57 protein-coding genes are annotated in these 56,165 nt (G+C 60.0%); 33 read left to right on the top strand and 24 right to left on the bottom strand.

Annotated elements, in window-relative coordinates:
• Positions 1–100 precede the first annotated feature (100 nt).
• The 3 genes from repA to repC all read left to right on the top strand — a co-directional run bounded on the left by repA (position 101) and on the right by repC (position 3,562).
• Entirely contained in the window at positions 101–1,300 is a 1,200-nt protein-coding gene (repA, locus tag B5M07_RS17415) for a plasmid partitioning protein RepA (protein WP_120352459.1), read from the top strand.
• The gene (repB, locus tag B5M07_RS17420; RefSeq protein WP_254694015.1) at positions 1,300–2,268 is read left to right on the top strand and encodes a plasmid partitioning protein RepB; all 969 of its coding nucleotides are present in this window, start codon (positions 1,300–1,302) and stop codon (positions 2,266–2,268) included. Before repA ends, repB begins: the two co-directional genes overlap by 1 nt.
• A gap of 238 nt (positions 2,269–2,506) precedes the next feature.
• Positions 2,507–3,562 carry a plasmid replication protein RepC gene (gene repC, locus B5M07_RS17425; protein ID WP_120352461.1) on the top strand — a complete coding sequence of 352 codons (1,056 nt, stop codon included), beginning with the start codon at positions 2,507–2,509 and terminating at the stop codon, positions 3,560–3,562.
• Between the two features lie 212 nt (positions 3,563–3,774).
• Here the strand turns inward: repC and B5M07_RS17430 are convergent, their stop codons facing one another.
• Positions 3,775–4,977, bottom strand: a complete 1,203-nt coding sequence (locus B5M07_RS17430) for a Fic family protein (RefSeq protein WP_120352462.1) — start codon at positions 4,975–4,977, stop codon at positions 3,775–3,777.
• A 293-nt stretch (positions 4,978–5,270) separates the two neighbouring features.
• On the opposite strand from B5M07_RS17430, the gene B5M07_RS17435 reads away from it, so the two are divergent.
• Positions 5,271–5,741 carry a hypothetical protein gene (locus tag B5M07_RS17435; protein ID WP_254694016.1) on the top strand — a complete coding sequence of 157 codons (471 nt, stop codon included), beginning with the start codon at positions 5,271–5,273 and terminating at the stop codon, positions 5,739–5,741.
• A gap of 40 nt (positions 5,742–5,781) precedes the next feature.
• A complete protein-coding gene (locus tag B5M07_RS17440; protein ID WP_120352464.1) occupies positions 5,782–6,729 on the top strand; it encodes an ArdC family protein in 948 nt (315 codons plus the stop codon).
• A gap of 75 nt (positions 6,730–6,804) precedes the next feature.
• Here the strand turns inward: B5M07_RS17440 and alaE are convergent, their stop codons facing one another.
• Positions 6,805–7,269 carry an L-alanine exporter AlaE gene (alaE, locus tag B5M07_RS17445; RefSeq protein ID WP_254694017.1) on the bottom strand — a complete coding sequence of 155 codons (465 nt, stop codon included), beginning with the start codon at positions 7,267–7,269 and terminating at the stop codon, positions 6,805–6,807.
• A 96-nt stretch (positions 7,270–7,365) separates the two neighbouring features.
• On the opposite strand from alaE, the gene B5M07_RS17450 reads away from it, so the two are divergent.
• The 7 genes from B5M07_RS17450 to B5M07_RS17480 all read left to right on the top strand — a co-directional run bounded on the left by B5M07_RS17450 (position 7,366) and on the right by B5M07_RS17480 (position 15,079).
• The gene (locus B5M07_RS17450; RefSeq protein WP_120352466.1) at positions 7,366–7,755 is read left to right on the top strand and encodes a DUF3768 domain-containing protein; all 390 of its coding nucleotides are present in this window, start codon (positions 7,366–7,368) and stop codon (positions 7,753–7,755) included.
• A 155-nt stretch (positions 7,756–7,910) separates the two neighbouring features.
• Positions 7,911–9,893, top strand: coding sequence for a ParB/RepB/Spo0J family partition protein (locus tag B5M07_RS17455; protein ID WP_120352467.1), 1,983 nt, complete (start codon positions 7,911–7,913; stop codon positions 9,891–9,893).
• Between the two features lie 74 nt (positions 9,894–9,967).
• Positions 9,968–10,561 (top strand): regulator, encoded by a 594-nt coding sequence (locus B5M07_RS17460; RefSeq protein WP_120352468.1) that lies wholly within the window; start codon positions 9,968–9,970, stop codon positions 10,559–10,561.
• Entirely contained in the window at positions 10,561–11,217 is a 657-nt protein-coding gene (locus tag B5M07_RS17465; RefSeq protein WP_120352469.1) for a DUF6927 domain-containing protein, read from the top strand. The genes B5M07_RS17460 and B5M07_RS17465 overlap by 1 nt, the downstream gene beginning before the upstream one ends.
• Before the next feature lie 104 nt (positions 11,218–11,321).
• Positions 11,322–11,621: a type II toxin-antitoxin system RelB/DinJ family antitoxin gene (locus B5M07_RS17470; protein WP_044353023.1), complete on the top strand. Its 300-nt coding sequence runs from the start codon at positions 11,322–11,324 to the stop codon at positions 11,619–11,621.
• Entirely contained in the window at positions 11,608–11,883 is a 276-nt protein-coding gene (locus B5M07_RS17475) for a type II toxin-antitoxin system RelE/ParE family toxin (protein ID WP_071974127.1), read from the top strand. The genes B5M07_RS17470 and B5M07_RS17475 overlap by 14 nt, the downstream gene beginning before the upstream one ends.
• A gap of 106 nt (positions 11,884–11,989) precedes the next feature.
• Positions 11,990–15,079 (top strand): strawberry notch-like NTP hydrolase domain-containing protein, encoded by a 3,090-nt coding sequence (locus B5M07_RS17480; RefSeq protein WP_254694018.1) that lies wholly within the window; start codon positions 11,990–11,992, stop codon positions 15,077–15,079.
• A gap of 9 nt (positions 15,080–15,088) precedes the next feature.
• Here B5M07_RS17480 and B5M07_RS17485 read toward each other — a convergent pair whose 3' ends face one another.
• A complete protein-coding gene (locus B5M07_RS17485) occupies positions 15,089–16,360 on the bottom strand; it encodes an IS256 family transposase (protein WP_120350436.1) in 1,272 nt (423 codons plus the stop codon).
• On the opposite strand from B5M07_RS17485, the gene B5M07_RS17490 reads away from it, so the two are divergent.
• From B5M07_RS17490 to B5M07_RS17520, 7 genes are all read left to right on the top strand, one after another.
• A complete protein-coding gene (locus B5M07_RS17490; protein ID WP_441351414.1) occupies positions 16,333–17,661 on the top strand; it encodes a strawberry notch C-terminal domain-containing protein in 1,329 nt (442 codons plus the stop codon). The two genes, B5M07_RS17485 and B5M07_RS17490, sit on opposite strands and share 28 nt — an antisense overlap.
• Before the next feature lie 118 nt (positions 17,662–17,779).
• Positions 17,780–18,166 carry a DUF6878 family protein gene (locus B5M07_RS17495; RefSeq protein WP_120352470.1) on the top strand — a complete coding sequence of 129 codons (387 nt, stop codon included), beginning with the start codon at positions 17,780–17,782 and terminating at the stop codon, positions 18,164–18,166.
• A 1-nt stretch (position 18,167) separates the two neighbouring features.
• Positions 18,168–18,629, top strand: coding sequence for a DUF6915 family protein (locus B5M07_RS17500; RefSeq protein ID WP_120352471.1), 462 nt, complete (start codon positions 18,168–18,170; stop codon positions 18,627–18,629).
• Positions 18,630–18,729: 100 nt separating this feature from the next.
• Positions 18,730–19,032, top strand: a complete 303-nt coding sequence (locus B5M07_RS17505; protein WP_120352472.1) for a hypothetical protein — start codon at positions 18,730–18,732, stop codon at positions 19,030–19,032.
• Between the two features lie 125 nt (positions 19,033–19,157).
• Positions 19,158–19,886, top strand: coding sequence for a DUF736 family protein (locus B5M07_RS17510; RefSeq protein WP_120352473.1), 729 nt, complete (start codon positions 19,158–19,160; stop codon positions 19,884–19,886).
• 248 nt (positions 19,887–20,134) lie between these two features.
• Positions 20,135–20,428, top strand: a complete 294-nt coding sequence (locus B5M07_RS17515) for an ArsR/SmtB family transcription factor (protein ID WP_120352474.1) — start codon at positions 20,135–20,137, stop codon at positions 20,426–20,428.
• A 12-nt stretch (positions 20,429–20,440) separates the two neighbouring features.
• Complete coding sequence (locus B5M07_RS17520; protein ID WP_120352539.1) at positions 20,441–20,842, top strand: VOC family protein; 402 nt, start codon at positions 20,441–20,443, stop codon at positions 20,840–20,842.
• Between the two features lie 70 nt (positions 20,843–20,912).
• Here the strand turns inward: B5M07_RS17520 and B5M07_RS17525 are convergent, their stop codons facing one another.
• Both B5M07_RS17525 and B5M07_RS17530 read right to left on the bottom strand, forming a co-directional pair.
• Entirely contained in the window at positions 20,913–21,251 is a 339-nt protein-coding gene (locus B5M07_RS17525; protein WP_120352475.1) for a hypothetical protein, read from the bottom strand.
• Positions 21,252–21,279: 28 nt separating this feature from the next.
• The gene (locus B5M07_RS17530) at positions 21,280–21,726 is read right to left on the bottom strand and encodes an SRPBCC family protein (RefSeq protein ID WP_120352476.1); all 447 of its coding nucleotides are present in this window, start codon (positions 21,724–21,726) and stop codon (positions 21,280–21,282) included.
• A gap of 48 nt (positions 21,727–21,774) precedes the next feature.
• On the opposite strand from B5M07_RS17530, the gene B5M07_RS17535 reads away from it, so the two are divergent.
• From B5M07_RS17535 to B5M07_RS17580, 9 genes are all read left to right on the top strand, one after another.
• Complete coding sequence (locus B5M07_RS17535) at positions 21,775–22,137, top strand: ArsR/SmtB family transcription factor (protein WP_120352477.1); 363 nt, start codon at positions 21,775–21,777, stop codon at positions 22,135–22,137.
• A 672-nt stretch (positions 22,138–22,809) separates the two neighbouring features.
• A complete protein-coding gene (locus tag B5M07_RS17540; RefSeq protein WP_120352478.1) occupies positions 22,810–23,739 on the top strand; it encodes a DUF2493 domain-containing protein in 930 nt (309 codons plus the stop codon).
• 538 nt (positions 23,740–24,277) lie between these two features.
• Positions 24,278–24,484 (top strand): hypothetical protein, encoded by a 207-nt coding sequence (locus B5M07_RS17550; RefSeq protein ID WP_007120662.1) that lies wholly within the window; start codon positions 24,278–24,280, stop codon positions 24,482–24,484.
• A gap of 563 nt (positions 24,485–25,047) precedes the next feature.
• Positions 25,048–25,641 (top strand): helix-turn-helix domain-containing protein, encoded by a 594-nt coding sequence (locus B5M07_RS17555; protein WP_120352480.1) that lies wholly within the window; start codon positions 25,048–25,050, stop codon positions 25,639–25,641.
• Positions 25,628–27,979: a relaxase/mobilization nuclease domain-containing protein gene (locus B5M07_RS17560; protein WP_120352481.1), complete on the top strand. Its 2,352-nt coding sequence runs from the start codon at positions 25,628–25,630 to the stop codon at positions 27,977–27,979. The genes B5M07_RS17555 and B5M07_RS17560 overlap by 14 nt, the downstream gene beginning before the upstream one ends.
• Positions 27,980–27,987: 8 nt before the next feature.
• Positions 27,988–29,988 (top strand): type IV secretory system conjugative DNA transfer family protein, encoded by a 2,001-nt coding sequence (locus tag B5M07_RS17565; protein WP_120352482.1) that lies wholly within the window; start codon positions 27,988–27,990, stop codon positions 29,986–29,988.
• 243 nt (positions 29,989–30,231) lie between these two features.
• Positions 30,232–30,873, top strand: coding sequence for a type II toxin-antitoxin system toxin DNA ADP-ribosyl transferase DarT (gene darT, locus B5M07_RS17570; protein ID WP_092838803.1), 642 nt, complete (start codon positions 30,232–30,234; stop codon positions 30,871–30,873).
• Positions 30,873–31,955 carry a type II toxin-antitoxin system antitoxin DNA ADP-ribosyl glycohydrolase DarG gene (gene darG / locus B5M07_RS17575; protein ID WP_120352483.1) on the top strand — a complete coding sequence of 361 codons (1,083 nt, stop codon included), beginning with the start codon at positions 30,873–30,875 and terminating at the stop codon, positions 31,953–31,955. Before darT ends, darG begins: the two co-directional genes overlap by 1 nt.
• Positions 31,956–32,732: 777 nt before the next feature.
• Positions 32,733–35,378: a TrlF family AAA-like ATPase gene (locus B5M07_RS17580; RefSeq protein WP_162931911.1), complete on the top strand. Its 2,646-nt coding sequence runs from the start codon at positions 32,733–32,735 to the stop codon at positions 35,376–35,378.
• A 218-nt stretch (positions 35,379–35,596) separates the two neighbouring features.
• Here the strand turns inward: B5M07_RS17580 and B5M07_RS17585 are convergent, their stop codons facing one another.
• The 17 genes from B5M07_RS17585 to B5M07_RS17665 all read right to left on the bottom strand — a co-directional run bounded on the left by B5M07_RS17585 (position 35,597) and on the right by B5M07_RS17665 (position 50,407).
• Positions 35,597–36,673 (bottom strand): type IV secretion system protein, encoded by a 1,077-nt coding sequence (locus tag B5M07_RS17585; RefSeq protein WP_120352484.1) that lies wholly within the window; start codon positions 36,671–36,673, stop codon positions 35,597–35,599.
• 12 nt (positions 36,674–36,685) lie between these two features.
• Positions 36,686–37,096, bottom strand: coding sequence for a hypothetical protein (locus B5M07_RS17590; RefSeq protein WP_120352485.1), 411 nt, complete (start codon positions 37,094–37,096; stop codon positions 36,686–36,688).
• The gene (locus B5M07_RS17595) at positions 37,093–37,287 is read right to left on the bottom strand and encodes a DUF4177 domain-containing protein (RefSeq protein ID WP_047997766.1); all 195 of its coding nucleotides are present in this window, start codon (positions 37,285–37,287) and stop codon (positions 37,093–37,095) included. The genes B5M07_RS17590 and B5M07_RS17595 overlap by 4 nt, the downstream gene beginning before the upstream one ends.
• A complete protein-coding gene (locus B5M07_RS17600; RefSeq protein WP_120352486.1) occupies positions 37,284–38,270 on the bottom strand; it encodes an ATPase, T2SS/T4P/T4SS family in 987 nt (328 codons plus the stop codon). Before B5M07_RS17600 ends, B5M07_RS17595 begins: the two co-directional genes overlap by 4 nt.
• Before the next feature lie 4 nt (positions 38,271–38,274).
• Positions 38,275–39,654, bottom strand: a complete 1,380-nt coding sequence (locus tag B5M07_RS17605) for a TrbI/VirB10 family protein (RefSeq protein WP_120352487.1) — start codon at positions 39,652–39,654, stop codon at positions 38,275–38,277.
• Positions 39,651–40,346 (bottom strand): TrbG/VirB9 family P-type conjugative transfer protein, encoded by a 696-nt coding sequence (locus B5M07_RS17610; protein WP_120352488.1) that lies wholly within the window; start codon positions 40,344–40,346, stop codon positions 39,651–39,653. Before B5M07_RS17610 ends, B5M07_RS17605 begins: the two co-directional genes overlap by 4 nt.
• Before the next feature lie 2 nt (positions 40,347–40,348).
• Positions 40,349–41,002 (bottom strand): virB8 family protein, encoded by a 654-nt coding sequence (locus B5M07_RS17615; protein ID WP_120352489.1) that lies wholly within the window; start codon positions 41,000–41,002, stop codon positions 40,349–40,351.
• Between the two features lie 17 nt (positions 41,003–41,019).
• A complete protein-coding gene (locus B5M07_RS17620) occupies positions 41,020–41,829 on the bottom strand; it encodes a type IV secretion system protein (RefSeq protein WP_120352541.1) in 810 nt (269 codons plus the stop codon).
• A complete protein-coding gene (locus B5M07_RS17625; RefSeq protein WP_240791657.1) occupies positions 41,829–42,983 on the bottom strand; it encodes a lytic transglycosylase domain-containing protein in 1,155 nt (384 codons plus the stop codon). Before B5M07_RS17625 ends, B5M07_RS17620 begins: the two co-directional genes overlap by 1 nt.
• A complete protein-coding gene (locus B5M07_RS19520) occupies positions 42,973–43,140 on the bottom strand; it encodes a hypothetical protein (protein WP_162931912.1) in 168 nt (55 codons plus the stop codon). Before B5M07_RS19520 ends, B5M07_RS17625 begins: the two co-directional genes overlap by 11 nt.
• On the bottom strand, positions 43,137–45,512 hold the full coding sequence (locus B5M07_RS17630) for a type IV secretion system DNA-binding domain-containing protein (protein ID WP_120352490.1): 2,376 nt from the start codon (positions 45,510–45,512) through the stop codon (positions 43,137–43,139). Before B5M07_RS17630 ends, B5M07_RS19520 begins: the two co-directional genes overlap by 4 nt.
• Positions 45,502–45,780 (bottom strand): type IV secretion system protein VirB3, encoded by a 279-nt coding sequence (locus B5M07_RS17635; protein ID WP_025042451.1) that lies wholly within the window; start codon positions 45,778–45,780, stop codon positions 45,502–45,504. Before B5M07_RS17635 ends, B5M07_RS17630 begins: the two co-directional genes overlap by 11 nt.
• The gene (locus tag B5M07_RS17640) at positions 45,773–46,093 is read right to left on the bottom strand and encodes a TrbC/VirB2 family protein (RefSeq protein WP_120352542.1); all 321 of its coding nucleotides are present in this window, start codon (positions 46,091–46,093) and stop codon (positions 45,773–45,775) included. Before B5M07_RS17640 ends, B5M07_RS17635 begins: the two co-directional genes overlap by 8 nt.
• A 71-nt stretch (positions 46,094–46,164) precedes the next feature.
• Positions 46,165–46,785: a lytic transglycosylase domain-containing protein gene (locus tag B5M07_RS17645; protein ID WP_120352544.1), complete on the bottom strand. Its 621-nt coding sequence runs from the start codon at positions 46,783–46,785 to the stop codon at positions 46,165–46,167.
• A gap of 43 nt (positions 46,786–46,828) precedes the next feature.
• A complete protein-coding gene (locus B5M07_RS17650) occupies positions 46,829–47,197 on the bottom strand; it encodes a hypothetical protein (RefSeq protein ID WP_120352491.1) in 369 nt (122 codons plus the stop codon).
• A gap of 566 nt (positions 47,198–47,763) precedes the next feature.
• Entirely contained in the window at positions 47,764–48,771 is a 1,008-nt protein-coding gene (locus tag B5M07_RS17660) for an alpha/beta hydrolase family protein (protein ID WP_120352492.1), read from the bottom strand.
• Positions 48,761–50,407, bottom strand: a complete 1,647-nt coding sequence (locus B5M07_RS17665) for an RcgA family putative transporter (RefSeq protein WP_120352493.1) — start codon at positions 50,405–50,407, stop codon at positions 48,761–48,763. Before B5M07_RS17665 ends, B5M07_RS17660 begins: the two co-directional genes overlap by 11 nt.
• Positions 50,408–50,571: 164 nt before the next feature.
• Between B5M07_RS17665 and B5M07_RS17670 the strand changes: the two genes are divergently transcribed.
• Both B5M07_RS17670 and B5M07_RS17675 read left to right on the top strand, forming a co-directional pair.
• Entirely contained in the window at positions 50,572–50,847 is a 276-nt protein-coding gene (locus B5M07_RS17670; RefSeq protein ID WP_132446209.1) for a hypothetical protein, read from the top strand.
• A 99-nt stretch (positions 50,848–50,946) separates the two neighbouring features.
• Complete coding sequence (locus B5M07_RS17675; protein WP_419723612.1) at positions 50,947–51,696, top strand: hypothetical protein; 750 nt, start codon at positions 50,947–50,949, stop codon at positions 51,694–51,696.
• Between the two features lie 84 nt (positions 51,697–51,780).
• Here the strand turns inward: B5M07_RS17675 and rpsU are convergent, their stop codons facing one another.
• Positions 51,781–51,987, bottom strand: a complete 207-nt coding sequence (gene rpsU, locus B5M07_RS17680) for a 30S ribosomal protein S21 (protein WP_120352546.1) — start codon at positions 51,985–51,987, stop codon at positions 51,781–51,783.
• 116 nt (positions 51,988–52,103) lie between these two features.
• Positions 52,104–52,850: a class I SAM-dependent methyltransferase gene (locus B5M07_RS17685; RefSeq protein ID WP_120352495.1), complete on the bottom strand. Its 747-nt coding sequence runs from the start codon at positions 52,848–52,850 to the stop codon at positions 52,104–52,106.
• A gap of 125 nt (positions 52,851–52,975) precedes the next feature.
• Between B5M07_RS17685 and B5M07_RS17690 the strand changes: the two genes are divergently transcribed.
• Genes B5M07_RS17690 through B5M07_RS17700 form a run of 3 tightly spaced genes read left to right on the top strand, consistent with a single transcriptional unit; the run spans position 52,976 to position 55,963 of the window.
• Positions 52,976–54,094 carry an ABC transporter substrate-binding protein gene (locus B5M07_RS17690; protein ID WP_120352547.1) on the top strand — a complete coding sequence of 373 codons (1,119 nt, stop codon included), beginning with the start codon at positions 52,976–52,978 and terminating at the stop codon, positions 54,092–54,094.
• A gap of 43 nt (positions 54,095–54,137) precedes the next feature.
• Complete coding sequence (locus B5M07_RS17695; RefSeq protein WP_120352496.1) at positions 54,138–55,199, top strand: FecCD family ABC transporter permease; 1,062 nt, start codon at positions 54,138–54,140, stop codon at positions 55,197–55,199.
• Positions 55,193–55,963, top strand: coding sequence for an ABC transporter ATP-binding protein (locus tag B5M07_RS17700; RefSeq protein WP_120352497.1), 771 nt, complete (start codon positions 55,193–55,195; stop codon positions 55,961–55,963). Before B5M07_RS17695 ends, B5M07_RS17700 begins: the two co-directional genes overlap by 7 nt.
• Positions 55,964–56,165: the final 202 nt, after the last annotated feature.

A 56,165-nucleotide genomic window follows, 5' to 3' on the forward strand; every position in this document is an offset into this window, starting at 1 on the left:
ATCGTGGCATTCCCATTCTGACGGCAAATTGCGTCAGACACGTTGTGCGTCGTCAAAATGATCAAGAGCCTTAACAGAGGCCGAGAGCGGGCGGCAGGATATGGATGATCGAAACGTTGGATATGCGCAAGGCATAGGCTCTTCTGACATCGGCACGTTTGCCGACAATCTGGCCGAGTCCTTGGATCGGCAGATGAAGATCGCCTTCGAACCCGAAGAGCGTAAAGCCTTGCGGCGTTTCAGCTCGACCGAAGTTGCCGGTCTCCTGCGCGTAAGCACGTCTAACCTGCGCAACCGGCACAAGGACGGTAGCTTCCCGGAAGTGCATACTGATAACCGCGGGCACCGGTTCTACACAGCCCAAGAAGTGGACGAATTGCGCAACATCTTGGGGCGCACAGGAAAGAACGCCGAATCGTATCGGCCAGGTCGACGCGATGGCGACCGACTTCAGGTGCTATCGGTCGTCAATTTCAAAGGTGGTTCGTCGAAAACAACAGCGACGATTCATCTTGCACAGCGTTATGCCTTGCGCGGCTACCGTGTTTTGGTCCTGGATCTCGATCCGCAAGCAAGTTTGACCACATTTTTCGGCTTTCGGCCTGAGCTCGAGTTCGCCGAGGGCGGAACAATCTATGATGCTCTGAGATATGAGGATCAGGTTCCGCTCTCTGACGTGATCCAAAAGACCTACTTTCACAAACTCGACATGGTTCCGGCCGGCTTGATGCTCTCGGAGTACGAAACCGAGACAGCAAACGCGCTCGCCCGTCGGATGCAGCCCATTTTTGCGGAGCGCCTCGCCTTGGCACTTGAGGAGGTAGAGGCAAATTACGACATCGTACTGATCGACTGCCCTCCTCAACTCGGCTTTCTGACTCTCACGGCATTGGCGGCCTCTACAGGGCTCCTGGTGACGGTCGTGCCAGGAATGCTGGATATCGCTTCCATGAGCCAATTCCTGAAACTTGCGTCAGAAACGGTAAAGGCCGTTGAAGAAGCGATTGGACGCCGTGTGACATGGGATTTCGTCAAATTCCTGATCACAAGGTATGAGCCGTCAGATGGGCCACAGACCCAAATGGCTGGCTACCTGAGATCAATTCTCGCCGGCCAGGTCATGACTGAACCCATGCTGAAGTCTACCGCAATCTCTGACGCCGGAATGACCCAGCAAACCGTCTATGAAGTTGATCCCGGCCAGTTCATCAGGAAAACGATTGATCGCGCTCTGACCAGCGTGAACGGCGTTGCCGATGAACTGGAGCAGACGATCCAAATGGCATGGGGGCGTCGCTGATGGCCAGAAACATTTTCAACCAACCTCCGAAGGACGAAAAAGAGAGCGCGGCTCCCTCCCCTACCCTGCAAAAAACTGCAAAGCTGCCCGGCTCTGTTGGCGGTTTGCGGGACTCCTTGCGCGAAATCACGGCCAATTCGATCCGGGACATCGAACCCGGTCAGATTGACATGGATGGCCTTCGCGATCGGTTGGTGCTGGAAGATACGAGTATCGACGAGCTTGCCGAGAGCATTCGCAAGCATGGCCAACAAGTGCCGATCATGGTCCGCCCATCGGGCCAACCCGACAGATACCGCATCATCTACGGCCGCCGTAGACTGGCAGCGATCCGCAAAATCGGAGGAACGGTCAAGGCAATCGTTCGCACATTGGACGACGACGCCTCGCTTATCGCACAGGGTCAAGAAAACAACCTTCGACTTGATCCGTCTTTCATCGAAAAATCTCTGTTTATCAGAGAGATGCAGGAAATTGGGTACAAACCCGGCGTCATTCAGGATGCTTTGGGGTTAACCCGGCAAGGCGTGTCCAACCACCGGGTCGTTATCGATCAACTGCCTGATGGGCTTGTTCAGCTTATCGGGCCGGCACATGGCATCGGAAGACGGCAGTGGGGTGATTTAGCGGCCCTATCGGGAAAGGTAGACTTGGTGAATTCGGCCAAAGAGGTGATCGCCGCCCTGCCCGACGACACTCCAAGCCCCGAGAGATTTCAGGCAGTCTATTCTGCTTGCTCGCACAAGGCGCGTGCAGACAAGAAACCGACCAGTCGCGGCGTGACGTCCGTCGTCAAGAATGAGAGCGGCGACACTGTCGGAACGCTGACAGTCGATCAGAAAGCGATCGCCATCAAGATCGCCAAAAAGGACAACCCGGAATTCGGCCAGTGGCTCGAGGAACGTGCGGAAGCTACGCTTTTGCAACTCTTCGATGAGTGGCGGAATGAGAGCGGCTCTGGGTCCTAACCCAAGCCACATAGAGGAACCCGAGCAAAGGAGAAAAGCGAAGACCAGAAAGAAAAGAGCCCCCCAAAGTTTCCCCTGGAGAGCCCTCATCATTCGATTTGCACTCATGATGTAGCAACCTCCAGCAAACCGGTCAAGAGTCACCGATTCGGTGAACCGATTTTTACTGCCTTTTCCCAGATAGAATCTTGGGAGGAGACAGGGAAGCTGTGGGCCAAACGGTCATCGTGATCAAATCATGGCATTTACAAAACTATCAATCGAGGCTGCTGGTGCAGATGCATCATGCGGCTCAATTCCCGCATCTGAAATCGATATCTGGACCATCTTCCGGGCCCTGAGAGACGCGCGCAGCGTGTTCGGGCTTCGCCCTGGCCACATCCAGACCCTTCAAGCAATGCTCAGCTTTTTGAAACCTGGCAACGGCGAAACGGTATTTGCGTCCAACTACACCATTTGCCAGCGCGTTGGCGGGATCGACGAACGGACACTCCGCAGGCACATCAACCGCTTCGTTGAGCTCGGATTCATCAAGCGCAATGACAGTTCGAACCGAAAGCGCTACCGCGTACGCTCATCCGGCGGCGAGTGCATCAGTTATGGATTGTCTCTCACCCCCCTGCTCCAACGTGCGAGCGAGCTTATCGCCATCGCGCAAGAGATAGAGAATAACCGGCGCGATCGGATATTTATTCGCAAACAGATTCTTACTAAGCTCGCCCATTTGGAAGAGCATGATCCCAGCAACACATTCATCAACCACGCACGGAAAGCTCTACGCAGGAAGCTGAGCCTCCCCGAATACCACGCTCTGCTCGCCAATACAGATGCAGAATTCCAGAGTTTATCTACCCCGGATGACCCACCTGAAACTATGGAATTGCCCGCCAATGACGGACAAACTGTCCGGCATCAATCTAAGTCTAAAAAAGAAAAAAAAGATTTAGATAGCAACATAGGCGATGAGGCCCTGAAACCAGACTTGCTTACCTCAGTCTGCGATCAGGCGACATCGTTCTCCACAGAGAGACTTAGAAACTGGTTGGACATTGAAAACCATGCTCGAACACTTGCACCCATGATGGGCATTCACCCAGAAACTTTCGAGAAAGCCAAGAATGCTGTAGGAGCTCAGAAAACGTCATGCGCGATCTTCATCATGCTACAGCTCGGAAAACGCATCAGGGATTTTGGAGCGTATTTCCACAGTATCACCCTGGGTCAAAGACAAAACCAATTTGACCCATTAGCTTTGATCAAGCGACTGTCCAAAACCAATGAGCAAACCGTCTAATGTCCACCGCGGTGGACTTCGAACGGGAAACAGCGCTTATGGCAACCACAACTGTCCAAACGCACCTAGCGGCGCGTGGTGGTTCTTCAGTTTATCTCAGACCAGCAGATGTCCACCGCGGTGGATAAGTGACACACGAGCGAGCCTTGTTGGAAATCTCGCCGGCCATGGAAGAAATATGCGGTCAGGCATTACACCCTAAATCCCTAGAGTTATTGTGGGAGGTCACCATCACCAAAAAGGTTTGGAAAGAGCCGCTCTCGATAATCCAACGGAAACGCCAGCCGAACTGGCGTCTTCGGTGAGGCAGAAGTCAGGTATCCGGCGGCGGTCAGTTTACTCAGTGTGTTGCGAGCAGTACGTTCGGACGTCTTGAGCACAATCTGCGCGTCACCACGTTCCAGTGCGCCATGCCGAAGAACCGCCGAAATCAGTTCCGGCGCTCGCTTGTCATCGATGGTATCTGCAACGAGACGACGATACCGTTGGTCCAATCCGCCGAGATCGAACAATCTTGCTGAGAAAGTGATCTGGTCGAGCGTCACCTTTAGGAACCATTCACTGAACGTCTTCAGTGCCGCTTCTGACAGGTTTCCCCGTCCGTCGCGGTCTCCGCGGCGTGGGCTGTCGGCCAGATCCATCATCCGTTTGTACTCACCCCGGTCGGTCAGCCCGCGGGCCAGCCCACGCGATACGGACCAGAGCCCTTGGCCACCAATCCCCGCTGTCAGGGCCATGGCATGAGACATCAGCCTGCTGACACGGCCGTTACCATCCGGGAAAGGGTGGATGTAGTTCAGCCGGTGATGTGCAGAGGCGATCGCGATGATCCTTCCGCTCGAAGACCGCGCCGCAATCTGAAACCGTCTGTCGAAATGGTCCATGAATGCCGCAACGCGCGATGATGAGGGGGGTAGGTGGCGTCCGACCGCAACTTCCCGATCGTCATCCTGGCGCATGCGCCCCGGAACGATGGGCTCTTGTGTGCCATCGGGATGTTCGATGACCCGAAACTCGTCAGGCATCTCGTCGTAGAAGCTCTTATGGACCCAAGTCAGGAATGCGACGGATGTGGGGCGGGGCAGGGTGCCCTTGCGATGCATCTCGTCAATGGAACGCTGAACAATGACATGAGCGCGTGCCTCCAGGGCAAGAGGACGGGTTTCCTCTTCAAGCTCGGCGCCAGCCAGCGCCCTTTCGATGTCGCGGGGGCGTGTGTTGTGTCCTTCGATCAGGTTGGAGTAGTAGCAGTTCATCACGCGGACGAGATCGGCAAGCTCGGCTGCGCTGTCAGGATGCAGCCCTTGTCCCAGCCTGGTGGCTTCCCTCTGGATGTCGACCGAAAGGTCTGCCAATTCTGTAGGAATATGCTCCTTGAAGAAGCAGGGTTCGATTCTGGCGGGTGTTTCCAGCATTTTTGCCGATCTTCCATGTTTGCAAAGTAATTGAAAAATAAACACATTTCGTACTTTCAAGCAAGGTTTTGCCGATATGCGTTGCCGATCTTGCCTGCCGATCTGGAATTGCTGCATGAAATCAATGGCTTCGGCAGAAGGGCCGGGCTTTTCGGTTTTGTTGTGTGCCCAAAGGGGCCGGAAAAAGTAAAAGTGTTCTTCGGGTTTTGTGACTGACGGATGAGGGCCTTTGGGGTCCCTCAGATGGGTCCGGGCCGGATTCCGGTCTGTCTTTCCTGATGAAGGGCATTCCGATGCAAACAGGTGTCTTGCGCGTGTTACGCGCGACCGCTGCCTCGTGGTGGCGACACAAGGAACTACGCCGAACCGGCCAGACGGGCCAGGCACTGCAGCTCGAACGCCAGACCGTCCTGCGTGATCTCGGCTTTCTGAAGCAGGCGGCGTCATTGCCAAACGCGCATGTGATCTGCGGAGAGGGCGGGACATTCATCCATCTTGGTTGGATCACCGTGTCGACCTTCGCGCCGATCGAGCGCTTTCCCTTGGCCACTCTTGCGGTCGCACGAGGGATCCCGTTCATCGATATCCGACCCGTCACCGATGTCATCGCCTTCGCGAACCTGCCGCGGGTGGCGCGGGACGGATCGATCGACCCTGAACCTTGCGGCCCTGGCAGGTCCGTCTCGCTGACCGCCTACATCGACATGGTCGAAGCCCTCGGTGGCAGGATCGCCAACGATCCACGCCCCCGTCAGTCAACCTGATCACCACTCCCTCTCATCAACACTCGAAAGGAGGCCAGCCATGGCCCGATCCCGCACGACCAAATTCGATGCCTCCGAGGTCATCACAAACGAAATCATCCGCATCATCGAGCGCGGTGTCCTGCCGTGGCGCAAGCCATGGACCGCAGGTGGCAGCTCTCGTCCCCTGCGCGTAGGCGGTGAACCCTATCAGGGGGTGAACAACTTTCTGCTGACGATGCGGACCGTGATGGCGGGCCACAGCTCACCTTTCTGGATGACGCTGCCGCAGGCCAATGCGTTGGACGCAAAGGTCCGCAAGGGCGAAAAATCCTCTGTCGTCGTTTATTACGGTCAAAGCCGGAAAGACGCGGGCGCAGATGAGCATGACCGCAGCGACGGGGATGATCACTCCGAGGAAGCACGCATCTTCCGCTTCCAGAAATCCTACCGTGTGTTCAACGCCTGCCAGATCGAGGGCTTGCCCGACAGCTTCTACACTGACCCGGAGCCCGTGCCCGTGCCCGAGCATCCGCCGTCCGAGCCCATCCCGCACATGCAGGCGTTTTTCGATGCCATCGACATCACAACCGTCTTCACGGGCACGGAGGCGTACTATTTGCCCCCCGTGGACAAGGTTTACATGCCATCCATCACGCGGTTCCAGGACCCGCGCAATTTCTACGGGGTCTGGGCCCATGAGCTGGCCCATGCCACGAAAGCCCCCCATCGACTGAACCGTGATTTCGGGTTCTCGAAGTTCGGCAACACCTCCTACGCGCGCGAAGAGATCGTCGCAGAACTGACCTCGGTGTTCCTGGGACAAACGCTCGGCTTCACGGCCCATACGCTCGAGATGAATGCCGCCTATCTCCACAACTGGTTGCGCGTTCTTCGGTCGGACAAGGGTGCGATCTTCAAGCACGCCGCGGATGCGCAGCGCGCCTGCGACTATCTGATCGCCAGATCGGAGACGGGCAGGGCAGGGCGCAGCGCCGAGGCCGCCTGACAGATCTATTGCTGCGAAGCGGAATATGGCCGCTTTGAGTCCAATATCACATCGAATGCGTGACCGAAATTCAGGCTAGGTCACACCAGAAACTTTGCGAACTGCATCGAGGAACAGTCCGAACGGTCGGCTGACTGCGAACATCAGCACAGCGGTTGATACAAGAAGCAAAACAATTTCGCTTCGGTCAGCTCCAACGAAAAACAGCACTACGGCATAAACGGGCAATTGGAACGACAAGAAGGCGAGCCCGTCGATCAGAGTTTTGCTCCAAGAAACCGTGGGCTTGGTTGTGCTAAAAAACCAGTCTCGCCAGAGTCCGTACGGTCGCCCTGTGAACAGCATGAGCGGTATCATTGTCAGTCGCGTCTTCAGAACTTCGCCGGGCTCCATACCTGCGACGAACAATTCGGTAAGCGATGCGACAAACGTGAAAAAGATCACTGTCGCAAGTGTATCAACGATGGTTTTGCGCATGCCGTCGATTAGCGGTTCTGGACCAGATTGTCGAACGGCAGCAAAGTCCCGCTGAACGGACACTTGGATCTGTTTGGGTTGGGGAGGTTTGGTTCACCACGCGGAAAAGTGAAAGCGGGCTTTGAGAAGGGTGTTTCAAACCTCTCAAAGGAGATCCCCATGTCCATGACCGCACAAACCCATACATACCGCCCGGATCCGAGTGTGATCGCGGCGCAAAACGACGCGTTTCGCAAGCTCGCGTGCCTTGGTGTGCCGCCCGCGCAGCCCATCAAGGGCCGGATGCATGTCACCCGCTCGCTTATGGAGGCCGGCGATGGCTTCATGGTCGAGGCGGTGAAGGCGACTGGTGAGTTTGCCACGTTCGAGCCAGAGAATGATCCCGAGGGCTGGCACGATTTTGGCGCGGTCGAGATCCGAGGCGAGACCGTGTTCTGGAAGATCGATCTCTATGAGGCAGATTCGGATTTCCGCTACGGGGCTGAGACCCCGGACAATCCTGCCACCACCATGCGCGTGCTGACCATCATGCTGGCGCGCGACTGGTAGGGCAGGGGACACCCCCCCCTGACACTCCAAGCGATGAAGGCCCACTGACCCCTCAAAGGGAAAGTGGGCCTTTTGTCGTGGTGATCCCTGAAGCCGGGGATTGGTCACGCGCGTGAGCGCGCGGGCCACACCTCACCCTCCTGGAAGGATATCCCATGACCACAAGCTTTGCTCCCCTTACCGTCGCTATCGGCGATCTCGTCCCGCATCCCGCCAATGTGCGCAGCAACTCCCCGGAAACCTATGATCCCGAGAACATCGCCCATCTGAAGGCCAGCATCGCCGTTCTGGGCCTCTTGCAGCCGATCCTGGTCCAGAAGCTCGACGGCAAATACGCCGTGCTGGCTGGTGGCCGGCGGCATGCCGCGCTGAAGGAGCTGGTCGCTGAAAAGGCCATCAAGGGCTTCACGGCGAAGACCAAGGTGGACTGCCGCCTTGTCCCTGACGACTGCGACGTCACCACGGCGCTGTCGCTCGCCGAGAACATCACCCAGGCGCCGATGAACGCAATCGACGAGTTCGAGGCTTTCGCCCGGATGATGGAGGTCGACGGCCAGACGCCCGAGACGATCGCAAAGACCTTCGGCACCACCGTTGCCGTCGTGAAAGGCCGGTTGCGCTATGGCCTGATCCACCCCGACATCCGCGCCGCGGCCCGGGGCAAGGTGATCACGCTCGACACGATGAAGGCCTTCGCCGAGCATCCGAGCCAGGATACGCAGCGCGAGGTCTTCGAGGCGCTCACGAAAGACGGCGGCTATCTGCAGGCCTACACCGTCCGTCAGGCACTCAAATCCCGCGGTGTGCAGGTCCGCGACGACATCGGGGCTTTCGTGCGCGCGGACTACGAGGAACGCGGCGGCGCTGTCGCGGCTGACCTTCTGGAAGAGCATTCCGTGCTCGAGGATGCAGCACTTGTCGAGACCATCCTGCTCGAGAAGCTCGGTGCCGCTGCCGAAGAGGCCCGCATAAAGCTGGGCTTTGCCTGGGCCGATGCGATGGTGCGCTATGACTACGCGACCATGGCCGACTACGGCCGCGTCTATCCCGGCCCGATCGAGCCGGATGAGGCTGCCCAGAAGCGCGTCGATGAGATCACCGCCGAACTCGAGAAATTGCAGCTCCAAATGGAGGACGAGGGGCTCGAGGACGGTGCCTACAACGCGCTTTACGAGCGCGTGGACGCTCTGGAAGAGGAAGCCCGCGACCTGCAGGAGGCCTATAGCACCGAGGACCTCGCCCGCGCTGGTGTGATTGCGTCGTGGTCGGCCGGTAAGGTCACGCTCCATGTGGGCCTCGTCCGCCCCGAGGACACCGTCAAAGAGGAGGGCGCGCGCGGCTCCGCTAGTAATCCGACAGGGGAGGAGGCCCCGGACGCCGGCGAAATCACCTACCCAGCCTCGCTGGCCGAGGACCTCAAGACCGAGCGGGCCATGGCCCTCGGCGCCGCGATGGCGCTGCATCCGGAGGCCACGCTCGATCTGACGCTCTTCAAGCTGGTCAGTGACGTTCTGGCCAGCGGCATGAGTGTCACGCAGGCGATCAAGATCGATGCCCGCAACGAATACCGCAGCCATGCCAAGATGGACGAGATCGACGAGACCTCGCTCGAGCAGGTGGCGGCGGCACATGATGCGCTGGACCTCTCGTGGCTCGATGACACCCGCGCGCCCACCGATCAGTTCGCGGCGTTTCGCGCGCTGGAGGCAGGGGAGAAGGCCAAGCTCGTCGCCTTTGCAACCGCCAGCACCACGCAGTCCTGCTTCACGCGGGACCGCCAGCGCGACAGCCTGATGCATGCGTTCGAGATCGAGATCATGCCCGACATTCGCGCCCACTGGACGCCGAATGCGGCCCTCTTCAACCGCTTCAAGAAGGCCTGGCTCCTGAGGATCCTCGGCGAAGATCTGGGTCTCGCCCAGGAGGCGGTGACGCTGGCCTCGTCGAGCAAGAAGGAGATCGTCGCCTTTTGTGACAAGCTCTTCGCCGAACCCTTCGCCACACTCACGGACGCGCAGCGCGCTGCCGTGGCCGCCTGGTGCCCGCCGATGATGCAGACCGCCGGTGTCGCCTTTGAAGAGGCGGAGCCCACCGTGGAAACTCCGGAGCCTGCCAGCGAGGTCGCGCAAGCGGCCTGACGCATCAAGTGACCCGCGCGGAGCATTCCGAGCGCGCGGGTCGACCCTTCCAAACCGAACAGAAAGACATCCCCATGGCTATTCTCAAGTTCTCTGCGTCCGCTGTCGCGGCGCAAATCGCACATGCGCGTGCCTGTAAGACCTTCCTGCCCAACTGGAACGGGCCCGTGGACAGGCCGGCCCTGATCCTGATCGTTGGCAATGGTGTGCATCTGCGCTCGAACGGCATCGATGGTACGACCACCCGTATCGTCACCACCGAACAGGCCGATCCCTCCTTTGCCTTCGCCGACGGCATGAACCCGTTTCGGGATACCGACTGGATGGCGCAGCGCCGCATGGCGTTTCGCGATCTGACAGGCCAGTTCTACACCGACATCCTGGATGACGTGCAGGTGCTCATCGACCGGGGGCGGGGGACCATCCGGCTCGCCACCGATGGCCACAGCATCCGCGTCTTCGTGCGCCGGGCCTCGGATTATCTCATCGGCGGGACCTACGAGGTGCCGTCAGGCCTCGGCGGCACCTTCCGGGTCATCCTCAAGGATGCCTGCGACACCTTCGCGATCGTGCAGAACTGCGGCAATTGCGAGGATTTCGACGCCATGCAGCCCTACCGCGTGCCGCTCGATGCATTGATGGAAATCGATGACCGGAGGGCGGCATAATGGGATGGCTCTTCTACACCGATTGCCGCGTCCAGACCTACGCGGACGAGAAAGCGGAGATTGCCCGGCTGTGCACCTTCGAGGGCGACACGCGCAAAACCGAACTGGTCAAGGCCTGTAAGGTCGGCTCCACCTGGTATGCAGCGGCTAGGGTCACCAATCGCGACGGCACCCCTGTCGAAGACGCGACCTATGTCACCGATGCGGATGGCTCCATCACTTTCGGAGCTGTCTTCCTCACCCGATACGATGACGGCTGCTGGGGCTACAAGGACATGGAGGAAAGCGCTGGCCCGAACGAGTCTCGTGCTCCCCTTGGGCTGATCGAGCTCCTCTCCGACCTGAAAGACCCGGACAGCTACGCCCAGGACTGGCGCCAGCGCTGCCGGGACTGGGCTTCGATCCCTGACTACGAGGAAGGCGACAAGATCAGGCTCGCAGCACCCGTGACGCTCACCGATGGCAGCACCTGCCAGATCGTCACCGCGACACACTACAGGCGGGGTCGGCAGAAACGCCGCTGCTACCGCATCGAGGAAACTGGTGGGCTCGTACGCCTGTCGAAGGCCTCGCTTGCGGGCTCGGAGCTGCTCAGCTCCGCGAAAGGTGCGGCTAGCCCGGTGCTGGCGGAGTTCCTGGCGGGGCAGGGTGGTTGAGTTTCTCGCTGAGACAACACCACGGAACCACGCGCGCACATAATGCCGACTTGAAACCGTATCTCAAATGAGATACATCACTCCCATCAACTGGAGGACCATCCATGCCTGCCCAAACATCCATGCTTCATGTTCGTGTTGACGATCAGCTGAAAGCACAGGCTTCGGACGCACTTGCGGGCGTCGGTCTGACGCTCTCCGATGCGGTGCGTATTCTTCTGACCCGCGTGGCCGCAGAAGGCGGATTGCCTGCCGGATTGACCGCTGATCCGGATGCCTATGATGCCTGGTTCCGGGCGAAGGTACAGGAAGCGCTGGACGATCCAAGGCCCACAACGCCCCATGCCAAGGCGATGCAAGACGCCCAGGCATTGATTGACGGGAAGCGCCTTGCCAAATCTTGAATGGAAAGCCACGGCCATCGCCGACTTGTTGGCAATCATTGACTACATCTCTGACGACAACCCGGATGCCGCCCAAGTTCTCAAAGACGAGATTGAACACAAGACGTCCCTCCTTCCAGAACGCCCTCAGATGTACCGCGCGGGCCGTGTGGACGGGACTAGGGAGATGGTTGTTCGGCCAAACTACATCGTGGTTTATGCTGAAAGCCCTGAGATGGTGACCATTTTGCGCGTACTTCATGCTGCGCAGCAGTGGCCATGATCGGCGTGCAGGCCCTCCGCTAAGAAATTGCCCGCTCTACGCCTTCAAAGTGTAGAGCGGGCTTTTTGTCCTTTGGAACTCAGACCCTGATCCAAAGGAAACCCCCATGTCCAAGCACCGCTCAACGCTCCCCAATCCTGTTGAATCCGACGCAAACCTCGCCTCTGCCCTCGCGCAGATCGGCACGGAGATCGACCACCAACCCCTGCGCAGTTCAGCGCTCGCGCGTATCATGCGCGAGACGTTTCATGGCAGCGATGCCGGCGGTGCCTGGGACTGGCGCATGGCCTATGACCTGATGCAGGCCGCGACCGTCCAGGTGCTGCTGCGTGGGGCCGACGCGGCAGGTGACATCGCTGCTGCAAAGCTGCTTGCCTCACGGCTGCTGACGGAAACCCGCCGGTCAGAGCAGCAGATCCGGCTGCAGCAGTTTTCCACGCCGTTGCCTTTCGCGACCATGGCGGTGCGGGCGGCAGCCGTTCGCAAGGGCGAGACCGTGCTGGAGCCCTCGGCTGGCACCGGTGCCCTGGCTGCTTTCGCCGCCCGGGCCGGTGCCACGCTTCTGCTCAACGAGATCGACCCCTTTCGCCAGCGCCTCCTACGGGCCCTCTTCGGCGGCGAGGTGACGGGCCATGACGGCGAGCATATCGATGATCTGCTGCAGACGCCGGTTCTACCCGACGTCGTGGTGATGAATCCGCCCTTCGCCTCCTCGGTCGATCGGTCGCGGGACAAGCACATCGCCGCCAAACATCTCATCGCGGCTGCAAAGCGTCTCGCGCCCGGTGGGCGGCTGGTGGCGATCATGCCGCCGGGGTTCACGCCCGAACGCGATGCCGCGCATTGGTCACGCGCCTGCGGTCTCCTGACGCTGCGCTTGGCGTTGACGATGCCGGGGCAGGTCTACCGCAAGCTTGGCACCTCTGTCGAAACACAGCTCATGGTCTTCGACAAGGTGCAGGAGGACGGCGAGATGATCCGCGCCATTGTGTGCGATCTGGACGAAGCCCTTCCTTTTGTCGACGCCGTGGCCGCAACCCGGCCCGAGGCGCGCCCCGTACAACAGGCGGCGTCGATGCCGCACGCGCGGCTGACCGTTCCATCATTTGCCCCGCGCAAGACCGCCGCTGCGCCTGTTGCCGCCTCCAAACCCCGGGCCAATGCCGTCCGTCCGCTCAGCTTCACAAGCTTTGAGACCCCTCGCGACAACACGCCCATCTCGGACATCTATGCGCGTTACCGGCCGCAACGGATCGAGATCGCGGGTGCGCAGGAACATCCCACCCCGCTCGTCGAGAGCATCGCCATGGCCTCGGTTGCCCCGCCCATGCCCTCAAATACGGGTCGTGATGACTTGCGCCTGCCCGCACGGTTGGTCGAGGAGGGAGATCTCTCCGAGGCGCAGCTCGAGACCATCATCATGGCGCATGATGCCCATGGGCGCGACCTGCCCGGTCGGTTTACCATCGATGACGACCAGACCAAGCTGACGCGCGCCGATGATGACCCAGACGCACGGGCCTATCGCCTTGGGTACTTTCTCGGCGACGGCACCGGTTGCGGCAAGGGGCGCGAATGCGCGGGGCTCATTCTCGTGAACTGGCTTTCCGGGCGCAGGAAGGCGATCTGGGTCTCCAAATCCGCCACGCTCATCGAGGACGCGATCCGCGACTGGACCGATCTCGGCGGCTCGCCTGCCGACATTCAGCCGCTCTCCAAATGGAAACCGGACCAGCCCATCCCGATGGGCGACGGTATCCTCTTCGTCACCTACGCCACGCTGCGGTCCGCGGGCAAATGCGGCACCACGCGACTGCACCAGACCCTCGACTGGATGGGCGCAGACTTTGAAGGCGTCCTCGCTTTTGATGAGGCCCATGCCATGCAGAACGCGGCAGGGTCCGAGCAGGGCAGGGGGGTCAAACCCTCCCAGCAGGGCCTTGCTGGCCTGCGGCTGCAACTGGCAGCACCCCGCGCCCGCGTCTTCTACATCTCGGCCACGGGTGCCACGAGCGTGCACAACCTGGCCTATGCCGCGCGGCTGGGGCTCTGGGGGCAGGGCCCCGAATACCCCTTCCCAAGACGCGAGAGCTTCGTTTCTGCGATGGAAGCCGGCGGTGTCGCTGCCATGGAGGTGGTCGCGCGCGATCTCAAGACGCTCGGGCTCTACACGGCGCGTGCCCTCAGCTTTGATGGGGTGGAATATGACGTGCTCGAACACGCGCTCACCCCGGCCCAGATCGAGATCTACGACGCCTATGCGGGCGCGTTTCGGACGATCCACCACAATCTCGAGGCGGCGCTGACCGCGACTGGGGTCAACGACGCCTCGGGCGAGACCAATGCCTCGGCCGCACGCGCTTCGGCCAAGTCCCGCTTCGAGAGCACGAAGCAGCGGTTTTTCAACCATCTCCTGTTGGGCATGAAAGCCCTAACCATCATCCGTGCCATCGAGCAGGATCTGGTGGCGGGCTATGCTTGCGTCATCCAGGTGGTCTCGACAGGCGAGAGCCTGTTGAAGCGCCGACTTGAGACGATGGACCCGGAGGATGAACTCGTTGAGGGTGCCTTGACGCCGCGTGATTATGTTCTGGGCTACCTCGAACAGGCCTTCCCGATCCATGCGCAAAAGCTGGTCGAGATCGACGGCAACATGGTGGCCGAGCCGTTGCGCGATGAGACTGGCGCGCTGGTCGTCTCGCGCGAGGCGCTCGCTTTGCGTGACGCGGCCATGATGGAGTTGATGACGCTGGCGCCGATCCCCTCGGCCCTCGATCAAATCCTCTGGGCCTTTGGCGACGAGGCTGTCGCGGAGGTCACGGGCCGTTCGATCCGGCCACTCAAGGCCGAAGATGGCCATCTCTTCATCGAGAAGCGCGCCGCCAGCAGCAATTTCTCCGAAACCCAGGCCTTCATGGACGGCGAGAAGGACATCCTGATCTTCTCCGATGCAGGTGGGACGGGCCGGTCCTATCATGCGGCACAGACCGCGAAGAACCAGAAACGGCGGCGGCACTATCTTCTGGAGCCCGGCTGGCGCGCCGACGCGGCCATCCAGGGGCTGGGCCGCACGCATCGCTCGGCCCAGGTCAGTGCGCCCTTCTTCCGGGTCTGCACCTCGGATGTGCATGGCGAGAAGCGTTTCACCTCGACGATCAGCAAACGCCTCGACCGAGCTATGCTTGAATTTGGGTGACGCGCATCATCAGGCGGCGCGGTTTTCGGTGTCGTTGGTCACTTCGACACCGTCGTTGAATTTGATTCCTTCGATAACCTTTGGCAACTGATTTCTGCCCTTGAGGCGCAGCCATTTTTTCGATGCTGCCTGAATGAGGGTGAAAACCATCAGTTTTGCGGTCTTTTGTGACAGCGCCCCTTTGGTCCTCACCGTTCGGTGCCGAACAGTGGCGAACACGCTTTCAATCGGGTTCGAGGTGCGCAGATGGCCCCAATGCTCGGCTGGGAAGTCGAAGAATGCAAGCATCGCCTCTTCGTCCTTTGTCAGGCAGGCAACACCTTTTGGGTATTTGACGCCATACTTTTCGGAGAAAACTGCCAACGCAGCATCGGCTTCTGCGCGCGTTCCGGCGTGCTGGATGTCGTCCAGATCTGACTTGACCGCCGGGGCCATCTGCTTGGGAAAACAGTTCTGGACGTTCTTTACCTTATGCACCCAACACCGTTGGTGCTTTGTGCCTGGAAACGTTTTGTCCAGTGCGTTCCAGAACCCCATGGCTCCATCCCCAACCGCAATTTCCGGTGCGACGGACAGCCCGCGGCCTTTGATGTCGGTCAGCAACTCATGCCAGCTCTGCGCGCTCTCCCGCAGGCCGACCTGAAAGCCGATCAGCTCTTTCTTGCCCTCCGGTGTCGCGCCGATGATCACCAGCATGCATTCGGCATTTTCCTCCATCCGCGCCTGAAGATAAACGCCGTCCGCCCAAATGTAGACGTAGTGGCGGGCAGACAGATCCCGCCGTGCCCAGGCATCATATTGAACCTGCCATCCGGCAGTCAGACGCGAGATGACGCTTGGCGAGAGGTTGGGCGCATCCGGCCCCATGATGGCCGACAGCGCGTCCTGGAAATCGCCCGTCGATATGCCCTTCAGATAAAGAACAGGCAGCAGCGCGTCCAAGCTGATCGAGCGGCGCGCCCATTTCGGCAGAATGTTCGAGGTAAAGCGGATCTTTTCTGCCCCATCAGAGGACGCCATCCGGTCGCGCACCTTGGGCCGCTGGACATCCAGAGCACCGATCCCCGTCTGAATCTTCCGTTCAGGGCCAAATCCATGCCGCACAATCCGCTGACGCCCGTCTTCCAACTGCTCATCGGCAAAACTGGCGACAAAGGCATCAGCCTCGGCCTTCAGCGCTTCCGCCAGCATCCGACGAGCACCTTGCCGAGCAAGCTCTGTCAGCGGATCGACGATCGTTTCCGATTGGCGAAATGGCAGGATCGTTGTATCTTCCTTCATGGCGTATCGCTCCTTGTGAGGTTCTGGCCGGCTTTGACACCCGCCACGATACGCCGCACTTCAAATCACGCCATCACCCAAATTCCCGCATAGCTCGCCTCGACCAGCTGGGGGCCTTGACCAAGGGCCAACGCGAGACCGGTTCGCAAGGCATGTTCCGCGAGGAGGACAATCTGGAAAGCCCGATCGCGCGGGCGGCATTGCGTGGCTACTACGCCGATCTTGCCGCCGGGCGCGCCGAGGCGATGAGCTATGAGAACTTCACCGACTGGACGGCCCTGCGGCTGATCGACAAGGACGGGGTGCTGCTCGAGGAGCTGCCCCCGATCCAGCGGTTTCTGAACCGGGTTCTGGCCCTTCCCATCCACATGCAGAACGCGCTCTTTGCCGAGTTCATGCGCCGGATTGCCGATCAGACGGAAAGGGCGCGCGCGGCGGGCACGCTCGATCTCGGCGTCGAAACCCTGCGCGGCGAAAAGATCGAACAGGTCTCCACTGAGGATCTCTGGACCTGGCCGAAATCCGGCGCCGTGACGCGGATCATCGGACTTGAGGTGACGGACCCGGTCCATGTCCTGGGCGCCGAAGAGGCCATATCGCGCAATCCGGATAAGCTGCCGATGGTTAATCGCGCCTCCGGCCGCGCGGCGCTCATCTCGGCGCGCCCCATGCAGATGTACGATGAGGATATCGTCACCCTCATGCGCAAGATGGTGCGGCCAAACGGGTCCAGCTATCTGGAGGAGACCCGATTTGAGGCGTCTGCCTGGGAAGACATTGAAAGGCCCGAGTTCACGCAGGTCTGGGATGCCGAGGCCGCGTCCTTGCCAAAAACCACCACGACCAAGCTCTACCTGCTGACCGGGCTGCTGCTGCCGATCTGGAAGGACATTCCGACCACCAATGAGCGCATCTACCGGGTCACGCCCGATGGGGCGACCGCCATGATCGGGCGCACGCTGAGCGAGGAAGGAGCGGCCGCGCTGCGCGCCCGCTTCCTCGTCTCCAATCCGCAAACGCCACAGGATATGCTGACCGCCGCCCTCGGCACCACCGCACCTGTCGATCTGGGCCGGGGCCTGAGCCTGACCCGTCGTCGTGTCGCTGGCGAGATGCGCCTTGAGTTGGGCGGTGCAGATCGAGGCATGATCGACGGCCTCAAGGCTATGGGGTGTTTCACGGAGATCATCGCCTTTCAGTTGCGGGTGTTTCTGCCGCATGGGGACGGGATCGACACGGGAAGCATTCTGGCCCGGATCGTTGGGCATCGAGCCGCTAGAGCTGCAGAACAAGCCGCCTGAAAAGTCAAAGCGGGCTTCCGGTCGGGCGTCGCGGATCGGGATTTGGCCGGTCTGCGCTTCCCGGCCGCGGGCATCCCCATGCCTGCCCAGCCCCCACTTCAGACAAGAGGACAGACCCATGACCAATCCCCAGATCGATTACGCCGCGATGGCGGCTCAGTGGCGCGCGGAGCGCGAAACCACCCTGAAGGCATCCCGAGCGGAGCTGCTTGCGCAACTACGCGCGCTTGGCATCAGCGAGGTCACCGCCGAATACGAAGGCTATGGCGACTCCGGCAATGTCGAGGATGTGACGGTGCAGCCTGCGGAGGTCCAACTGCCGGAGGCGCTTGCCACTGAGGTGGGCGATTTCGCCTGGTCGCTTGCCTATCACCATCATCCGGGGTTCGAAAACAACGAGGGCGGCTACGGCACGCTGACCTGGGACATAGCACTAGACAGCATCATCCTCGATCACGCGGACCGCTATGTCGAATGTTCGCACAGCTATGACGAGGGGCTGTGAGATGGCCCATCCGCTTCATCATGCCGAAAGCTCTGCCCGGAAATTCGGCGGGGTGCCATCTGACTATCAGTCTGTGCACGATTGGTTTGACGCCTCGAAAGAGCACCTCGCGCTCTTCACGCACCGAGCCATGCGCCACCACGCTCAAGGCCTGTTCGAGGCCGAACGTGTCTTCGGCTTGACCCTGACCAATAGCGCAGGTCGGGACATTCCCGTGCGCTGGATCGGCGAGCAGCATATCCGTGAAGACTGCCAGGGCCGCATTCCGAGCATGGCGGACTGGCTGCGACGGATCCAGCCTGAGCCATGGATGGCCAATGGCCATATCGACCGGCATTCTGGCGATGAGCCCTGCGGCGACCCAAGGGTTGCCTGGGCCTCCGAGGTCGCCGCCGGAAGAACGGTTCTTGGCCTGAAGGATTGGATGGCGGCGCGCGCGATGCAAGCCACGCAAAGCGCCTGACAGGTCTCGGTCGTTTGCCAAACGAATGCCGCACGGAAGCCCGGTTGGAAGATCGGGCTTCTTGCGTCGTTTCCCCACCATTCTTCTTGAGGAGGATCGCATGACACTCGAAGCCATCAAGGCGGCCGTCGATGCCGGCCAGACCATGCATTGGGCCAATACCGGCTACGTTGTGCACAAAGACCGGCTCGGTCAGTACCTCATCACCTATGTGCCGAACGGAAGCTGCATCGGTCTGACCGACCGGAGCGGGCACCGGTTGAACGGAAAAGAGGCGGAGTTCTTCATCGCGAGATCGGAGGACGGCGCGGAAAATCCGGGCAGCCAATCAAGACCAAACGGGCAGGGGAGGGGCGTAGCACTAGGAGGCGCGGGGGCATTCCCACTCGGACGGCAGCTCTGACCCGTGGGCGGGGCTGAAAGGAAAGCAAGCTTTCTGGTTTGTGATCCCTCAAGGGGTCGAGAAAGCAATCCCGGATGCGCTGGCAAGAACGTCAGGCACCGGCCAATCCAAGAAGGAACTATCCCATGTTCGCAGGAACCCTCACCCGCAACGTCGAGACCGCAGCCGCTCAGTACACCGGCATGATCCACGGGACGCGCTTTGACGTCGCCATCCAGTTGGAGGCACGGGCCAAGATGTCCGAACGCAGCCCGGATTTTGACGTGACGGCAGTCAACAAATCAGGCCGCAAGGTGCGCATCGGCACGGCCTGGAACGAGACCGGCAATACCAGCGGCAACCCCTACATCTCGATGCAGATCGATGTCGGCTTGGGTCCGTTCCGGGTCAACGCGGTGCAGACGAAAGAAGCGCGCGCGACCCAAAGCGGGGAGTTCGAGATCATCCCGCTGGTCTCGAACGGCCTGATGAAATCCGGCTCGATCTCAGGCGAGCTCACCGCCATGGACGCCGACAACGCGTTCACCGGCTACATCGCCAACATGATGTTCGATCTGGAGTTCACGCTGATCGAGAACAGCTACAAATCCGAGGAGACCCACCCGGATTACCGGATCGAGGTCAGCTCGCCCCGGGGTAAACCAATCCGCGTCGGCTCGGCGTGGATGGCCAAAAGCAGCCGCACGGGCAATGACTACCTGTCGCTGCTGATCAACACGCCTGATGGCGACCTGCGCGTCAACGCCGTGCAGAACGAAGAGCAGCGCGGCGGGCAGACCTTCTCGATCATCCCGTTCATCGACAGCGGTGAGCAGCCGCAGGACGCAGGCGCGGGGCTCTCGCTGGTCGCCTAATCGGCGCGCGAGGGGGAGACGATCTGAACCGAAAGGGGAGCCGTGGGACCACGGTTCCCCTTTTGCTGTGCTGGTGTGGTTGAATGAACCCGGCCTACATTGCAGACGTTCGTGTCGCCTGCAGCTAATGCTACCGAAGAGCCCTACTACGACCTTCGTGACCATGCCTCGACCTCTACCCTGAGGTCTTGGCACTCGCTTTACTGAATAGGTTGACATGCAGTATTTGTACTGCATATTTAGCAGGCATGACAGAGGATCAGATAACACTTGTATTCAAAGCGCTGGCGCATACCGAAAGGCGCCGCATCTTGGCGTCGCTTTTGCAGAAGCCCGGTCAGACGCTTTTCGATCTGTGTGTCGCCCCGGATCAGCCGGGCGGCGCACGACATCTGTCCCGTCAAACTGTCTCGCAGCATCTCGACGCCCTCGAACGGGCGGGACTGCTGGAAATTTCGTGGCAGGGGCGAACCAAGATCCACAGGTTTGAGCCGGGTCCGCTGCGCGAGGCCGTGCAACAGGCCCTTGTCCCATTTCTTTAGGAGCGAACGATGATGAAAATCCATGTCACCAGTGTCTTTGTCGACGATCAGGCCCGCGCGCTTGATTTTTACGTCGGAAAGCTGGGCTTCCAGTTGAAGAACGACATTCCGGTGGGCGAGAACCGCTGGCTTACGGTGGTGTCGCCGGAGCAGCCGACTGGCACTGAGCTGCTTCTGGAACCCAGCGATCATCCGGCTGTGAAACCTTACCGGGCAGCGATTGTTGCGGATGGTATTCCCGCCGCCTCCTTTCAGGTCGACAACCTGGCCGACACCTATGATCACCTGACAAAAGGTGGCGTCAGGTTCACGCAGGACCCGGTTGATGCGGGCGATGTCAGAATGGCCGTGCTGGATGATACCTGCGGCAACCTGATCCAGCTGGTAGAGATCAAGGATGCGCAAACCCGCTAACGGGCGCCTGCGGTCGCAGCGGAGCGCCACCACCCGACCCAAGATCGGGTGGTGGCATCAATCCAGTGGCTCAACCCATCTGCTCTTTGCGCAACAGGATCACCGTCCCGGCCGGGTCCGACGTCCAGTGCCCGGTCACATTGGTCAGCGGCTCCAGCTCGTCCCGATTGGGGCTGCCGAGACGCGACAGGGCGGCGTCGGGGTCTTCGTCGAACAGTTCGATCCAGACATCCACCTGGCTCTGATGCGGCACGCGGTCGATCCAAAGGGTCAAGCTGCCGAACTCGAACCCGGTGCTGTTCTCCAGTTCGCGGGCGACCGTCAAGCCGACCTTGTCTCGGTAGAAGGCCACGGTGTCTTCCCAGCGATGCAGGGGAACCTTGATGGCGATGTTTTTTCCCGGCTCCATTTGATGGTTCTCCTCTTTCTATGTTGAATTATTTGTAGAATCCGTCGCGCAAATTGATCCCGTGCTCCAGCCAAGCCTTCATGGCGCAGAGCATCCCGGTCCATCCCTGGCAATTGCCGAAGCAGGAGATCAGGCCGGCCTCGGTTTCGGGCCAGCCGAATTCACTGATCCGCACCAGGGTGCGCCCATCGTCCAGCGGGCGGAACTCCATGGTCACGGTCGTCCATGTGGCGGTCTTTTCGTCCGCCTCCCACTGCAGCACGATCCTCTGATTTGGGACGACCTCCTGCACCAGGACGGGGAAAGCGCCGGGAAAGTCGTGGAAGTCCCAGGTCACCTCGGCCCCGGTTTCCAGCCGCCCCCGTGCCCCGCCCGTGGTGAAATATTTCGACAGGCAGTCAGGAGCGACCACGGCCTCGAAGACCTCTTCGACCGGCTTCGATATGCGTCCTGCCACGGTGAATTTCAGCTCCATGATGCGAATCCTCTTTGCGTTTCGTCAATCATGTTATAAAATCATAACATGTCAATCGAAGATAAATTTGATGCCGTGTTCAAGGCGCTTGGCCATCGAGCGCGGCGGCGGATACTCGACCTGATCAAGGATGGGCCGGAGACCACCGGCGCCCTTTGCGGGAGGCTTACGGATCTCGACCGCTGCACGGTGATGCAGCATCTGTCGGTGTTGGAAAAAGCCGGGCTGGTGGTTGTTGAGCGGCGCGGCCGAGAACGCTGGAACCATCTCGACGCCCTCCCGATCCACGACGTTCAGAACCGCTGGATCGGTCCGTACGCGGCGCATGCGGTCGCGGTTCTCGAGAGTCTGGAGGCGTTTGCAGAGACCGAAGCAGCATCGCCGGACGATGCCGGCACCAGCAGTGATTGAGGGAGAAAGGCAAGTCTGCTTTGTCCGCATCTTACCAGTTCGTTCGTCCCGCAGCGAAGTTCCGCTTTTGACCTCTACAACTGAAACTCAGAATTTCCCTAATCTTCTTTTGTAACGCAGTTCCAACTTGCCTTCCGGCCTCCCCAGCTCGGCTTCGCGTGTCGCAGGGGAGAACGGCCCTTCGGTCCGTCGCGCATTCGGCCATGCGGCCTCACCGCGGCGTCGCACCCAGGCCCCCGGTTTGCCCGCCTCGCGAGCACGTCCCTCCCCGGCCGCTCCGCCGGATTGCGCTCTGGTCTGTTTTGGCCCGAGGCCAAAACGATCCCGCCGCTCCATCCGTCTCCCGCGTCCGGTCGGGCCGTTTGCCTGCTCGGGTCGGGCAAACCTACCGTCAAAACACACACACATGAGTGCGGAAGCATATCCTCCGGATGGCCCCCAAATCAGCCCGCGTCAAGGATCGCAAAACTTTTCCGCGAGGGCGTAGCCGGTGGCTTGGGGCGGTCCCGTGCGTGAGCGCGCGCATGTGTCGGGTGCTGCGCGCAGAAAACTTTTTCGCCCGGCAAGCCGGCGGCTGCGCCGTCCCTGACCCGGGCAGATTCGGAAACCAGGCATTCGGCCATGCCCCCACACTCACGTGGTGGCCTTGGAACCGAACACTGGAGACCAGACATGGCTTACGACAACGCAAACACCTACGAGACCATTGAACTTTTCGGACTGACCGAGAAGGACGCGCAGCTGCCGATCCCCGAGGATCACGTCCTGACCGACCGCATCATCCGCGAGAGCTTCGAGGCTTTGCTCGGGCAGCTGCGCGGGACCGGGCTTGAAGCCGAAATCGAACCGCTGGCCCATGGGCTCGCGACGATCCTCCAGCGCCGCAAGGTGGCGCTTGGCAAGGAGGTCGACCGCACCGCCGACAAGATCGGCGCGCTGGCAAAATCCCACGACGGATCGGAGATCGCCGAGACCGCGCTCGAAGAGGCGCAGGCGCGCTTTCTGCAGCTGCGCGAGATTGTCGGCGCCATCGAGGTGATGAGCGAGGCTGCGGCGGAATGCTACGAGATCGAGGCGGGCCACGCCTTCATTCCGGCAGCCGGGTCGCGCGCAAGCGTCCGCGCGCAAGAGACCGGGGCGGTCTTCGAGGCACGGCAGCTCCTGGAGCAGCACGACCGCGAAACCGCCGAGAAGTCGAAAGTCGAGGGGGTGCCCCTGATCGTCTCAGGAGCCACCGACTGGACAGATGTCGATGTGATCTTCAACACGCTCGACAAGGTTCGCGAACGGATCAAGCAGAACCGCAACCAGGAGATCTTCCTCTGCCACAAGGGTGGCAAGCACGGGGCAGAGATGATTGCGGCTCGGTGGGCCCGGGCACGCGGGATAGCGCAGGCGCGCTTTGATCCTCGCTGGTCCGCGCATGGGCGGGCGGCACCGTTCAAGTGCAACGACGAAATGCTCGACGACAAGTTCGCGGCGACGGGGGTTGTCCTCTTCGGCGGCAACGGGGTCGCGCTGAATCTCGGGCAGAAGGCGGAAGCGAAAGGCCTGACGGTCATGCGGGTTGCGGACCCGACGAAGAAGGCGTCGCAGGATTGAAGAGAGGGGGTCGCGCTTGGCGCGGCCCTTTCGTCATGTCTCATGGCGCGTGCGATTGGTCATGCGTGATCGGCAGCTCGCGGCGGCCAGCACCGTTATCCCTCTACCCGGTCCGTCAGAGTGCGGCCCATCCGCATCGGTACGGGCTGGGGATGGTACGCACCTCACGCACATCGTCAGCAGCGCAAGACGCGAGGGGTCGAGACGTCGCATATGAGGCTGAACACCTGCACGTCCCTCGGGGCGTGTTTCGGAACATCGCATCCACGCGGGCGGGCTCCGTCAGCACCCCGGCCAGGCTCGGCGGGACGCGGACGCGGATGGTGGCGGCTGCGTGATGGCAAGGGTCATCCGGATCACTCCTTTTTGCTCATAGATGTGGATCGCACGGGGTCGGCCCAATCGTGCCCTGCGCTTGCGCTTCGGCAAGCACAAATACGGCTTCCACGGCTGGCCGCGGACCCTCCGCATTTGCGCTTGCGACCGGGCCTCTTGCCCCCGTGCCGGGTGATCCCCATCGCAACAAGGAGTAACCTAAATGACCAACCACTACGTCGCCACCGTCCCCGTCAAGTTCACCGATACCGATGGCCAGGAGCGCACCCGTTTTCAGCGCGTGGGCGCTATGTTCCGCAACACCCGCAACGGGGACGGCTCGGAGTTTTTCAGCCTCAAGCTCGACTTCCCGGTCGCGGTCTCGGAGTTGGTGATGTTCCCGCCGAGCGCGAAAGATCCCCAGGACTAAATCCTCTGACGAGGATGGGCCGCCCCAGGACGATCTTGGGGCGGCCCGATCCCTGTTCCAGGGATGCCGCGTCCGGCGGTCAGATCGCCCGAGGCGACTTCACGAAGCCGTCGGCCGCTGCGCGTTCAACGGACGCACTCCCCCCGAAATGATCAGGCCGCGACAGACCGGCCAGTCAGCCTCAAGGGGGCCATCCACAAAAACCTATCGGCCAGGGCCTCCCGGTTTTTGCGGCAGAGATTTGGCAAGCCAAATCTGGCCCGCCTTGACCCTGACTGTCCGCCCTGTCGGTGGGGTTTGCGCCCGCCCGCGGTTCCGTCCGAACACATGCGTGTTCGTCCAGACCCTCGGGCGGTGCTGGGGAAGGGGACCCATTGGACAGGTGGGTCGCCCGGTGGTGAGGGCGGCAGAGCCGCGTCCCTGCGGGCCGCGGCGTGAAGCGGACACCAAGGCTGCCTGAGACTGAATGCAACGTAAGTATATAATTGACAGCACGGTATATTATCGTAAGGTGGGGGCAGCCTTGGTGGAAGGTGGCAGGAAATAGGGGGTCTTTCTTCCGCATGTCCCGAACAAAACGCCTGACAGAGACGGAGAAGATGCAGATCGTCCGCGAGGCCGCGGAGGGTGTGTCGACGTCCGAGCTGGCTGCGCGGTTCGGTGTTACATCGCGCGCCGTGCGCTACGTCTTGAAAGCTGATGCCGAGCGCCAGACGGATGCCGCCATCCCGGTCTCAGCGATCAGTGTGAAGGTCACGGCTGCGGAGCTTGCGGCGCTCGACGAGGTGCTGGCCGAGGCCGGAATCGAGAGCCGGGCCGAAGGGCTGCGGCGGCTCATTCAGGCTGCGGGCGGCGTGTTTGTCCCGGACGCGCAGATGGCGGCAGAGATGGCGCGCTATCGCGCCTCTCTGCACGAGGTCGGCAATGGGGTCGCGCAGATCGCCAAGCAGATGACGCAGGCCAACCGGCGGGGGCAGGGGGCCGTGGGGGGCACGAGTGCCGAGTTCACCGAATTGCGCCTCGCGCAGATGCGCGGGCTGGCGCGGTTCATTCTGGATTCCGCTGACGAGATCGATCTGCTTCTGCGCCGCCGTCGGGACGCGATGCAGCTGCAGGCCACGGTCGCGCTGAGGGAGTTTGCCCATGCGGCTGAATGATGCCGTCCATGCCGTCACGGGCGAGGTCTTCCGGGATGGCTGGAGCCGCGTCCGGGGCTCGATGCAAGGGCTGCACGTGGCCAAGCAGAGCCAGCTTGTGCGCGCGGCGGCCGGGCACCGTCCGGCGGTCTTCAAGGCGATCCGAGGCGGGGGTACGCATACCAAATCACAGCTCGCAAACCAGCTCGATTACCTCACCACCAAGTCCACCCATATCGTCGACTCGAGCGGGTTTCTGGATGGCAAGACAAAGCTCGAGGCGGGCGACATCAAGGACCTCACAGAGCGCTTTGCCAAGCGGTGGGATGCGGGCTTCAAACCCAAGCTCGGGCAAACCACGCATTTGCTCATGTCCTTCCCGATCGGCACGCGCGGGGAGGATGTGCGCGACATCGCGACGGATGTGGCGGAGCGGTTCTTCCAGACCGAGGAGGGGCATTTCGACTACATCATCGCGGTGCATGAAGACCGAGATCACCCGCATGCGCATCTGGTGCTGAACCGCCGCTCGCAGGAAGGCGAGTTCTTCTTTCTGGGGCGCAACCATCGCTTCAACTATGACGATTTCCGCCTCGCCATGGTCGAGGAGGCGGAAAAGTATGGCGTGCGCCTGGAGGCCACGCGCCGCGTTGATCGCGGTGTCGTGCATTACCCGGCCCGCACCAGCGAGGTCTATGCCGCGAAAGACGAGGGCCGCGCGCCCCGCGAACGCGAACGCGTGGGGGCCGACCTGACGCGGACGCTGGCGGAGATCGCCAACACCAGAACCGTCTACCATTCGCTTGCCGTGGAGGCCTCCCGGGAGACCTCCGAGGTCCGCGGGGCCCGCGAAGACATTGCCGCGGCACTCTTCCGCGCGGGCGAGGTTCTGGCGCATGGCGGGAAGGTGGACCGAACAGGAGATGTTTATATGGCTGAGGATCAAAGCTTCGAGGATCTCAGAAGCCTCTATGCGGAGAAGCTCGCGCGGGTGCAGGGCATGATCGCCGAGAAGTCTGACGCGGAACGTCCCTTGCTGGAAAAACGCCTCATCGAGATCCAGACGCAGGTCCAGCACCTGCAGCCCTTGGGGCTGCGATCATCCACGCTGTCAGAGACCCCCTCGGAGGGCGGGATCTATTCCGAAGCCAATATCGACGCCAGCCAGCGCGAGCGTCTGGCCGAGCCCGATCTGAGATCGCGCATTGACGCGGCACTACGGGGCACCGGGATCAGCACATCGGAAGTGGTGGCCCGGATCGAGACGGGCGCCTCAAATGCAGCGCTGGAGCATCAATGGATCGCAGATGATCTCTCCAAGGTGGCCGAGGCGCGCGATCTGAACCTTGAACGCCGCGCCGATCTGGAACAGGCGCGTGACATTCTCAACGATGTGCACGTCGCGCTTGGCACGCTCTTGGAGCGGGAGAACGTGCTGCGCCGGGATGGGGTCATGGAAGCGGAACCGGTCAGCGAGCAGTTCCATTATCATGAGGGCGCGGTGCGGGAGATGGAAGGGACAATCCGTCAGGAGATGCGCGCAGACGGCCTGACTGCGCAGCAGATCGAGGACCGGGACTGGGAGGTTGTCTCACGGGCGGAGCGCCGGATCGAGACCGAGCAGCGCGCGTATCTCGCAGCGCACCCGGACCTGCTTGCACGCCCAGGCGATGTGATCGATCGGTCTGAACCCTACAGGGAAACCATCACCGATGCGGCCCGCGCCAGCGCGATCACCCGCGAGGTCGACCGGATCATGGAGGGACGCGACGTCCGCACGCCCGTTGCAGATGCTGTCACGGATGACTTGCGCGCGCGCTATCCGGACATGCCGTCCCACCTTGCCCGTGGGCTCGGTGCGACCTATGCGGCCGTTGTCGAGATACGCGACACGGAGGCCATCAATCAGGTCCGCCGCGAAACCGAGATGCGCGATGGGCTCGGGTCTGGCATGCACGACGACATCCTCGCAGCCCGCGATGAAACTGCGCCGCAGTCTGACCGTGCCGACCGCCTCGCAGACGAGATTGCGCGTGTTCTGGACCATGAGCGGGCCGGGGAGTTCTCCGCGCCCTTCGAGACGGAGGCGGAGCGGGACGCCTTCCGTGGCGAGATCGCGCGGGTGCTGGACGTTCGCCAACTCGACCGGCTCACATCCGGCGATGCCGATGCGCTGGACAAGGTTCTCGAGGACCGCCTCGACCGGCTCTATGTCGCGAAGGTCTACCTGCAATCGGATGCAGCGACGGCCAACACGGAGGCCTTGCGCCAGGTGGTCGATGATCTTGCCGACACCGAATATGAAAAACACCGCGCGACAGACGTGGATGGCGAGACCGAGCGGGGTCAGGTCCATTGAGCGCCTCCATGGGAAAAGCGCGGATTGCCACGGGCGTCCTGCTTGTGACGCTGGTGACCGGGGCCATGGGCTATACCATCGCCTCGGCGGTGCTGACCTACCAGGATCTCGGCTTCGGGGCCGAGATCGACTTTGCCTATATCGCGCAGAACTACATGGCGATCCTGGATCGCCGCCCGGAGGACGCCCAACTCATCCACCTGATCATCGGCAGCTTTGCCGCTGCCGGCCTGATGCTGAGCCTTGCTCTCTCGGGGTCCGCTCTGACACGCTTTGGCCAGACCCATTGGCAGACCGCGCGCGAGATGAAGGCCAGTGGGTTCTTTGGGGCGCCAGGGACCGGGTTCATCCTCGGCAAGCTGGGGACGCCGGGCTCCCGCGCCAATTACATTTGCTCGAAGGTTTTCCCCCATGCGCTGATCGTGGCCCCCACGGGCCGCGGCAAGACCACGGGCTTTGTCATTCCGAACCTGCTGACATGGCAAGGCTCTGCCGTGACGCTCGACGTGAAGGGCGAGTGTTTCGAGGCAACGGCCCGGCACCGCGCAGCCCAGGGCGACAAGGTCTATCGCTTTGCCCCCACCGATTGGGAGGGCAAGCGCACGCATCGCTACAACCCGCTGCTGCGCATCGCCGAGCTCAAAGATCCCGCGCGCCAGCAGATGGAACTGCAGCTTCTGGCGACGCTCTTCCTGCAAAGCGACAATGACCGGGTGCAGGGCCTCCTCAAGGGCGGGATCGATCTCTTCGTGGCGGCAGGGCTCTTGGCCTTCCAGCGCAAGCGTCCGACCCTGGGCGAGATCTACCGCATCGCGGCCTCGGGCGGGAACAAGCAGAAGGAGTATTTCGCGCGGGGCCACGAGGTCGATAACAGGGCCGCCAAGTTGATCTTCACGCGGTTGGCCTCGACCAACAACGACACGCTGACCTCTTACGTCTCGCTTCTGATGACCTCGGGGCTCGACCAGTGGCAGAACCCGGCGATTGACGAGGCGACGGCGGTGTCGGACTTTGATTTCCGAACGATCCGCAAGAAACCCTTTTCGGTCTACCTCGTGGTCCAGCCGCTGATGGTGAAACCATTGGCACCACTGATCCGGCTCTTCTTCTCCGATCTCCTTTCCGCCATGCAGGACAAGGACCCCGGGCCCGACGAGCCCTGGCCAGTGATGATCATGCTCGACGAGTTCAACCGTCTCGGCAAGATGCCCATCGTGGTCGAGAGCATCGAGACCCTGCGGACCTATCGCGGCCATTTGGCCGTGGTCACCCAAACCATCCCCGCCCTCGATGAAATCTACGGCGAGAACACCCGCCGCGCCCTGCAGGGCAACGCCGGCGTGAAACTCTATCTCACGCCTTCGGATGAAAAGACAGTCGAGGAACTGAGCAAGGCGGTTGGCAAGACCACGAAGACCGTCATCACGCGATCCCAGTCCATCGGCAAAAACCCCTTTGAAGGCCGCAGCCAATCCACGCGGACCGAAGAAAGCTCGTTATTGCCTGAAGATGAGGCGCGCCGTCTGCCGCTCGACGAGATCGTCATGGTCATCGATGCCCAGATGCCGGTCCGGGCAAAGCGGATCCAATATTTTGACGATCGGCTGTTCAAGGCGATCCACGCGGCGCAGACGGGGGAGTTGCCTTTTCCGAAGCCGGGGGGAGGTGGGTCGCAAGGCACGCTGCCGCTGAGTGTGCGCGCCATGCCGATGGCGCCGCCGCCGGACGGGCCAAGTGGACCCGAGGCCGATGTAGACGTAGCAGGCCAGCCTAATGATGCTGAACATTCAGGGCAATCTGATGTTGTTCCAAAGAAAACCGCGCCCGTCGTTCAAGCCGTCATCGCCGAGGAACAGCGTCAGATGGAGATGGATTTTGGCAGTCAGGTCGTGGATGCCGAAGTTGCGAGCGTCGTTGATGAGGCGCAAATGCGCTCTGCTGTCGATGGCTTGGATGAAATGGAAGCGATGCTGCGAGAGAACGGTCGTCAAAAGCTGGTTGCTCGATAGGGTGGCGGACATCGCCTGCTTGTCGGGGAGGACGGATTCCGGGCATTTGCAAAGGGTGCGAAAAGGTTCAACGCCATAAGCAGGTGCGGACATTCGGGGCTGGCCGTCGCCAATGGTTGGCGTTCGTGCGAAGACCGAATGGCAAGTGTTTTGCGAACCAGTCAATCGGCTATGTGCTCGACGGCGCTGGTCACCATATAACATCTTGAGGGAAGTTGGCCCAAACTGTATCCATATCGAGACATGGCAAACAACTTGACCGCCGAAAAAGCTCTGATCTTCAGGATTACGCACATCAACAATGTGCCGTGGATCCTCAGGCATGGGCTTCATTGTAAGAATTCCGGAGTGCAAGACCCCAATTTCGTGCGAATTGGGAACCTCGAATTAATTCAGCGTCGGACTGCACGGAATGTACCTGTTGCACCGGGCGGATCGCTATCAGATTACATTCCGTTCTATTTCACGCCATTTTCGATGATGATGTACAACATCAAGACTGGCTACGGAGGAATTCGCCAGTTCCCGAACACGGAGATTGTGATCATGGCGTCCTCACTTCGAGGGCTCGAGGATCGAGGCGTAGCAACGGTGTTTTCAGATCGCCACGCATACCTCCAGACTGCGCAATTCTTCACCTCGCTCGACGACCTCGACAAGGTCGACTGGGGCATCCTGCAGCGTAGAGACTTCAAACGCGACGTCGATGATCCCGAAAAGACGGATCGCTACCAGGCCGAGGCGCTCGTGCACAGGCACTTGCCAGTGGAGCACCTTGCAGGCATAGTCTGCCTGAGCGAGAACGAAAAAGGAACACTTGAACAGCAACGGGAGGAGGTTGGGCTCGATCTCAAGATCGTGGCGCGACCAGGCTGGTATTTCTGATGGTAACTTACACGCAAGGCAATCTTCTGGAAGCTGACGTTGACGCGGTGGTGAACACCGTGAACACGGTCGGAATCATGGGCAAAGGAATTGCCCTCATGTTCAAGGAGCAATTCCCACGAAACTTCGAAGCTTATGCGCGCGCCTGCGATGCAGGCGAAGTGCGTACTGGCAAAATGTTTGTTACCGAGAACAAGGAGCTCTTCGGGCCGCGCTGGATCATCAATTTCCCGACAAAGACCCATTGGCGAGTGAAAACTAAGATTGAATGGGTCGAGGATGGATTGAAGGACCTTGTCCGAGTAATTCGTGAGAAGGGAATTAATTCAATTGCGATCCCTCCACTTGGCTGTGGTAATGGTGGCCTTGACTGGCGCGATGTGCGTCCTCTTATCGAGTCGGCATTGGCGGAACTTGAAGGGGTTAATGCCATCGTCTACGAGCCGACTTCCAAGTATCAGAATGTCGCCAAGCGCACTGGTGTTGAGAAGCTCACCCCGGCACGCGCACTGGTGGCTGAGATGGTACGTCGGTACTCACTCCTTGGGATTGAATGCTCGATTCTTGAGGTGCAGAAATTGGGATGGTTTCTCGAGCGCGGCGTGAAACGGTTCGGGGGTTCGGACGCACTCAAGTTCAGGTTCCAAGCAAACAAGTACGGACCTTATTCGCATAACCTGACGAAGCTGCTCGACAGTCTCGATGGAAGTTATCTCCGGTGCGACAAGCGCCTTGCAGATGCCGATCCCTTGGATCTCATTTGGTTCAACGACGCAAAGTATGATCGAGTGCAAGCCTATCTGAACTCGGGTGAAGGGAAGCAGTTCTCAAGCGTACTGGAATGGGCTTCGGCCACCATCGATGGCTTTGAGTCGCCTCTCGGCATGGAACTTCTGGCGACTGTCGACTGGATGATGCAGCACGACGATATCGAACCGACTGTTGAGGGAGTGATGGAAGGTCTTAAGGACTGGGCTGGCGGGGAAGTCGCTGGACAGCGCAAATTGAAGATCTTCGATCGCCGGTTGGTCGCCATAGCTTTGGGCCAACTTCAGACATCGAACAGGCTGCCTGCCTGTTAATCTTTGAGTTCGTGGGCGGGAAGCACACATGCGGCGATGCCGCGTTGCTTCCGCAGCATCGTTACAACGCGGACATTCGTGGGAGCATCAAATCAACAAACCAATAAAGGAGAGCATTCATGGCACTTAAACCAGGACCGAAGCCGATAGCAAAATCAACCGGGACCCCAGATCAGCGACGCCGTGACAACAAAACCACACCAGGGAACACACCGTCCCTCAAACCTAGCAAATCTAGCAAGCCCCCCGCAAAAAAATGAAAGAGGGTTCTCGTTAATTCGCCCTTCTAACCTCGCAGGCCGATCACTTCCACGTAGGATGGCGGGTCTCGGGACGGAAAGGCCGGTTAATTCTGACTAAGTCTGAACCTTAACGGTCGCAGCCGTTTGGGCATAAGACCGCAAAGCGCTGAGAGCAGTCCCGCGCGTCTGGCGCAGCATCGCGCCAAACTCTGAAACGCAGGGCGGAAAGCGGCCTCATGGCGCCGCGGCATTGCAGCCGCAGCCTAACCGTGAGACCAGCCATTCAGATTGATTGCCGCTGGCAACGGATTCATGACCACCTAACGGGTATAACGTCGACTTCCTCTAAGGGCCTGCAACACAATTGCAGCGACCGCTCGGACGTAGTCGCGCTTGCACCCTACGGCAAGTCACACTGCCGCCGCCCGCGCGCCGTTCTGGCCAACCGCGGGCCAGTCAGCGCCTAACTTTACAGAGACCCGCATTGCGTGGTCTCATTGGGAAGAAAAACTAATTGATCACAGGGACGTAGCGAATGAGTGAGGCACTTCAGAAACTCTTCGAGCATGGCACGAAGTGGGTAAGGGCAGATTTCCACCTGCACACTCAAGCGGATAAGGAATTTCGTTATGACGGCGACGCTGACCGTTTCGTCGCCAGCTATGTCGAGGCGCTTGAAGCTAACGGAACACGCCTTGCCGTCATCACCAACCACAACAAATTTGACTTGGAAGAATTCAAGGCTCTGCGCAAGAGGGCGCGCAAATTCGGTATCGGTGTGCTCCCCGGCGTGGAACTATCCGTCAAGGACGGCGCAAACGGCGTTCACACACTCGTGGTATTTTCCGAAGCTTGGTTGGCCGATGGTCAGGATTACATCAACCAATTTCTTGGCGTAGCGTTTGCTGGGAAGGTTCCCGCGCAATACGAGCAGGAAAACGGACGTAGCAATGATGACCTGATCGAGACGCTCAGAAAACTGGAATCCTACAACCGCGACTTCTTCATTATCTTCGCGCATGTCGAGGCCAATAGTGGCCTGTGGAAGGAGTTAAGCGGCGGGCGAATGGGCGAACTTGCCGCTGAGCCGCTCATTCAAAAATATGCCCTTGGCTTCCAGAAGGTCCGCACCCATGACAAGCAGGATGGCGTTTGCCGCACGAAGGTCAAGCGCTGGTGGGGCGATCACTATCCAGCCGAAGTGGAAGGCTCTGATGCAAAAGAAATTTCTGAAATCGGCAAAGGTAAGAAGGTTTATCTGAAGCTTGGCGATGTTGGTTTCGATGCGGTGAAATTTGCCCTGACTGATCATGCTTTCCGCGTTGCGCCGGATATACCGTCCATAGGCCATTCCCACATCAACGCCGTTCGCTTTGAAGGCGGGTTGCTGGATGGTAGGCGTGTTACCTTCTCTCCGCATCTGAATTGTCTGATTGGCATTCAGGGCAGCGGAAAATCTTCTATCCTGGAAAGCGTGCGCTACGCACTTGATATCCCCTTTGGCGAAAAGGCACAGGACAAGGAATATAAGGATAAGCTCCTGCCCCATGTTCTGAAAAGCGGCGGCAAGGTAATTGTCGAAGCGACCGATCGGCATGGCGGTCGCTATGAGGTAAGGCGCATCTGGGGGCATTTGCCGGATGTTTATGTCGATGGCGTGCTGCGCCCCGGTGTCTCCATTAAGGAGACGATCATCGCCAAGCCGCTTTACTTCGGGCAGAAGGACCTCTCCGCTGCTGGAAAGGGCTTCGGGCACGATCTTGTCGAAAAGCTCATGGGCGATAGCCTAAAGGGTGTGCGGCAAAAGATCGAGGAACGCGCGGGCGAACTAAAGTCGGCTATAGAGAGCTTCAATTCTGTCCGCGGCGATGCGGAGGACAAGCAAGCGCTGGAAGATGAACTCAAGGATGTTGAATTCAACCTGGAGCAATTCGACAAGCATGGCATCAAGGACAAGCTTGAAAAGCAATTGGCCTATAGCGAGGACCTGACCTACTGTCAGGGTATTGACGAGACGGCTGCGGCCTGGCGCAAGACGATTGATGATGCTGCAACCCAGGCCGAAGAAGATTTCAAGCTGATAGAAGTTCATGCCTCCGATCAAAATGCTGATTTCTTCACGCGCTACGCAGCCAAGGTGGAAGAGCTAAAAGGCACGGTTGCGACAGCCAAGGCTCTTGCTGCCACCATCAAGACCAAGTCCGGCGATCTGGATGAACTGCGCCAAGAGCTTGAAGGCGTGCGCGACGGCCTAAAGGAAGAATTTGCCGAGACCGAGCGGGAACTGGTCAAAGCGTTGGACGAACAGGGCGTTACCTCGATCCAGCCGGATGCCTATATCAAGCTTACGCAGCGCAAGCAGGAGCTTGAAGCTGAAATCGCCGAGCTGGCCAAGCGGACGGGAAAGGAAAAAACAAGGCTCGAAGCCGTCTTGATCGCCATGACATCGCTGAATGATGCCTGGCACGATGAATTCAAGTTAATCGCGGCGGCGCTGAAAATCATCAACGAATCGCAAGGATCATTGAGAGTAAATGCAGCGTTCAAGGGAGACCGCAACGCCTTCACGACCCATATCGACGGGTTACTTCGAGGCAATAATCTTCGCAGGGAATATTATAATGCACTTGCAGAGGCTTACTCCGATTTTGGCGAGATTTTCAAAGACCTCGAAAAGGCTTGTGCTCACGCGAAGGGAAAAAGCGAGGACTTCAAAAAGCGCTTCATAGCAAATCTCTACGCACTCATCTCTTATCAGGTGCCTAACAGCTATGCGGTGACGTATCACGGCAAAGCACTTCTGTCGCATTCTCTTGGTCAGCGCGCCTCCGCGATGATGCTCTTCCTGCTTAGCCAGAAGGGGAATGATCTTCTGCTCATCGACCAGCCGGAAGATGATCTTGATAGCCAGACCGTCTACGAGGAGGTGGTCAAGCTGCTTCGGCGGATCAAGCCAAACCAGCAATTCATCTTCGCGACACATAACGCGAATTTTCCGGTGCTTGGCGATGCCGAGACCATCACCACATGCAGCGCCAGCGATGATGATATCGCCATATCGGTTGGCAATATCGACGATAAGTCCTGTCAGTCCAACGTCATTTCCATCATGGAGGGCGGCCCGGAGGCATTTGAGCGCCGCAAGACAATCTATCAAATCTGGAAAGCCCGTGCCGTCTGACCATATCTAAAAGAACACGAAACGCTTCACCACTCTATTCTCGGCTACATTCGCCTCCGGTTTTTGCTGCACTCGGCTGTGAGCGGCCACTTCGGAGGCCCGAATGCAGCGCTGGCACACTTGGCTTTCCCGACTACGCTGCACACCGCCATAGATGATCGGTTCGGTGTAGCCGCAGCACAGCGAAAGTGAACTCGGTGAACGGCCGGACTGGGCCGTCACCGTCGTCCAAGCCGTCCCAGTCTCGCAAGCTGCGCCAGCATTTTTGATCCCGAGTCTGCGGATCCTGTGCCGCCTCCGGAACCCGTCTGCCCCATGCCTTGCCGCGCTGGCATTTGCTGCACGCCCAAGAACTGCCGCGCCCTGAGGGCTGCGTATTCTGCGCCACTGGCCCCGCCGATGAGGTAGCGATTGTAGGCCTGCTGGCTTCCCATGGCGGCGCGGGCAAAGCTGTAGCCGCCGCCGAGACCTCCGGAGAGGGCGGGCATCATGATGTTGCCGGAGATCGCGCGGACGATGAAGGGCGTGGCGATAATGAAGCCCTTGGCCATGAGCACCATCATAAAGAAGGGTATGAGCGCGCCGATGTTGGAAGCCCCTTCCGGATCACCCAACTCGCCTATGAGAGCCGAGGCCACCCCGGTGATGGTCGCGAAGACCCCTGCGACCACGATAGGGTAGATCGCGAAGGAGATAAGCGCGGATAACCAGCGCGCGAAATAATCCTTGGTCACCTCGAAGAGGGTCAGGAAAATCATCACCGGGGCGATCCCGATCAGAAGCGCGATCATCAGTCGGGAGGCCACGAGGATGAAGGCGGCCAGTCCGCCGAGGATTGAGAGTAGAAGCACACCGACTATGTCAAGCATGGCGCCAGCCATCCAGTTCAGCTCGGACCCGGCAGCGTTTAGATAGTCGCCCAGCTCCGCGATCAGCCGGTCGAATTCCTCCGCGAAGGTGCCTGAAGGGCCCGGGCTGCCGCCGCCAACTGAAGCTACAAGCGCGCCCGCGATACTGTCGATCCCATAGAGAATGGCAGATGAGAACGCGTTGAACTGCATCCAGTTGGTCGCGAATATCCCGATGAGCCCGATCTTGACCGCGAGCCAGAAGGCTGTGTGCCCATCCATGGCCCGGTATTGATAGATCATGTTGATTCCGACGAGGATCACCACCAACGTTGTCCCCAAAACCAGGAGCGTGCCGACCGTTGCCGCAACCGCACCAAACTGGGTCTCAGCGGCGGTGTCGAGATAGGCCTGGGAGGTTTCAACGAAGTAGGTGACGACACTCATCGCGGGATTGCCTTACCAATTGCCTGCGGCGTCGCAGATGGCCTTGGCGGCAGTTCGGGCGGCGTTGGCGCGGCGATTGTAGCCTTCCGAGGCTTCGAGCATTTCCCACCGTTCGTCGCTCGCGTAGCTCTCCCGAAACATCGCCTCGGCCGCGTCCCAGGACGGGAACCGGGTCGCGCAGTCGCAGTTGCCGATCTCGACGACCCGCTCGAGGTTCTGGGCGCGATAGATGTCCTGAACCAGAACCCGCTGATAGGCTTGGCGCAGGGGGATCTCCTGCATCCAGATGGGCTCGGCGGGCCGGTCCGGACAGACGTCAAAGCTGCGATCGAGGGTTGGCACCAGGTCGCGCTCGGCAACGGCGAAGGCAGGCGTCAGGCTTAGGGCCAGTGCGGCCAAGGCGAGGTGCTGCGCCTGCCTCATGCCGTGGCTCCAGCGGGTGTGGTTTCGCGTTTCAGGAAAACGGTGTGCCCGATATTGGCGAATTCCGAAGTGCTGATCGACACCACCTCCCACCCGTCTGCGCCCTTCTCGTTCAGGCTGGCCTGCATGTCGGAGAGGCTGGTTTTGCGGGTCATGGGAAAGGACAAGATATCGTATTCAAAGGTCTTCATGGGGAAGCTCCAATCTCAGTTGCGCCGGGCAGGTAGAATTCGGTAATGCCGCGCCGACCGTCATGGCGACCGGCCTGGATGATCACATCGATGGAATTCTCGATGTACTGGATCATGTCGGCATAGGTCATCGGGATCTCGGTCTTGAGTGCCGCGATCGCGAGCCGCTGCACGGCGAGTTGCGGGGTTTCGGCATGCAGTGTGGTCATGGACCCGCCATGGCCGGTGTTGATGGCTTCCAGGAAGGTCATGGCCTCCTTGCCGCGCACCTCGCCCAGGATGATCCGGTCGGGGCGCATGCGCAGCGTGGCGGTGAGAAGCACATCGGCGGTCTGGAATTCCGCGTCGCGATTGGCGATGAGGGTCACGGCATTTGGCTGGGTCGGCAGAAGCTCGGCGGCTTCTTCGATGGTGACGATGCGTTCCTCGGCTGGTACGTGAGAGAGGATCTTGCGCGCGGCCACGGTCTTGCCGGTGGAGGTGCCGCCCGAGACGATCATGTTGAGTTTGTTCGCGACGCAGAAGGCGAGCGCATCATCGATCAAACCCGCGGCCACCACGGCGCGCAAGGCGCGCTTTTTTTCGACGCGCAGGTCTTCGAGCTTGCGCTCTTTTCCGTAGAGGAAATCGAGCGCAATTCCCTCGAGTGGCAGGCTCGAGAAGAACCGCAAGCTGATCGACATGGCTGACAGCACGGCGGGCGGGGTGATGACCTGCGCGCGGATCGGGCGACCCTTATAGGTGATCGAAACCGAGACGATGGGGCGGTCCTTGCTCATCGTGGTATTGGCAGAGGACGCGATCTGGTTGCCGAGGTCCCTGACCTGAACGCTCGTCAGCCTCTGGTCCAGTGCGCGCATGAAGTGATCGCCCTGGAATTCGCCCCAACAGGTCCCGTCGGGGTTGATGCAGATCTCGATGACATCGTCGCGGGCGGCGGCGTCGATCCGGTCGAGCGAGGTTTCGAGATAGCTCAGCGACATGGGCTCAGAATATCTCCAGATCGCGGTCGACCATGACAGTAACGCGCGCGCCCTGGTCGACATAGATGACGGGGCCGATGGAGAGGTAATCGCCCATGACGCTGTCCGTGGCATCTGCCAGATCATCGCCAACGTCTTCGAGAACGTCGGCGGCAGTCTCATCCTGGACCTCGGAGGCGGCGGCACTAGGTGCCGCGGAGATCAGCGAGATCAGGGCGGCCGACCCGAAACGCTCGGCAAAGCGCGTGTCCACGAAACCGGTGACACCCGAACGGCCAAGTTCATCGCCCCCGAAGGAGCTGATCTGGATAGTTTGATTGTCAGGCAGGATGATCCGGTCCCAGGCGATGGTTACCCGGCGCTGCGCGATATCGACGCCAGCGCGGTAGCGCCCGATGAGACGGGACCCGCGGGGGATCAAGAGGCGCGCGCCATCGACGCTGTAGACATCCTCGGACACTACGGCACGGGTCTGGCCGGGTAGCGAGCTGTCGAGGGCGGTTTCCATGACGGCCTGGATCATTGTGCCCTGAATGATGGTGTTGGAAGGATTGGCGATCACCTCGGCCTGCGTCACCGTGGAGGGCAGCGCACCGTTCAGGACGAAATCCGTCACCTCGCCAAAAGTGCGTTCGGTCAGAGCCGTTTCATTCGCTCCGGAGGCACCACCAAAAGCGATGGTGGGAGAGACGATGCGCCGCTCCTGGAAGGCGCGTTCCTCCGCGGCGCGGCGCTCCAGCTCGGCCATGCGCCGGGCTTCTTCCTCACGGCGCAGTCGCTCTTGCTCACGTGCGCGCAGCTCATCCTCCGTAGGGCCCGTTGGCGCGGGTTGGGGTCGGCTGGCCTCGAGTTGGGCCAGTTCCAGATCCATGCGGAGTTGCTCAAGGCTTCGATCCCGCGCCGTCAGTTCGTCCTGAAATCGTTGCTGTGCTGCTTCCGAGGCGGCTTGTAGCGCCGCGATCTGAGCAGTCAGCGCGTCAATTGCCTCTGCGGCGGCGGTGTCTTCCTCGACAACTGGTTCAGGGGCGTTGCGCAACTCCTCGATCTGGGCCTGCAGGGCGGTGATCTGCGCCAGAAGCTCCGCGTTGGGCTCGAAGGGGTCTGGTCCAGCGAACACAACCTCGGGCTCGGGCGGGGGCAAGGTCTCGATAGCGCCAAAGCCATCCCCTTCGTTTTGGAAGACGTCCGGAGTGGCCGTCGGCAAGGCTTCCTCTTCGTCGGGCTGTGAGAGGAGATAAAGCAGGGCACCACCCGCGCCGATGACGAAGACCACGGCCAGCGCGAGAAGGGGCGACCGGCGCTGCGCCGCTATGGGCGCGCGGGCACTGCCTTTCTCAAGGGCGGCGAGGCGCCTTTCCAGCTCGGTGTTCTCGGTATCGCTCAAGAGGTGGCCTCCGCGGGCGGGATCGCCTCGATGCAGACCACCTCTTCGCCAAGTCGCAGGATCCATTGGCGGTTCACGCCGCTGACGCGGATCACGCCGTCTTCAGGAGTTTGCGTGTTGACCGTGCGCTCGCGGGCTCCCGCGTAGCGGAAGATCGCGGGCACAGGCGCGTTTCTTGGAAACGCGAAATACGTGAACGTCCCGTCATCCCAGATGCGGGTTGGCGTAAACTCGGTCCGCGCGCTGGCACCGTAGTTGTAGTTCGGCGCTTGGGCGGCGATGGCCCGGGTCGGGCGCGCATCGTCCTCCGGATAGCGGAACTGCACCACGTAGAAGGTTGGGCTGCGGACCTCCTGGACGTTGAAGTAGTAGCTGCGGCGGTTGGTATAGACTGTCACATTGGTATGCACCCCGCGCGCCACAGGCTTGATCGCGAAGGCCTGACCGCCCGGGACGCCGTCGATCTCGAAGCCCTCGGTGTCGCCCGCGATGATCGAGCGGATGCTTTCGCCCTCGCCGAACTCGATGGTGGTCACATGGGTGAGCGACACGCTGAGACGGTAGACCTGACCCTCCTGGTAGGTGGCCAAGCGCACTCGGCTGTCGTTGGGACCGCCACGCGGGATGGCTTCGGCAGAGGCGAGGCCGGGCAACAGGGCAATGACAAAAATAAGCGATCTTATAAACAACAACGTCAGTTCTCCAATCTGTCGGAGCGGATGGAATATTCGAGAACGGTGAAGCCGAATGGATTGGTCCAGACCTCATCGATGGAGCGGCGGGTCTCCGGGCGGAACTCGAAGAGAAGCGTCGCAGTGAAGAGGCCGGTCTGGGTGCCGTTAATGGACGTCAGGCGCTTGCGCAGGCGGACCGTCGCGCGGTTGGTTCCGATCCGGTTGATGCTGAGGATTTCCACGTCGAGCCGAGCATTGGGGCCATAGACCGTCGGCGGGTAATTCTCGTTGGCGCTGTTCCAGATCTGGCGCAGCCCGCTCTCGGCAGCTCCGTCCGAGCGACGCAGGACGCTGCGGATGCGCAGATCGTTGTCGAGCTGGTTATAGACCTCCCGGTCGGCCACATAGCGGAACACCTCCGCCTCAATGATCGCCTGGTTGGCGGTGACGGATGTGGCCCCAACGGACGCCTCGGGCAGGGCAAAACCAGTGGCGGGATCATAGGGGACAACGACGGGGGGCGGGTCGACATCGAGGATCGAGACAGCCGCGGCACTCAGACAGCCGATGATACCGAAGACAAGGCCCATCAGGCCAAGGCGTTGCCAGAGCCGTTCGCGGCGTAAAGCACCATAGACCAGTTCTTCCTCGATGATTTCTTGTTCAGTCGCCACCCGTCATGCCCCCACGATTAGTCTGCCCGGAGGTCCGGCAAGGTGAAATCCATGAAGCGCTGCTCTTCGGCGATGGTGGCGGCATCGATCACGCCGCCGGTGCCATCGCCCACGGTCTGGATGGCTTCGAGTTGCCACATGGCGACCAGCGCAATGGCGAGCTCCGCGGTCACGCGCGTGTTGAGATCGATGCTTTCCTTGAGTTCGTCCATGTCGTCGATGAGCCCGACAAGGCGGTCTACCCGCTCGAGCGATTGGCCGGCATCCTCATAGCTGTTCTGGGCGGCGGCTGAGACGAGCGCGCCGGTGGTGGCCTGCGTCGCCACGCGGTTGGCCCCGGGATTGCCGCTTGCGGCCATTTCCGAGAGGGTGTCTTCGTCAAAGCCGAGGTCGGCCAGCACCCGGTCCATCTGGGTTTCGATCTCGCCTGCGCCGGAGCCGGACAGGCCGGAGAAATCCCCCGTCTTGATCGCCTCAATCGTGGCGAGGATGTCCCCGAACTCCTGGTCGAGTAGGCCATTGAGTTCGTCTTCCATCTCGGTGCGGATGATTTCTGGAAGCTCGGCGAGGCGGGTGAGGGCCTCGTAGGTTCTTTGCAGCTCCGCGAGTTGGTCCGTGAGCGTGGCAAGCTGTTCGCGGAGCTGCGTCAGCTGCTCGTTCTGCAGGATCTCGTCCTCGATCATCTGCCGGAGCTGCTGGATATTTTGCGTGATGTTCTGGGTGTCGACGACGGGCACGCCTTGCGCGAGGGCAGGGGATAGGGCGTCCAGATGCAGGCCAATCCCAAGCGTTGTGGCCAAGGCCGTCCTCAAGAGCAGATGTCCCATCATTCAATCTCCCTGATCGTAAAATCCATGAACGCGCCTTCGGCCATGCGGGCGCTGGCCTGGGCCAACTCCTCGGCAGAAAGGACGCGGGTGCGTGCCGCCTGAAGCCGGATGCGTGCAGCGACGAGGCGCACGAGTTCGGCGCGGGCATAGGTGTTGAGTGCGATGCTTTCCTGCACGTCTTCAGTCTCGGAAATCCGTTCGACGATGTCGGAAATGCGCAGGGCGGCTTGGCGGATCGCGGCTGGTGAGTTGCTGCCATAAAAGGCCGCCCCATGACCCGTGAGCGAGAGGTTGGCATTGGCGAGAAGCGCCGGATCGATCGTGCCAAGCGCATCGATCCCGCCGATACGGGTCAAATAGTGGTTATAGCGTTCGGGAATGACCTGAACGTAATGCTGGGTTTCGGCAAAGGGCGGCACGCCACCATATTCGAACACTCGGCCCGGCCCCGCGTTATAGGCCGCGAGCGCGTTGATGATGTTGCCATCGAAGGTGTTGAGCTGGGTCGCGAGATACCGCGCGCCGCCATGCACCTGCAGGTAAGGGCTGTCGTAGTATTCCGGGTTGATACCAAGATCGCTGGCGGTGCCGGGCATGATCTGGGTGAGGCCAAAGGCCCCGACCGGCGAACGCGCGCCGATGGTGAAGCGGCTTTCCTGCCAGATCAGCGCTTGTAGCAACGCGCGCCACTGGACGGGCGAGAGCCCTGCGCGGCCAACACCCGCAAAGCCGCTGGTTTCCTGGGCGACGCGGATGATGAGCTGCTCGATGTTCTCGGCGGCGTCGCCGAACATCTGCGCACCGCCGGGATTGGGGTCGATGTCGGCATTGCCATAGACCGCCTCGACTGACCGGGCCGGATCCCCGCTGCCGCTTTCCAGCCCCGAGACCATAGCCGGTAAGCCCTGACCGCCGAAGCTGGTATGGGCATCAAGGATGCGTTGCAGGGTTTCCAGCTGCTCCCGGTCGATCTCGGCAATGAGTTCGCGCACGGCAAGCTTGTCCGCCTGAACGGCCAAGTCAGCCTCGCGGTCGCCGGTCTCGACGATGTCTCGCGCGGTCAGCCCACTGTCGTTGGTCGGCACGCCTTGGGCGAAGCCGAGACCGGGCAGCAGGCAAAACGCGAGGATATGAGGCAGGCTAGACTTCAATGTCGCCCTCCGGGGTGCCAAGGGGCGTGAAGTCACAATCAGGCGCGACGGGTGCCGTGGACGCAAGGAAGGTGAAGCAATTCGCCTGCGGCTCCCGGTACTGGGTGCAGGAGGCCAGTGCGCCGAGCGCGGTGAGAAGAAACAGGGTACGGATCATGAAAGCCTCCAGAAGTCCGAGCGGTCGCGGTAATCGGCGCCGACAAGCGCTTCGCCCTTTTCCATGCCGCCAAGGATGGTGAGATTGGGCCCAAGGGCGCTCAGATCGGCATCGACGACAATGGAGCCCTGATCGTCGCGGATCAGTGCGAGGCGGCTGTTGCTGCCCGTGTTGAGAAGGACGTCGAGTTCCTTCTCCGTGAGGTTCAGCATGGCGTAATCCGCAGGCTGCGCGCGGATATTGGGCAGCAGGATCTGTGTCGGAACGGCTTCGACGATGGTCTTGCCGGTCCGGGTGCGCTCGAGCTGGCTGGCGTATTGCGTCATCATCACGGCGACGGTGTTCTGCTTGCGCGCGGTCACCAGCCAGTTCGACAGCCGTTCGGCGAAATACGCGTTATCGAGGGCCTTCCAGGCCTCGTCGATCACGATGATGGTGGGGTGGCGATCCTCGATCTCACGTTCGACCCGGCGGAAAAGATAGGAGAGAACCGCCATCCGCTCCTTGTCGGCCTCGCTGTCGAGAATGCCGGTCAGATCGAAGCCCACCACATCGCCTTTGAGCGAGAACGTGTCCTCAAGGCTCTGCCCGAAGATCCAGCCATAGCGGCCGTCTTCGGTCCACTCGAGCAGGCGCTGGTGCAGATCGCCGCCATCATCGGTGGACACAAAAAACGACGCAAAATCCCGCCAGTTCCGCAGGGCCGGATTGGTGGCCTGGGCATTCTGGCGCACGACCTCCTGGATGCGATTGGTCTGCGCCGGGGTCAGGGGCTTGTCAGCGCGGTAGAGCAAGGTGGCAAGCCAGTCCGAGAGCCAGGCGGTGCCGCGGGCATCGGTCTCTGTCCAGAGCGGGTTGAGGCCCGTGGGCTGACCGGCGTTCAGGGACGCGTAGCGCCCGCCATTGGCGCGGACCGCCATCTCCATACCAAGACGGTAATCGAAGACGAAGACCCGGGCGCCCGCGCGACGGGCCTGGGTCATCAAGAAGGCCGAAAGCACAGACTTACCTGACCCGGGCCGCCCCATGATCAGGGTATGGCCGCTGGTGGGTTCTTTATCGGGCGAGCCTTGCTCGTGATAGGAAAACCGGTAGGCGCTCTGCTCCGGCGTGGGCAAATATGTGACGACCCGGCCCCAGGGGGTAAGTGCTGCAGGTTTGCCGAGCTGTGTCCGGTGGAAGGCCGCAAAATCCGCGAAGTTGCGGTTGGTGACGGCGCTGGCGCGGACGCGCTTTGACTGGTTGCCGGGGTGCTGGCTGAGGTAATGCGCCTTGGCCGCGACCCGCTCGCCAATCATCTTCACGCCTTCGGTTGCGGCGGCGTTCACGATTTCGGCGCTGAGCGTCTGCAGCTCTTCGAGCGTGTCGCAAAAGAGCGTCACGACCATGTGATGCTCGCCGAAGCTTTGGCGCTTGGCCTCGAGATCATCGGCGGCGATGTCGAGGGCTTCCAGGAGCGACAGGGCTGCGTCCTGGCTGGCCTGCATCTGGCGCTTTTGCCGCTTGATGCGGCCCGCCATGAGGTTCGAATTGATCGGCGTGAAGGAGTGCGTCACGATCATGTCGACCGGCAGGTTCAGCATGTCGAACATGGTGCAGGAGGTGCCTTCCGAGTATTCTCCGATGGTGAAGCTCTTGCCGTAGCGATGGCCCACGACGCCTTCGGAAAGCTCGAAATGGTCTCCGTGAAACGTCACGCGGGTATTGGCGACGTTGACGGACAAAAAGCCGTAGGTGTTTGCAGGGTAGAGCGGCAGCTCGGTGCCTGTGTTCAGCGCGCCCAGAAACCCCACCAACTCCCCCGATGCAGCCGACAGGAGGCGCGGTTTGAGTTCTGCGAGGCCGGACAGGAAGACGTTCACGGCCTCACCGAGGCGCTGGAGACGCTTGCGGGTCTCTTCCTTCAGCCGGTCCGGCGCGCTGCGGCCGAGATGCGGCAGGAGGCTTTTCGGGGGCGGGCGGTGAATGACGGTGAGCGTCAGGGTCTTGTCGCGCAGCTCGCTGGTCTCGAATTTCGCGCGCCAGCGCCGGTCCACCTCGCCCGCGAAGCTGTCCTCACGGATGGGGTCGAGATCAGGTTTGATGGCCTTGGAGACCTTGTGGACGTAATAGCTGAATTCTGGCCCGAGTTGCGCGACGATGCGAGCAAAAAGCGCCGTCACCTTGTCGAGATAGGCATCGTCCGTCGTGTAGCTGTTGATCCCCTCAAGGCGAATGCAGCGGAAGAGTTCGTTCACCCGGGTCCGCACGGTCTGGTCGTCGACGAGGCTCACATAGGGCAGCATATGCGCAAGCCGGGTCTCGCGCGCATACCAGTCTGGCGTCATTGTGCGGGCATCGAGCGCAGCATCACGGGCGTCATCACGGGGCATAGCTGTCCCCGCCATGGATGGACCTGTTGCGCGTGGGCGGTGTCTCCTGCAGGGCTGTCATCATCACGTCGATGAAACGCGGGTCCCAATCTGCGGCCTTCCAAAGCACCGGGTAGAGAAGGGCCGCGACAGCCAGTACCGCGATGTGCTGGACCCAGACGAACAAGAGCACCGAACCGAAGAGCCAGACCATCGCATACATGATGGGCAGGCCCAGAAGCTTGGGCGGGCGCACGAGGCCGAGGAAGAGAGGCGCGCGCTCAGCCACCGGCGAAGACCGCGGCAACGATGGTGGGGGCAGCCGCAACACCGGCGATCCCGACGAGGACCCAGAGCGCCTGGCGCAGATCGATGATGTTGAAGAACCAGCTCAAGAAAACGCCGAGGACCGCTAGTGTGGCGATGACCACACCAAGAGGTCCGGTCAGCGCATCGACAATGCCCTGCAACAAGCTTTGGATCGGGGAGAGGTCGATGCTCTGTGCTAGGGCGGGCTCGGCAATCACCAGAAATAGCGCCAGCGAGGCGACAAAGAGGTTTGAAAACCAACTTGTTTGGAAAAAGTTGTATCGCCAATGCACTGCCGCGCTGCGTGCTCTCGTGACATTGCCGATAAGTGTTTTGAGGAATGATTTCCAAAAAGGTTGGGACATCATGAATTTGATCCTTCCAATCGGGCGGCCACCGCCATCACGCGGGCCACATGGTTCTGGGTTTCTCGGTAGGGGGGAATGCCGCCATATTGGCGCACGGCGTCGGGTCCGGCGTTGTAAGCGGCCAGCGCCAGGCGCGGATCGCCGAACGTCTCGAGCATCATCGCGAGGTAGCGGGCGGAACCGTCGAGGTTCTGCATCGGGTCCTCCGGATTGACGTCGAGATCACGCGCGGTTGCTGGCATCAGTTGACCCAGACCAATGGCGCCCGCGGTTGAGATCGCATCCTGCCGGTAGGCGCTCTCAACCTCGATGTTGGCCCGGTAGAGAGCCAGCCAATCCCTCACGGAGAGCTCCGCGCGGCGCAAACCAGGATGATTGGCATAGCGCAGGGCCGTTGCCTCGATGCCTAAGAGAACGTCCGCGCGGGGCAGGGGTGCTGGCTGGGCGAGTGCCGCAAGCTGCAGCGCGTCAGGTTTGGGCGCTGCTTCCGTCTCACCAAGAATGGCCAAACCATCGGACGCCGATCCCTGACCAACGCCGTCATTGTAGTTCCGGGCAAAACCGCTCTGAGACCGCGACGGGGTCAGAGAGCCGTCGCCCTCCATGACCAGAACGATTTGCGCTGAGGCTGGCGCGGCGACCAGCCAGAGACAGACGAACTTAGTTGCCAGCGCCCTTGTCTGATGGGGCTTTGTCTGGCGGGGCGAGTTTATGCGTACGGCTTGTACCCGCCTCAAGGGGCAGGTCGACATGCGCAAAGCCAAGGCCAATGAAGAATGACACCACGCCAGAGATCGTTTTGAACTCACGGATCTTGATATCGTTGTAGGTCGTCCGCGTGCGGGCGGTGACGAGGAGCTTTTCCACCCCGTCATCAGAGGCAACACGCATGATCCAGACCCCGTAATAGCTGGGGCCTTTCTTGTGTGCCGACTCCTGGCACAGGATTTCTGCGCTATAGCCGCTTTCCACGAGCTCGCGGAACCTAGCTTCCGTAACCACATTTGGTGCTTCTATGTCCCAGTTCATGGCCCGGCTCACGCTTTCTCTAAAGACGCAACACCCGGGCACTCCTACTTGATGCCTAGGGTTACGATAGTATACTGATGACCGCAATAGTATATTATAATTTTCGCGGTATACGTTGATCTGATACCTTTAGGCACGTAACATGCACTCGTTCAAGGATTTAAGCGGCTTTTGCTACCTTCGGTTGCGCATCCTACCTTTGATGCGCACATTCGTTCTGCTGTCGCTCGTCGGTTGTCCGGCGCTCGCCGGTCCATGCATCCCCCCGCCTCGGCCATTTGTTCCAAGAGATCCGAAGGTTGCCACGGAATTTATGGACATCCTCCGTCATGACTTCGAACTCTACTTCCGTGACGTACAGGTTATTTTCGCTGCCTCGACGAGGAGCGTGCTCGCGCCTTCGAGGAAGCGCGCGAAGTCAGCGAGGAATATGGGCGCTTCTTGGGCTCGCTTCACCGATAACTTCGGGGCGAAACTTTTGGTCCGAGTCGCGCGGGTTCCGAATTCGATAACTGGACTACGAGCGAAATTCAGCCGAGACCCGTTCGAGCCCCGTCGTCAGCGGCTTAGGGGTCGGGTTTCAACAAGCGAGCCACGCTTCGGCCGGCCGACACAATGTAGGGCGGCATGGACAGCGAATAGTGGCCGCAATTTAGTTCCAATATGCTGGGCTCGGCTCCGGCGTCCTTAAGCCCTTGTATCAGCCGTTCAGAAAGCTCCGGCAGCACCACCTTGTCTCGTTTGGCCAATACCACATTTAATTCGAGATTGTCCCGCGCAAGATGATGCGCATGGTTCACCAAGTTTAGTGGTCCCCAAGCCCTTCTGAGGTCCCCCAATTCGATCACGGGTTGAAGGCTCTCGCAAATCGTTCGCGTTGCGCGCCCGGTCCACACCATGTCAGCAAGACTTCCGGCCGTCAGGAATAGCGCAGCTTTTGAAACAGTTTTGTCATGGGCGGCAATCAACCCGGCAACCCAGGAACCCAGACTCATTCCGAGTACAGAAATCTCTTTATAACCTTGCCCCTTCAGCCATCTAATGAGCTTTCGGCCATCCCATACCGCCTGTCTCACGGATTGAACCGTCCGTCCGAGATTCGGGCTTAGCATGTAGTCGGCATAAACGGCGCCGGGACGGCTACGTTCGAAGTGATACGGCAGTGCTATCTCGACAACCGTAATCCCGCGCCGGGCGAAAAAGTTGGCGATCTGTTGATACCGCGCGCTTGCATTCCAATGGTGAAACACAATCAATGCTTGGTCGAATGACCTGCTTTCTGTTACTTTCGCCCAGACGACATTGTTCTCTGCGACGTCAGTAGAAATTCCTGAAGGAAACTTGACCCACTCTCCTTCGCGTTCGACGACCAAGTCGTTGTTATCTGGTTCATCGAAATAGGTTGGGTCCTCAACAGCCTGTTCTGCAAGTTTACAAAAGGCCTCGATACCTGCCGGACGCCCGGAGCCAGGGAAGGCAAGTTCAGTGTCCAGAGCGAAGTCGGTCGGCCTCTTTACTTCGTCCCCGCGCTCTGCTCGTCGCTCATCCCAATGGTCAAGCCAGCTATGATACACTTTGTTTGTCTCCTTGGTTAGTCGCCCGCCAGGTATCGATGCTTGGATAAATCAGGCCGTAGATTGCAGACAGCAGCCCGATGCACAGCAAGATCGAGAAACCGGCGACCGCACCGATCAGCACGTAGACGATGACCAGCAGGGCGACGCGCGCCAACATGATTCTAAATTCTCTCTGATTTCGACCATGTCCAATGTGCCCTTGCTGACGCAAGGCGGCGTGGACTCGAATGAGCCCATAGAGAAACACAGTGCAGGTCGCCAATACGATCAGCAGGCTGCTATAGTTTGTCGGCATGCTGTATTCGAGCCAGTCGCTTGCCTTCTCATGATTTCCCAAGACTGACAGGAAATCGTTAGCCAACCAACCCGTTATGGTCGATTCACTTGATAGCATAAAAGTGCTTTGGAGCTTCATGCATATGGCAATCAAGAGTCCTAAAATACAGCACCGAAAAATCCCACGCATGATTTTGAGACCGACTTGATTAGGCTGACATTGATATTCTCCATCTACCCACGATTCAGACTTTCGTCCAAGTTCCCAAGAATCGTGCGCTATTGTGAAGAGCAAAATGAGTCCTGCAAAGAAGAGAAAAAATACCACACCCATGTAGAGATAGGCGAACCCGGTGAACGCGACCGCCTCCGGTATTGAAATGACGTGCGGGCGCTCAATCGCCATCCGAGCCCATTCCACCGGGTAGTTGCCGGTATCGCGGGTCAGTAATGGGCCTAAACACCTATCGATCCACTGAAGAACCGTAGCTATAGGTAAACAAACAAGAAAGGCCGCCCAATACGTCACCGAAAAGGTCGCGACTTTTCGCACCCACATGTCGTCATTCGCGATTCCTTCACCTTCAGGACTTAACAGTGACCGCCTTGTACCCCTCCAAAAGACCACTAAGTCCCGCACGAATACGAAGTATAGCGGCATGAGCACCATGAAGAGGAGTGTCCAGTTCGGTGCCCATAAGTACCCAACCTGCTTAATCACACCATTCGCCTGCGGAAAAACAATGCTGTGAATGCCCAAAAAGTAAGAGGAAAATCCAAGGGCCACTGCCCCTGCGAACACCGACGCCGACAAATCCAAAGGGGATCCCCGGTTGAACACGGCCTCCGATGTTCTCGCCAAGCTAAATCCCCGCCTCGGCGAGATAACCTCACCTTTGTGCGCCAGCGGTGACGGAACCACGGTATCAACATCGATTGCCGCGTTCTGAACCGTATCTGGAGGACTATGCGCATCGTGGCCGTCTGGCCCCGCACGCAGCGCTCGCCTCCTGGCTACCAATCGTGTCCGGGCCGCACTTAGCTCCGTCTGCCATTCACTGGTCGCCTTCGGATCATCACACCCAAACACCCTTGCTAGCCATCGAATGTTCTCGGTGCTGATTCCTTTCTCGTTGTCTTGGTACCAAAGCTGCACCGTTCGCAGCTCGATCCCGGACCGGTTGGCTTCGATCTGAGTAATTGCGGTGGCAAGTAGCTCGGCTGTCCACGGCCCCAAGGGTATCCCATCTTTGTCAATAGGCCGACCCGCTCCCGCTGCGCTCAACCGTCTGAACAACTCCTTGAAGTCACTTCCGTCATCCAACGGAGGAACGAAGTATTTTCCATTTTTTATCAAGGACGTACCGTTGTTCGTTTCGTTCTATTTCGCTGGCGTTCGCTTCGTATCGTGATTTCGCGGCTCACGACAGTGCAACTACAGGCAGTGTGATTCGATCGCCATCTACTGGGCCAGAGAATGTCTGACGTGATCGAAATCCTGCTTGGTGGTTGGAAACTGGAATGAAGAAAGCGGTGAGACTGTTGAAAGAAGAAGCAGAGCCCATAGCCCGATTGTTTGGAAATGATCGGGAGCGCACGGTTGGATGGGTATACCTGTGGGATTCCTCTGAGTTGTCGGTGCTCTGGCTGGACGAGCAGGTACCTGCCGGTTCTATCGAGCCGCCGCTTCATCCCGAAGTGCTGGCAGAGGCAAAATCGTCGACACCAGTGAAAGTGATCGAGTACCTCGAAGCGCTTTCGAGTGGCGGCGAGCATACCCAAATTAGCAGGCCTTAATAGTCATCGGAGCAGGTCTTTCAAAAATATACTATTGGCGCAATGAATATAAAATATCTAGAGAGACCGTCAACCTGCCAAAACTGTAGGAGAGTATTCATGCCCAAAGCGCTTACTCGTTTCGTCGTCCTTGTCGCTCTTGGCTCCACGTCTTTCTTCGGAACGGCCGAGCGGGTTAGGGCGCAAACCTATCCGATCGATTGCGCGATTCTCCTCTGTCTTTCAGGGGGTTGGCCCGCATCAGTGCCATGCTCACGCGCCCGCGCGGAATTCATTCGAAGAATAACCCCCTGGCCAGTAGAGCCTCCATTGCAGATATGGCGTTGTCCGATGAGAGCATCCCATGAACTCAATGGCACTGGTAAAAATGGCGGCCGTATCTTCGACATTCTGTTCGATAGACCGCGTCATCCGCTGCTCCAGACGATTACCGTTGCCCGATCTCAGGAAGTCGGCCTGTCATCGACGGGCGTGTTCCCGGCGGAAAGGGTTGAAACGGGTGATAAGAGCAGTGACTTTTCTATTACGCTTGGTCAAGAACGCGCCGACATCGACATCAGCGGTCCGGAGTTTAACTTCGTGCGCTCGATACGAATCTTTGATGTGCGGAACGCTCGACAATATGAGGCAGGTAGCGAGGGGGACTGCGAGCGGAGCGCGGTCGTTGTACTTGGAACTTATGGCGTTCAAGGAGACTTCTCTTGGCAGCGTTCATCGATCGGAACCTTGCCGAAAGATCATGTGGGGCTGGAGAGGTGGGGCGATAATTGTCCGAGCATCCGCCACCGTTCGGTATTCGTCGAGTGGCGGGATTACGAGGGCAAATATGGCTACGAGCAGGTCAACTAATGAGCCCAGTCGGGAAAAAGCCATTTGTTTTAGATAGGAACTCACGCCGAAGGGCAATTTTCTGAGTGATGTGTATCGGTAGACCTACATCACGCCTTCACGCTCCAAGCGCTTGCGCGCCGCTTTGCGAGCCCGGCGGATTGCTTCCGCTTGTTGACGAGCTTTCTTCTCAGAAGGCTTCTCGAAGTGCTGCTTGAGCTTCATTTCGCGGAAAACGCCTTCGCGTTGAAGCTTTTTCTTTAAAACCCGAAGAGCCTGATCGACATTATTATCGCGGACACTGACCTGCATATGGATAACACCATTATTCATGAACGAGAAATTACTAGAGAACAGGACCATGCTGGTTGCAAGAGCAATTTGTGTATCGAGATGCCTGTGAGACAAGCGCTCGTCCTTCCCTCCGCTTAAATCTTTGCGCTGATAGCATACCGATGCTCACTGTGACGGATCAAAGACCTGCGCCAGCCGAGCTGTCGTGCCTGTGCGCGATGTATTTTACTAAGATCGGTATCGATGCGAATATCCTTGAAGCCTGCCTCGGCCAACAGGAAAGCAACTTGCTGCGCCCGAGCGCCTTGAGCGAAATGAACTTGCGACAGAATTTCCTGATGACGAGAATCCATGTTCTGGGACCGACGTGGAGAAAGCCGAGCCAGGGTGCGCGCAACCCAGCCACGGGTGACGAAATCACCATCGACCAACAGCAGCTGTCCACCCGGAACCAAAACGCGCTTCCATTCTGCGAAGGCCGCAGCCGGATCGACGAGGGTCCATACAAGGTGGCGGGTTACGAGCACATCGAAACTTGCATTGGGCAGCATGGTACGCTCCGCGTCAGCCTGCATAAAAACTGCGGCCGGAACTTTGGCGCGGGCGCGCTCGAGCATGGGCTCGGACCAATCGAGACCTGTTACCGCATAACCAAGATCGTGGCACAGGCGGGCAATCTCTCCCGTTCCGGACGCCAGATCGAGCAGTCGGCGCCCCGCGGCAGGTCCGAGGTGTTTTTGGACAAGCGCCTGCCAAGCTGCTTGTTCTTCACCTTGCCCAATCTTGTGGCCTGGCTCGGCGTCGAAAGTGGCCGCTCTATCCGACCAGTAGTCGCGGATCTCATCGCGTAGATCACGGTTGCTGCCAAGCGGTTGGGTCATAGGTCTGCTCCAAGACGGGTCGATGACTTCCATGTTAAAGACGACAATTTTTGTCAATATTAAAACTTGACGATTTAAGTCGGAATTAATAGGCGATGGGCCAGTTCAAACATAAAGGTCTCCTGATGTCCCTTCGCTACACCTTGAGCGCCGGTGCGCTGTGTCTTTTCTCCGCTCCTGCCTTTGCAGCCCCGATCACCATAACGGATATTGCAGGGCGAGAAGTCACACTCGAAGCACCTGTGGACCGGGTAATTCTCGGCGAAGGGCGGCAAATTTTCTTTGCGGCCGTATTGGACGGCGAAGACCCATTCGAGCGCGTGGTGGGGTGGCGGGACGATTTCCGTGAGGCCGCGCCCGAGAGCTATGAGGCCTATGCTGAAAAATTCCCCGAGATCGCTGATATTCCGACCTTCGGCGGCTTCAAGGATGGCACATTCGATATTGAACAGGCCGTATCCCTGACCCCTGACGTGATGTTCATGAACCTCGAAGCCAAGGCGGCTACCGATGAGGCAGGCTATGAGGAAAAACTCGCCAAGGTCGGCATCCCTATCGTTTATGTTGATTTCCGCGAAAAGCCGTTTGAACACACCGCGAAGTCGATGGAAATCATCGGTAAATTGTTTGGCGAAGAAGAGCGTGCCGCTGACTTCAACGACTTCTATCAAGAGCAGATCGCCCGTGTCACAGACGTGATCGATGCGCAGAACGATCTGGAGCGTCCTTTGGTATTTGTCGAACGGGCAGGGGGCTACTCCGAGGATTGCTGCATGTCATTCGGCAGCGGCAACTTCGGTCGCATGGTCGAACTGGCGGGTGGGCAAAACATGGCTGCCCCGTTCATCCCCGGGACATTTGGTACGGTGAACGCGGAGCAGGTGATCGCCTCCAACCCCGATCAAATCATAGTCACCGGCGGTAATTGGGAAGCCTACGTCCCCGGTGGCGCATGGGTTGGCGTCGGGCCAGGCTCGGACGAAGCGCAGGCCCGTGCGAAGTTGCAAGCTTTGATGGAGCGTCCCGCCTTTACCGGTGTTAAGGCCGTCGAGGCAGGCGAGGTTCACGCGATTTGGCATCAGTTTTACAATTCGCCCTATAGCTTTGTCGCCGTCCAACGGCTGGCGACATGGTTGCACCCGGAGTTGTTTGCCGACCTCGACGCGGAGGCAACACTTAAGGAACTTCACGAGCGGTTCCTGCCCGTCGACTACCGTCCTGGATATTGGGTTTCACTGAAGTAACCAGGGCGCGCAGCGCAGCCCTCTTGTCGAATAAGGCAGATCAATGACCAGTATCACATCCGACACTACGGCACCCGCGTTCGCCTACCGCGGGCTGGTGACGCGACGTATCTTCATTCTGGCTCTGCTGGCCTGTTTGCTGATACTTTCTGTCGCGGTGGACGTATCACTGGGACCGGCGCGCTATTCGGTGGCAGATGTGCTGCGGACCCTCGTCTCTCCAACCGATGCGGATGTGCAGATGCGGGTCGTCGTTTGGGACATTCGGATGCCGATGGCCATGCTCGCGGTGACGGTCGGGGCAAGCCTGTCGCTTGCCGGGGCGCAGATGCAGACCATCCTGGCGAACCCGTTGGCCAGTCCCTTCACGCTCGGCCTTTCGGCAGCAGCCAGTTTTGGCGCGGCGTTGGCGATGGTGTTGGGGGTCGCACTCTTTCCGGCGGCGATTTCCCTGATGGTGCCGATCAATGCTTTTCTGATGGCGATGGCAGCCGCTTTGCTGATCTTTGGATTGTCCACTCTACGGGGCGTGACGGTCGAAACCATTATCCTTCTGGGCATTGCACTGGTCTTCAGCTTCAATGCGGCCTTGGCGCTGTTGCAATATTTTGCCTCGGAGCAGGCTTTATCTGCTGTGGTCTTCTGGACCATGGGCAGCCTCACCAAAGCCACTTGGGGCAAGGTGGCGGTGACGGCGGTGGTCCTCGCGCTCTGTGTGCCGCTCTTTGCTCGCCGGGCATGGGCCCTGACCGCCATTCGACTGGGTGAAGCGCGCGCGGCGGCAATGGGTGTGCCGGTGCGTCGGCTGAGACTGGAGGCTTTGTTTCTCGTTTCGCTCTTGGCGGCCGTGCCGGTTTCCTTCGTCGGCACGATTGGTTTCATCGGCATTGTCGGTCCACATGTGGCACGGCTTCTCTTGGGTGAAGATCAACGGTTCTTCCTGCCTGGAGCGATGTTAGCTGGCGCGCTGATCCTTTCGGCCACATCTGTGCTCTCGAAGGCCTTGCTGCCCGGCGCTGTCCTGCCCATTGGCATTATCACGGCATTGGTGGGCGTTCCCTTCTTTGCCGCTCTTATTCTGACCAAGGGGCGTAAAGCATGGTGACGCTGCAACTTGAAAACCTCGGTGCGCGCTATGGTCGGCACGAGGTCCTCAGCAAGGCAACAACACCGCCAATTCGAGGAGGCAGCTTGACCGCTCTTGTGGGAGCCAATGCGGCTGGTAAGTCCACGCTGTTTCGGCGCATCGCAGGTCAGATGCGGGGGGCAGGAACTGTGCGCCTCAGCGGTGCAGCCGCGGACGACTTGCGCTACATGCCTCAGGATACGGGGATGAATGCAGCGCTGACGGTCTACGAATCCATCATACTCGCGCTGAAGCAGGGTGGGGGCGGCTGGCGCCTTTCGGCTTCCGAGCTGACGGCCGTGAACGACGTTTTGGCCAGATTGGGCATCACCGCACTTGCTGAGCGGCAGTTGCCGGAACTGTCCGGCGGGCAACGTCAGGTTGTGTCGATCGCACAGACGCTGGTGACGCGGCCACAGGTTATCCTGATGGACGAGCCCACCTCCGCGCTCGACCTTTACCGGCAATACGAGGTATTGGAGGCGTTGCAATCCTATGCCGCTGAAAGCGGAGCTGTGATGATCCTCGCTTTGCATGACCTAAATCAGGTGATGCGGTGCAGCACGACCACCATCGCTTTGGGCGAGGGCAGCATCCTCGCCACCGGTCCGACGCTAGAAGTACTCACACCCGCGATGATCCGCCGCCTCTATGGTATCAACAGCCGCGTTGAGCGCTGCTCGCGAGGCTGCGCAATGATGATCGTCGATGGGCCAGCTAAGAGCCAACCGATCACCGTTTGACGGTGCGCCCGGAAAGAAGTCTCAAAAGAGGCAGTTTTCCTCAACGATACGGATCTTTTCGTCATTGTGCTCGCGGCGGTGGCCGGTATCACAGACCGATAAAAAGGCGGGGGTAACTTCGTACGCGCACATAGGGCCATCGATAAACGATCGAACAGCCCATCAGAAAGACGGGCATTGGTAGATATCCACCGCCCATCCA

Source organism: Sulfitobacter sp. D7, from assembly GCF_003611275.1.
GTDB classification, from domain to species: Bacteria; Pseudomonadota; Alphaproteobacteria; order Rhodobacterales; family Rhodobacteraceae; genus Sulfitobacter; species Sulfitobacter profundi.

Bases quoted from the DNA above. Each gene is read 5' to 3' on its own strand.
- repA (WP_120352459.1), top strand. From the start codon at position 101: ATGGATGATCGAAACGTTGGATATGCGCAAGGCATAGGCTCTTCTGAC.
- repB (WP_254694015.1), top strand. From the start codon at position 1,300: ATGGCCAGAAACATTTTCAACCAACCTCCGAAGGACGAAAAAGAGAGC.
- repC (WP_120352461.1), top strand. From the start codon at position 2,507: ATGGCATTTACAAAACTATCAATCGAGGCTGCTGGTGCAGATGCATCA.
- B5M07_RS17430 (WP_120352462.1), bottom strand. From the start codon at position 4,977: ATGCTGGAAACACCCGCCAGAATCGAACCCTGCTTCTTCAAGGAGCAT.
- B5M07_RS17435 (WP_254694016.1), top strand. From the start codon at position 5,271: ATGCAAACAGGTGTCTTGCGCGTGTTACGCGCGACCGCTGCCTCGTGG.
- B5M07_RS17440 (WP_120352464.1), top strand. From the start codon at position 5,782: ATGGCCCGATCCCGCACGACCAAATTCGATGCCTCCGAGGTCATCACA.
- B5M07_RS17450 (WP_120352466.1), top strand. From the start codon at position 7,366: ATGTCCATGACCGCACAAACCCATACATACCGCCCGGATCCGAGTGTG.
- B5M07_RS17455 (WP_120352467.1), top strand. From the start codon at position 7,911: ATGACCACAAGCTTTGCTCCCCTTACCGTCGCTATCGGCGATCTCGTC.
- B5M07_RS17460 (WP_120352468.1), top strand. From the start codon at position 9,968: ATGGCTATTCTCAAGTTCTCTGCGTCCGCTGTCGCGGCGCAAATCGCA.
- B5M07_RS17465 (WP_120352469.1), top strand. From the start codon at position 10,561: ATGGGATGGCTCTTCTACACCGATTGCCGCGTCCAGACCTACGCGGAC.
- B5M07_RS17470 (WP_044353023.1), top strand. From the start codon at position 11,322: ATGCCTGCCCAAACATCCATGCTTCATGTTCGTGTTGACGATCAGCTG.
- B5M07_RS17480 (WP_254694018.1), top strand. From the start codon at position 11,990: ATGTCCAAGCACCGCTCAACGCTCCCCAATCCTGTTGAATCCGACGCA.
- B5M07_RS17490 (WP_441351414.1), top strand. From the start codon at position 16,333: ATGGCAGGATCGTTGTATCTTCCTTCATGGCGTATCGCTCCTTGTGAG.
- B5M07_RS17485 (WP_120350436.1), bottom strand. From the start codon at position 16,360: ATGAAGGAAGATACAACGATCCTGCCATTTCGCCAATCGGAAACGATC.
- B5M07_RS17495 (WP_120352470.1), top strand. From the start codon at position 17,780: ATGACCAATCCCCAGATCGATTACGCCGCGATGGCGGCTCAGTGGCGC.
- B5M07_RS17500 (WP_120352471.1), top strand. From the start codon at position 18,168: ATGGCCCATCCGCTTCATCATGCCGAAAGCTCTGCCCGGAAATTCGGC.
- B5M07_RS17505 (WP_120352472.1), top strand. From the start codon at position 18,730: ATGACACTCGAAGCCATCAAGGCGGCCGTCGATGCCGGCCAGACCATG.
- B5M07_RS17510 (WP_120352473.1), top strand. From the start codon at position 19,158: ATGTTCGCAGGAACCCTCACCCGCAACGTCGAGACCGCAGCCGCTCAG.
- B5M07_RS17515 (WP_120352474.1), top strand. From the start codon at position 20,135: ATGACAGAGGATCAGATAACACTTGTATTCAAAGCGCTGGCGCATACC.
- B5M07_RS17520 (WP_120352539.1), top strand. From the start codon at position 20,441: ATGAAAATCCATGTCACCAGTGTCTTTGTCGACGATCAGGCCCGCGCG.
- B5M07_RS17525 (WP_120352475.1), bottom strand. From the start codon at position 21,251: ATGGAGCCGGGAAAAAACATCGCCATCAAGGTTCCCCTGCATCGCTGG.
- B5M07_RS17530 (WP_120352476.1), bottom strand. From the start codon at position 21,726: ATGGAGCTGAAATTCACCGTGGCAGGACGCATATCGAAGCCGGTCGAA.
- B5M07_RS17535 (WP_120352477.1), top strand. From the start codon at position 21,775: ATGTCAATCGAAGATAAATTTGATGCCGTGTTCAAGGCGCTTGGCCAT.
- B5M07_RS17540 (WP_120352478.1), top strand. From the start codon at position 22,810: ATGGCTTACGACAACGCAAACACCTACGAGACCATTGAACTTTTCGGA.
- B5M07_RS17550 (WP_007120662.1), top strand. From the start codon at position 24,278: ATGACCAACCACTACGTCGCCACCGTCCCCGTCAAGTTCACCGATACC.
- B5M07_RS17555 (WP_120352480.1), top strand. From the start codon at position 25,048: ATGTCCCGAACAAAACGCCTGACAGAGACGGAGAAGATGCAGATCGTC.
- B5M07_RS17560 (WP_120352481.1), top strand. From the start codon at position 25,628: ATGCGGCTGAATGATGCCGTCCATGCCGTCACGGGCGAGGTCTTCCGG.
- B5M07_RS17565 (WP_120352482.1), top strand. From the start codon at position 27,988: ATGGGAAAAGCGCGGATTGCCACGGGCGTCCTGCTTGTGACGCTGGTG.
- darT (WP_092838803.1), top strand. From the start codon at position 30,232: ATGGCAAACAACTTGACCGCCGAAAAAGCTCTGATCTTCAGGATTACG.
- darG (WP_120352483.1), top strand. From the start codon at position 30,873: ATGGTAACTTACACGCAAGGCAATCTTCTGGAAGCTGACGTTGACGCG.
- B5M07_RS17580 (WP_162931911.1), top strand. From the start codon at position 32,733: ATGAGTGAGGCACTTCAGAAACTCTTCGAGCATGGCACGAAGTGGGTA.
- B5M07_RS17585 (WP_120352484.1), bottom strand. From the start codon at position 36,673: ATGAGTGTCGTCACCTACTTCGTTGAAACCTCCCAGGCCTATCTCGAC.
- B5M07_RS17590 (WP_120352485.1), bottom strand. From the start codon at position 37,096: ATGAGGCAGGCGCAGCACCTCGCCTTGGCCGCACTGGCCCTAAGCCTG.
- B5M07_RS17595 (WP_047997766.1), bottom strand. From the start codon at position 37,287: ATGAAGACCTTTGAATACGATATCTTGTCCTTTCCCATGACCCGCAAA.
- B5M07_RS17600 (WP_120352486.1), bottom strand. From the start codon at position 38,270: ATGTCGCTGAGCTATCTCGAAACCTCGCTCGACCGGATCGACGCCGCC.
- B5M07_RS17620 (WP_120352541.1), bottom strand. From the start codon at position 41,829: ATGGGACATCTGCTCTTGAGGACGGCCTTGGCCACAACGCTTGGGATT.
- B5M07_RS19520 (WP_162931912.1), bottom strand. From the start codon at position 43,140: ATGATCCGTACCCTGTTTCTTCTCACCGCGCTCGGCGCACTGGCCTCC.
- B5M07_RS17630 (WP_120352490.1), bottom strand. From the start codon at position 45,512: ATGCCCCGTGATGACGCCCGTGATGCTGCGCTCGATGCCCGCACAATG.
- B5M07_RS17650 (WP_120352491.1), bottom strand. From the start codon at position 47,197: ATGAACTGGGACATAGAAGCACCAAATGTGGTTACGGAAGCTAGGTTC.
- B5M07_RS17670 (WP_132446209.1), top strand. From the start codon at position 50,572: ATGAAGAAAGCGGTGAGACTGTTGAAAGAAGAAGCAGAGCCCATAGCC.
- B5M07_RS17675 (WP_419723612.1), top strand. From the start codon at position 50,947: ATGCCCAAAGCGCTTACTCGTTTCGTCGTCCTTGTCGCTCTTGGCTCC.
- rpsU (WP_120352546.1), bottom strand. From the start codon at position 51,987: ATGCAGGTCAGTGTCCGCGATAATAATGTCGATCAGGCTCTTCGGGTT.
- B5M07_RS17685 (WP_120352495.1), bottom strand. From the start codon at position 52,850: ATGACCCAACCGCTTGGCAGCAACCGTGATCTACGCGATGAGATCCGC.
- B5M07_RS17690 (WP_120352547.1), top strand. From the start codon at position 52,976: ATGTCCCTTCGCTACACCTTGAGCGCCGGTGCGCTGTGTCTTTTCTCC.
- B5M07_RS17695 (WP_120352496.1), top strand. From the start codon at position 54,138: ATGACCAGTATCACATCCGACACTACGGCACCCGCGTTCGCCTACCGC.
- B5M07_RS17700 (WP_120352497.1), top strand. From the start codon at position 55,193: ATGGTGACGCTGCAACTTGAAAACCTCGGTGCGCGCTATGGTCGGCAC.